This is a genomic window from Mycobacterium sp. TKK-01-0059 (assembly GCF_000709305.1).
Taxonomy (GTDB): domain Bacteria; phylum Actinomycetota; class Actinomycetes; order Mycobacteriales; family Mycobacteriaceae; genus Mycobacterium; species Mycobacterium intracellulare.
Genome location: NZ_KL446994.1, coordinates 240,436 through 296,982 on the forward strand (window position 1 = coordinate 240,436; position 56,547 = coordinate 296,982).

At 67.0% G+C, this 56,547-nt stretch carries 57 protein-coding genes (2 of these 57 cut by a window edge); 29 read left to right on the forward strand and 28 right to left on the reverse strand.

Features of this window, described 5'->3' with window-relative positions:
- The 6 genes from K883_RS20325 to K883_RS20350 form a co-directional block, all read right to left on the reverse strand.
- On the reverse strand, positions 1-710 hold the 5' portion of the coding sequence (locus tag K883_RS20325) for an SAM-dependent methyltransferase (RefSeq protein ID WP_020822481.1). Its footprint begins 247 nt before the window's first position; 710 of the gene's 957 nt are visible here — the first part of the coding sequence; the start codon lies at positions 708-710; its stop codon lies beyond the left edge, outside the window.
- 144 nt (positions 711-854) lie between these two features.
- Positions 855-1,283, reverse strand: coding sequence for a cellulose-binding domain-containing protein (locus tag K883_RS20330; RefSeq protein ID WP_036455755.1), 429 nt, complete (start codon positions 1,281-1,283; stop codon positions 855-857).
- Positions 1,284-1,401: 118 nt separating this feature from the next.
- Positions 1,402-1,791 carry a hypothetical protein gene (locus K883_RS20335; RefSeq protein ID WP_020822483.1) on the reverse strand — a complete coding sequence of 130 codons (390 nt, stop codon included), beginning with the start codon at positions 1,789-1,791 and terminating at the stop codon, positions 1,402-1,404.
- Entirely contained in the window at positions 1,788-2,579 is a 792-nt protein-coding gene (locus tag K883_RS20340; RefSeq protein ID WP_020822484.1) for an SDR family oxidoreductase, read from the reverse strand. The genes K883_RS20335 and K883_RS20340 overlap by 4 nt, the downstream gene beginning before the upstream one ends.
- A gap of 3 nt (positions 2,580-2,582) precedes the next feature.
- Complete coding sequence (locus tag K883_RS20345) at positions 2,583-3,491, reverse strand: RNA polymerase sigma-70 factor (RefSeq protein WP_020822485.1); 909 nt, start codon at positions 3,489-3,491, stop codon at positions 2,583-2,585.
- Positions 3,492-3,573: 82 nt separating this feature from the next.
- Positions 3,574-4,374, reverse strand: coding sequence for a PPOX class F420-dependent oxidoreductase (locus K883_RS20350; protein ID WP_020822486.1), 801 nt, complete (start codon positions 4,372-4,374; stop codon positions 3,574-3,576).
- 174 nt (positions 4,375-4,548) lie between these two features.
- Here K883_RS20350 and K883_RS20355 point away from each other — a divergent pair, with 174 nt between their 5' ends.
- The 8 genes from K883_RS20355 (at position 4,549) to K883_RS20390 (ending at position 11,912) form a co-directional block, all read left to right on the forward strand.
- The gene (locus tag K883_RS20355) at positions 4,549-5,256 is read left to right on the forward strand and encodes a DUF899 domain-containing protein (protein ID WP_036455758.1); all 708 of its coding nucleotides are present in this window, start codon (positions 4,549-4,551) and stop codon (positions 5,254-5,256) included.
- 508 nt (positions 5,257-5,764) lie between these two features.
- The gene (locus K883_RS20360; RefSeq protein ID WP_020822488.1) at positions 5,765-6,523 is read left to right on the forward strand and encodes a TetR/AcrR family transcriptional regulator C-terminal domain-containing protein; all 759 of its coding nucleotides are present in this window, start codon (positions 5,765-5,767) and stop codon (positions 6,521-6,523) included.
- Positions 6,524-6,710: 187 nt separating this feature from the next.
- Positions 6,711-7,460: a cutinase family protein gene (locus K883_RS20365; RefSeq protein WP_036455759.1), complete on the forward strand. Its 750-nt coding sequence runs from the start codon at positions 6,711-6,713 to the stop codon at positions 7,458-7,460.
- A gap of 83 nt (positions 7,461-7,543) precedes the next feature.
- Complete coding sequence (locus K883_RS20370; protein WP_036455905.1) at positions 7,544-8,428, forward strand: MEDS domain-containing protein; 885 nt, start codon at positions 7,544-7,546, stop codon at positions 8,426-8,428.
- Positions 8,429-8,626: 198 nt separating this feature from the next.
- The gene (locus tag K883_RS20375) at positions 8,627-9,370 is read left to right on the forward strand and encodes a GAF and ANTAR domain-containing protein (RefSeq protein WP_020822491.1); all 744 of its coding nucleotides are present in this window, start codon (positions 8,627-8,629) and stop codon (positions 9,368-9,370) included.
- Positions 9,371-9,492: 122 nt separating this feature from the next.
- A complete protein-coding gene (locus tag K883_RS20380; RefSeq protein ID WP_036455907.1) occupies positions 9,493-10,638 on the forward strand; it encodes a PP2C family protein-serine/threonine phosphatase in 1,146 nt (381 codons plus the stop codon).
- Positions 10,639-10,707: 69 nt separating this feature from the next.
- The gene (locus K883_RS20385; RefSeq protein WP_014711584.1) at positions 10,708-11,034 is read left to right on the forward strand and encodes a hypothetical protein; all 327 of its coding nucleotides are present in this window, start codon (positions 10,708-10,710) and stop codon (positions 11,032-11,034) included.
- 167 nt (positions 11,035-11,201) lie between these two features.
- Positions 11,202-11,912 (forward strand): cutinase family protein, encoded by a 711-nt coding sequence (locus K883_RS20390; RefSeq protein WP_036455910.1) that lies wholly within the window; start codon positions 11,202-11,204, stop codon positions 11,910-11,912.
- Between the two features lie 55 nt (positions 11,913-11,967).
- On the opposite strand, the gene K883_RS20395 is transcribed toward K883_RS20390, so the two are convergent.
- From K883_RS20395 to K883_RS20420, 6 genes are all read right to left on the reverse strand, one after another.
- Positions 11,968-12,942 carry a PPE family protein gene (locus tag K883_RS20395; RefSeq protein ID WP_020822494.1) on the reverse strand — a complete coding sequence of 325 codons (975 nt, stop codon included), beginning with the start codon at positions 12,940-12,942 and terminating at the stop codon, positions 11,968-11,970.
- Positions 12,943-12,965: 23 nt separating this feature from the next.
- Positions 12,966-14,123 carry a metallophosphoesterase gene (locus K883_RS20400; RefSeq protein WP_020822495.1) on the reverse strand — a complete coding sequence of 386 codons (1,158 nt, stop codon included), beginning with the start codon at positions 14,121-14,123 and terminating at the stop codon, positions 12,966-12,968.
- A 29-nt stretch (positions 14,124-14,152) separates the two neighbouring features.
- Positions 14,153-14,944: an ABC transporter permease gene (locus K883_RS20405; RefSeq protein WP_020822496.1), complete on the reverse strand. Its 792-nt coding sequence runs from the start codon at positions 14,942-14,944 to the stop codon at positions 14,153-14,155.
- Positions 14,945-15,008: 64 nt separating this feature from the next.
- On the reverse strand, positions 15,009-15,743 hold the full coding sequence (locus K883_RS20410; RefSeq protein ID WP_036455761.1) for an ABC transporter ATP-binding protein: 735 nt from the start codon (positions 15,741-15,743) through the stop codon (positions 15,009-15,011).
- 75 nt (positions 15,744-15,818) lie between these two features.
- Complete coding sequence (locus K883_RS20415; RefSeq protein WP_020822498.1) at positions 15,819-16,838, reverse strand: ABC transporter substrate-binding protein; 1,020 nt, start codon at positions 16,836-16,838, stop codon at positions 15,819-15,821.
- A gap of 206 nt (positions 16,839-17,044) precedes the next feature.
- Complete coding sequence (locus K883_RS20420; RefSeq protein ID WP_020822499.1) at positions 17,045-19,399, reverse strand: CehA/McbA family metallohydrolase domain-containing protein; 2,355 nt, start codon at positions 19,397-19,399, stop codon at positions 17,045-17,047.
- A gap of 78 nt (positions 19,400-19,477) precedes the next feature.
- Here K883_RS20420 and K883_RS20425 point away from each other — a divergent pair, with 78 nt between their 5' ends.
- Together K883_RS20425 and K883_RS20430 are read left to right on the forward strand one after the other, a co-directional pair.
- Positions 19,478-20,440, forward strand: coding sequence for a LysR family transcriptional regulator (locus K883_RS20425; protein ID WP_020822500.1), 963 nt, complete (start codon positions 19,478-19,480; stop codon positions 20,438-20,440).
- Between the two features lie 517 nt (positions 20,441-20,957).
- Entirely contained in the window at positions 20,958-22,214 is a 1,257-nt protein-coding gene (locus K883_RS20430) for a PPE family protein (protein WP_020822501.1), read from the forward strand.
- A 421-nt stretch (positions 22,215-22,635) separates the two neighbouring features.
- Here K883_RS20430 and K883_RS20435 read toward each other — a convergent pair whose 3' ends face one another.
- A complete protein-coding gene (locus K883_RS20435; protein WP_020822503.1) occupies positions 22,636-23,286 on the reverse strand; it encodes an AAA family ATPase in 651 nt (216 codons plus the stop codon).
- Positions 23,287-23,299: 13 nt separating this feature from the next.
- The gene (locus K883_RS20440; RefSeq protein ID WP_014711594.1) at positions 23,300-23,656 is read right to left on the reverse strand and encodes a type II toxin-antitoxin system prevent-host-death family antitoxin; all 357 of its coding nucleotides are present in this window, start codon (positions 23,654-23,656) and stop codon (positions 23,300-23,302) included.
- 198 nt (positions 23,657-23,854) lie between these two features.
- Between K883_RS20440 and K883_RS20445 the strand changes: the two genes are divergently transcribed.
- Positions 23,855-24,397, forward strand: a complete 543-nt coding sequence (locus K883_RS20445; protein ID WP_369798923.1) for an FKBP-type peptidyl-prolyl cis-trans isomerase — start codon at positions 23,855-23,857, stop codon at positions 24,395-24,397.
- A gap of 30 nt (positions 24,398-24,427) precedes the next feature.
- Here K883_RS20445 and K883_RS20450 read toward each other — a convergent pair whose 3' ends face one another.
- Entirely contained in the window at positions 24,428-24,871 is a 444-nt protein-coding gene (locus K883_RS20450; RefSeq protein WP_020822505.1) for a limonene-1,2-epoxide hydrolase family protein, read from the reverse strand.
- 158 nt (positions 24,872-25,029) lie between these two features.
- The gene (locus K883_RS20455; protein WP_020822506.1) at positions 25,030-25,791 is read right to left on the reverse strand and encodes an SDR family NAD(P)-dependent oxidoreductase; all 762 of its coding nucleotides are present in this window, start codon (positions 25,789-25,791) and stop codon (positions 25,030-25,032) included.
- A 360-nt stretch (positions 25,792-26,151) separates the two neighbouring features.
- Here K883_RS20455 and K883_RS20460 point away from each other — a divergent pair, with 360 nt between their 5' ends.
- A complete protein-coding gene (locus tag K883_RS20460; protein ID WP_020822508.1) occupies positions 26,152-26,835 on the forward strand; it encodes a GAP family protein in 684 nt (227 codons plus the stop codon).
- A gap of 51 nt (positions 26,836-26,886) precedes the next feature.
- The gene (locus tag K883_RS20465; RefSeq protein ID WP_231504869.1) at positions 26,887-27,717 is read left to right on the forward strand and encodes a class I SAM-dependent methyltransferase; all 831 of its coding nucleotides are present in this window, start codon (positions 26,887-26,889) and stop codon (positions 27,715-27,717) included.
- Here the strand turns inward: K883_RS20465 and K883_RS20470 are convergent.
- Both K883_RS20470 and K883_RS20475 read right to left on the reverse strand, forming a co-directional pair.
- Positions 27,651-28,886, reverse strand: coding sequence for an osmoprotectant NAGGN system M42 family peptidase (locus tag K883_RS20470; protein WP_008256614.1), 1,236 nt, complete (start codon positions 28,884-28,886; stop codon positions 27,651-27,653). The two genes, K883_RS20465 and K883_RS20470, sit on opposite strands and share 67 nt — an antisense overlap.
- 82 nt (positions 28,887-28,968) lie before the next feature.
- Positions 28,969-29,850 carry an HpcH/HpaI aldolase/citrate lyase family protein gene (locus K883_RS20475; RefSeq protein ID WP_020822510.1) on the reverse strand — a complete coding sequence of 294 codons (882 nt, stop codon included), beginning with the start codon at positions 29,848-29,850 and terminating at the stop codon, positions 28,969-28,971.
- 178 nt (positions 29,851-30,028) lie between these two features.
- Between K883_RS20475 and K883_RS20480 the strand changes: the two genes are divergently transcribed.
- Positions 30,029-30,952, forward strand: a complete 924-nt coding sequence (locus K883_RS20480; protein ID WP_020822511.1) for a class I SAM-dependent methyltransferase — start codon at positions 30,029-30,031, stop codon at positions 30,950-30,952.
- Positions 30,953-30,970: 18 nt separating this feature from the next.
- On the opposite strand, the gene zwf is transcribed toward K883_RS20480, so the two are convergent.
- Positions 30,971-32,470, reverse strand: coding sequence for a glucose-6-phosphate dehydrogenase (gene zwf / locus K883_RS20485; protein ID WP_020822512.1), 1,500 nt, complete (start codon positions 32,468-32,470; stop codon positions 30,971-30,973).
- A 140-nt stretch (positions 32,471-32,610) separates the two neighbouring features.
- On the opposite strand from zwf, the gene K883_RS27965 reads away from it, so the two are divergent.
- The gene (locus tag K883_RS27965; protein ID WP_162832316.1) at positions 32,611-32,781 is read left to right on the forward strand and encodes a hypothetical protein; all 171 of its coding nucleotides are present in this window, start codon (positions 32,611-32,613) and stop codon (positions 32,779-32,781) included.
- Positions 32,782-32,785: 4 nt separating this feature from the next.
- Here K883_RS27965 and K883_RS20490 read toward each other — a convergent pair whose 3' ends face one another.
- The 3 genes from K883_RS20490 to hrpA all read right to left on the reverse strand — a co-directional run bounded on the left by K883_RS20490 (position 32,786) and on the right by hrpA (position 39,392).
- The gene (locus K883_RS20490; protein WP_020822513.1) at positions 32,786-33,763 is read right to left on the reverse strand and encodes a DUF1444 domain-containing protein; all 978 of its coding nucleotides are present in this window, start codon (positions 33,761-33,763) and stop codon (positions 32,786-32,788) included.
- A gap of 96 nt (positions 33,764-33,859) precedes the next feature.
- Positions 33,860-35,362, reverse strand: a complete 1,503-nt coding sequence (locus tag K883_RS20495; RefSeq protein ID WP_020822514.1) for an FAD-dependent monooxygenase — start codon at positions 35,360-35,362, stop codon at positions 33,860-33,862.
- Between the two features lie 115 nt (positions 35,363-35,477).
- Positions 35,478-39,392 carry an ATP-dependent RNA helicase HrpA gene (hrpA, locus tag K883_RS20500; RefSeq protein ID WP_020822515.1) on the reverse strand — a complete coding sequence of 1,305 codons (3,915 nt, stop codon included), beginning with the start codon at positions 39,390-39,392 and terminating at the stop codon, positions 35,478-35,480.
- Positions 39,393-39,526: 134 nt separating this feature from the next.
- Between hrpA and K883_RS20505 the strand changes: the two genes are divergently transcribed.
- From K883_RS20505 to K883_RS20515, 3 genes are all read left to right on the forward strand, one after another.
- A complete protein-coding gene (locus tag K883_RS20505; protein ID WP_020822517.1) occupies positions 39,527-40,549 on the forward strand; it encodes a YhjD/YihY/BrkB family envelope integrity protein in 1,023 nt (340 codons plus the stop codon).
- 58 nt (positions 40,550-40,607) lie between these two features.
- Positions 40,608-41,381: an enoyl-CoA hydratase/isomerase family protein gene (locus K883_RS20510; protein WP_020822518.1), complete on the forward strand. Its 774-nt coding sequence runs from the start codon at positions 40,608-40,610 to the stop codon at positions 41,379-41,381.
- A gap of 67 nt (positions 41,382-41,448) precedes the next feature.
- Positions 41,449-42,111 (forward strand): cutinase family protein, encoded by a 663-nt coding sequence (locus K883_RS20515; RefSeq protein WP_179945111.1) that lies wholly within the window; start codon positions 41,449-41,451, stop codon positions 42,109-42,111.
- Between the two features lie 7 nt (positions 42,112-42,118).
- Here K883_RS20515 and K883_RS20520 read toward each other — a convergent pair whose 3' ends face one another.
- Entirely contained in the window at positions 42,119-42,793 is a 675-nt protein-coding gene (locus K883_RS20520) for a hypothetical protein (RefSeq protein WP_008256633.1), read from the reverse strand.
- A gap of 26 nt (positions 42,794-42,819) precedes the next feature.
- Positions 42,820-43,377 (reverse strand): general stress protein CsbD, encoded by a 558-nt coding sequence (locus K883_RS20525; RefSeq protein WP_008256634.1) that lies wholly within the window; start codon positions 43,375-43,377, stop codon positions 42,820-42,822.
- A 319-nt stretch (positions 43,378-43,696) separates the two neighbouring features.
- Here K883_RS20525 and K883_RS20530 point away from each other — a divergent pair, with 319 nt between their 5' ends.
- From K883_RS20530 to K883_RS20550, 6 genes are all read left to right on the forward strand, one after another.
- Positions 43,697-44,713 (forward strand): zinc-dependent alcohol dehydrogenase family protein, encoded by a 1,017-nt coding sequence (locus K883_RS20530; protein WP_008256635.1) that lies wholly within the window; start codon positions 43,697-43,699, stop codon positions 44,711-44,713.
- A gap of 45 nt (positions 44,714-44,758) precedes the next feature.
- Positions 44,759-45,013, forward strand: coding sequence for a hypothetical protein (locus K883_RS20535; RefSeq protein WP_020822521.1), 255 nt, complete (start codon positions 44,759-44,761; stop codon positions 45,011-45,013).
- A 221-nt stretch (positions 45,014-45,234) separates the two neighbouring features.
- Positions 45,235-45,723, forward strand: coding sequence for an SRPBCC family protein (locus tag K883_RS20540; RefSeq protein ID WP_020822522.1), 489 nt, complete (start codon positions 45,235-45,237; stop codon positions 45,721-45,723).
- A gap of 14 nt (positions 45,724-45,737) precedes the next feature.
- Positions 45,738-46,973, forward strand: coding sequence for a zinc-dependent alcohol dehydrogenase (locus tag K883_RS20545; protein ID WP_020822523.1), 1,236 nt, complete (start codon positions 45,738-45,740; stop codon positions 46,971-46,973).
- On the forward strand, positions 46,948-47,196 hold the full coding sequence (locus tag K883_RS27655) for a DUF6480 family protein (protein ID WP_134770564.1): 249 nt from the start codon (positions 46,948-46,950) through the stop codon (positions 47,194-47,196). The genes K883_RS20545 and K883_RS27655 overlap by 26 nt, the downstream gene beginning before the upstream one ends.
- A gap of 96 nt (positions 47,197-47,292) precedes the next feature.
- The gene (locus tag K883_RS20550; RefSeq protein WP_014941939.1) at positions 47,293-47,544 is read left to right on the forward strand and encodes a hypothetical protein; all 252 of its coding nucleotides are present in this window, start codon (positions 47,293-47,295) and stop codon (positions 47,542-47,544) included.
- Between the two features lie 8 nt (positions 47,545-47,552).
- Here the strand turns inward: K883_RS20550 and K883_RS20555 are convergent, their stop codons facing one another.
- Positions 47,553-48,398, reverse strand: a complete 846-nt coding sequence (locus K883_RS20555) for an MOSC domain-containing protein (RefSeq protein ID WP_020822524.1) — start codon at positions 48,396-48,398, stop codon at positions 47,553-47,555.
- A 72-nt stretch (positions 48,399-48,470) separates the two neighbouring features.
- Positions 48,471-49,868: a PPE family protein, SVP subgroup gene (locus K883_RS20560; RefSeq protein ID WP_020822525.1), complete on the reverse strand. Its 1,398-nt coding sequence runs from the start codon at positions 49,866-49,868 to the stop codon at positions 48,471-48,473.
- Positions 49,869-50,113: 245 nt separating this feature from the next.
- Between K883_RS20560 and K883_RS28410 the strand changes: the two genes are divergently transcribed.
- The 3 genes from K883_RS28410 (at position 50,114) to K883_RS20570 (ending at position 52,617) form a co-directional block, all read left to right on the forward strand.
- A complete protein-coding gene (locus K883_RS28410; RefSeq protein ID WP_020822526.1) occupies positions 50,114-50,248 on the forward strand; it encodes a hypothetical protein in 135 nt (44 codons plus the stop codon).
- Positions 50,249-50,333: 85 nt separating this feature from the next.
- Positions 50,334-51,515, forward strand: coding sequence for a glycosyltransferase (locus K883_RS20565; RefSeq protein ID WP_020822527.1), 1,182 nt, complete (start codon positions 50,334-50,336; stop codon positions 51,513-51,515).
- A 91-nt stretch (positions 51,516-51,606) separates the two neighbouring features.
- Positions 51,607-52,617, forward strand: coding sequence for a class I SAM-dependent methyltransferase (locus K883_RS20570; RefSeq protein WP_369798924.1), 1,011 nt, complete (start codon positions 51,607-51,609; stop codon positions 52,615-52,617).
- 11 nt (positions 52,618-52,628) lie between these two features.
- Here the strand turns inward: K883_RS20570 and K883_RS20575 are convergent, their stop codons facing one another.
- On the reverse strand, positions 52,629-54,116 hold the full coding sequence (locus tag K883_RS20575; RefSeq protein ID WP_020822529.1) for an FAD-dependent oxidoreductase: 1,488 nt from the start codon (positions 54,114-54,116) through the stop codon (positions 52,629-52,631).
- A 61-nt stretch (positions 54,117-54,177) separates the two neighbouring features.
- On the reverse strand, positions 54,178-54,930 hold the full coding sequence (locus tag K883_RS20580) for a hypothetical protein (RefSeq protein WP_020822530.1): 753 nt from the start codon (positions 54,928-54,930) through the stop codon (positions 54,178-54,180).
- A gap of 159 nt (positions 54,931-55,089) precedes the next feature.
- Here K883_RS20580 and K883_RS20585 point away from each other — a divergent pair, with 159 nt between their 5' ends.
- Together K883_RS20585 and K883_RS20590 are read left to right on the forward strand one after the other, a co-directional pair.
- Positions 55,090-56,316, forward strand: coding sequence for a L,D-transpeptidase (locus K883_RS20585; RefSeq protein ID WP_051197819.1), 1,227 nt, complete (start codon positions 55,090-55,092; stop codon positions 56,314-56,316).
- Between the two features lie 111 nt (positions 56,317-56,427).
- A protein-coding gene (locus K883_RS20590) for a Fur family transcriptional regulator (protein WP_008256681.1) crosses the window boundary here: on the forward strand, positions 56,428-56,547 show its 5' portion. It continues 321 nt past the right edge of the window; only the first 120 of its 441 coding nucleotides appear in the window; it begins with the start codon at positions 56,428-56,430; its stop codon lies beyond the right edge, outside the window.

The window sequence follows — 56,547 nt, forward strand, 5'->3', positions numbered from 1 at the left end:
CACTTGGCGGTCGCCGCCTGCATGCGTTCGCGGGCCGCGTGGGGGTCCATGTCGGCCGTATTCGGGACGGCCTCGGAGCCGAGTCGACTTCCTGGCGCGCTGAGCGCGGTGACGGTGTCGAGCAGCTGGTCCTGGGCCCCGGGTGCCAGGTAGCCAAACAGCCCCTCGGCGATCCACGCCGAAGCTCTGTTGGGCTCGAAGCCGGCCGCGTTCAGCGCCGTCGGCCAGTCCTCTCGCAGGTCGGTCGCAACCGGGCGCACGTCGGCTTTGGGTTCGGCGCCGAGACTGGCCAGAGTCGTTGTCTTGAACTCGATGACGGCCGGTTGATCGATCTCGAACACCGTCATCCCTTCAGGCCACCCCAACCGATACGCGCGGGTATCCAGGCCCGAGGCGAGGATGACGGCCTGGCGGATGCCCGCCGCGGCGGCATCCGCAAAGAATTCGTCGAAGTACCGTGTGCGCGCCGCGATCGACGCGGGCATCTGTGCCAGGCCCCACGGGCTGCCCTCCACGTCGACATCCGACGCGGACAGCTCACCGGTAGCCCAGCGGGTCAGAAAGGTCACGCCGACCGCGCGGACCAACGGCTCGGCGAAGGGATCGTTGATGTCACCATTCGCGGTCGCTATGGCCCGCGCCGCGGCCACCATCGTCGCCGTGGTTCCGACGCTGGTGGCGGGATCCCACGATCCCTTCGTTGGTGGCATTCTCTACCTCCGAAGTTCTTGGCTACGTTGTGCGTTGCGCTGCGCTCGGAGGCAACGAACTCGCCGCTGCACGGCAAGAAGCGCATCGGCGCCCGGCTTGGGCCGGTGGGCCCCGGAGCGGCCGGACTCAGTGCACCGTCGGCGCTAGGTGCAAGGATATTGCCCGTTGAGCACGCAATTCACCGGTGGTGAGTAGGTACCGCTCAGCACGCCCCTGAAACCACCTGTGGCCGAACTACCGGGCGCAATGACGCGATTCCAATTCGCGGGAGTGAGCACATAGTGCGTGCCAGTCTGCGTGACGGTGCTGTTCCACGAGTGCAAGACGGATTCGCCCGCCGGCAAGTCGAATTCGAGCTTCCAATCGTTCAGCGGCGCCATGCTCGAGTTGGTGACGGTGAAGTGGGCGATGAAACCGCTCTGCCACGAATGGGACACCGATAACGTCGCCGTGGCAGCGGCCGCGTGAGCCGCCGGCGTGATGGCGAGTCCGAGCATGACAACCATCAAGGCCGCCACGCCCGCGTGAAGCGCTGTGCGCCAGCGCTTCACGCAATTGTCCACTCCCGCCATACCAGCAACACTAAAGCCGCAGAGGCGACATCGGGCCTCGCATCGCGGGTAAGCCGCAGTACCTTTGCCCAACCGAAACCGTCATGAAATCTAGCCTTGATCCGTCCCCGGACTCCCCTTAGTCGCGCCCTCGGGTGAGGATCAGCAACGCGATCGGCAGCGTGGCGATCGCGAGGGTCGTGGTCTGCGCAACCGCGGCCGCCGTCGTGAAGTTCTCGAGGTGTGTGACGTGGAAGACCAAGTGCGGGACTGCAAACAGCAGGTAGGCGCCCAGTGCGACCCGGACCAAGCGTCGTTCCATCGTCCTTGCGGCGGCGACGACGACGAGTGCCAGCGCGAGGTTCATCGCGCCGTAATCGCGCATGAGGTGTTCGGAGTACGGCGGGATGCGATCGACCCACGGGACATAGTCGTAAAAGGCCCGAGGAGCCAGCGTCGCGACGAGCCCGACCGCGACTTCCACGAATGCCAAAAACCACAGTCCGCCGCGCAGCACGGGGCTGGTCATCGTCGCCTCAAGTAAGCGCGGATGGCGTCGCGGTACGGCAGCCGGCCGGCGGCTTGTTGTTCTTCGAGGTATTGCTCGAACGTGATCGTGCCGGCGGCGTGCTCGGGGGTCAGCAGCCCGCCGCCACGAATCCCACCAAATACCTTGGCGGGCAATCGGATCGGGGCCATGGGACGACGCCTACCGGCAATCGCCAGGTAACTGCGGGCGAGATCGTCGAGCGTACGCGCCTGTGGACCCCCGAAATCTGGTGCGCGCCCGATCGGCTCGCCGAGGGCCAAACCCGCCAACCGTTCGCCCACGTCGCGCACGTCGACCGGTTGGAATTTCAGGCCTGACGGCAGCGCCATGACCGGCGGTTTCGCGAGCAGGCGCAATACGAAAGCGATCAGGTCGTGAAACTGGGTCGCCCGCAGCACCGTCCATGGCACGCCCGACCCGGCGATCGTGCGTTCGTTGGCGAGCATTCTGCGGTAGAAGGCGAAGGGAACGCGATCGATCCCGACGATGGAGACGTACAGCAGATGCGGTGAACCCGCGCGTTTGGCAGCCGCGACCAGGTTCTCGGTGGGATAGACGCAGTGCACGATCGTGTCGACGCCGTCCAGCGCCGCATCGAGCCCAGCACCGGTCTGCACGTCCCCCACGACATGTTCGACGTCCGCGCGTTGGTTCGGGCGCCGTCCGCGGCTCAGGACCCGGACGTCCTTGCCCGCGGCCGTCAGCTGGTCGACGACGATGTGGCCTATAGTTCCGGTGCCGCCGGTTACGAGTACGGAGTTCGTCACATCTTATGAACCGGATGGCGCCGCCGGATGTGACAACTGCTTGGCAAGAAAGCGCAATTTGTCCGGATTGGCCAAGACCCGCAGCGCCGCTATCTGGTCCCCGGCGATGTCGAAGCATAGGACGCCGGCCAGCGTGTCGCCGTCGAACGCCAGCATCGCCGGCGCGCCGTTGATCTCGGCGACGTCGAGACGCGGACCCGCCTGCGCCAGGTTCCTGCCGAACACGCGCGCCACATAGCGGGCCGTCCGATCGCGGCCCGAGACGACGCGCCGGGCGGCCGCCACCTTGCCGCCGCCATCGGCCGTCGACGTCACGGTGTCGGTCAAGATTTCGACGAGTCCGTCCACGTCGCCGGCCCGGGCGGCGGTAAAGAACCGTTCGACGAGGCGCCGCCACTGCGCCCGGTCCGGTTGGAAGCGCCCCCGGGGCTCACCCAGCCGCTCGCGCGCCCGCCGGTACAGCTGGCGGGCGTTGGCTTCCGAGGTTTCCAGGATCTCGGCGATCTCGAAATGGCTGTAGGCGAACGCTTCTCGGAGCACGAACGCCGCACGCTCGGTGGGCCCGAGACGCTCCATCAGGCTCAGCAGCGCGATCGATACCGACTCGCGCTGTTCGGCGGTCTCGAGCGGCCCGAGCGTCCGGTCATCGGTGAGAACGGGTTCGGGAAGCCACGGGCCGGGGTAGACCTCCCGGCGGGCACGGGCCGACGTGAGCCGGTTGAGGCACAGGTTCGTGACGGCCGTGGTGAGCCAGGCCGGCAGCGATTCGATGGCCTCCGCATCAGCGCGGTGCAGGCGCAGGTACGCGTCCTGCACGGCGTCTTCCGCCTCGCTCGCCGACCCCAACAGTCGGTATGCCAACCCGAACAGACGCGGCCGCTGAGACTCGAAATCCCGCACGACATCGCTCACCCGTGCAAGCCTGCCACCGGTGCGGGCGCCGATCAGAATCGGCGCTGCTGAACCTCCGAAGCGCGCCGTTGGGCTACCCGGATCAAGACGACGGGGTCAGCTCCGCGTGGACCGTGCGACCGAACTTGGACCGCATCAAGCGATGCGCCGACGGGACCAGGACGCCGTGCAGGAAGGGATACTTCTGCCGCAGCAGGCGCCCCACCTGCCGATACTCATCTCCGTCGAGCAAGCGCACGACGCCAGGTTGCACGGGCCCCGTCGGCTTGCCCGACCCCGTGGACGGCCCGAATTCGACGGTTGGGTTACGCCGGATCCGGCGGATCTTGACCGCTTGCTCGAAACTGCGGAAGTAGGCGCGATCGCCGTCCACGACGATGCTGACGGGGCTCGAACCGGGGGTGCCGTCCTTGCGAAAGGTGATCAGCCGGATCGTCTTCTGGCGCACCAACGGCGCCAACGTCTGGCTGGTGGCCATGGGAACGCTGCCCAGTACGTAGCCCAGTTGATGTAACCGCAGCACGAACGCCGCGACCAGCGCCACCGATACCGCACCGAGCGCCCACGCTTGGGCGGGCGAACCTCCCAGGTCAAGGTCCATCACGTGGTTCAGGGTATGCACGGTGTTGGCCACAATGAACCCCGCGAGGGCGACAGCCAGAGCGTCCGCCCAGATCAGGGCGAGCAGCAGCGTGATTCCCAGGCCTATCTGGAACGCGCCGACGTCGTGCAGAAAGTGCTGGTGCTCGCCAAACCCGACGGCACGGGCGAATGAGGGCGGATCGAGCACACACCAGATCCCGATGCCGGTGGTGACCATCCCGACAAAGGCCGTCACCGCGATCAGGTATGCCCGCGCAATGCCACTCAAGCGCTTCATCATGCCGCCTCTCCCACAATTGGCTTGTCTGTTCCTCATTCGCTAGACGGGACGCCGCAGCAACATGTGACATCGCTGCCGACGGCATCGACGGGCCGCCCATCCCTACCGATGAATCCCCGGCACTCCGGCAGTCAGTCCTTCCAGACGAACAAATCGAGAGCGAAGGTAGAAGCCATGCCCCCCGAAACCGCGGCCTTGCCGCCTGTGGTCGATCACCAAACCTGGCGCGCCGAACTCGACAAACTGCGCAAACGTGAGAAGGCCGCCACCCGCGAGCTGGATGCGATCGCCGCCCAGCGCCGCCGACTGCCGATGGTCGAGTTGCCCGACTACACATTGATCGGCGCCGACGGGCCCATCCGCCTGGTCGACGTGTTCGACGGTCGCGCCCAACTCATCGTCTACCACCACATGTGGTCGGACGGCGCGGAGTGGCAGTGCAGCGGGTGCACGGGCTTTACGTCACAGTTCACCCGGCTGGAGTTCCTCGACCGCTATGACGCCCGGTTCGTCGTTGTCACCAACGGACCGATCGAGGAAGCACTCGCCTACAAGCGCAAGGTCGGCAATCGCATGGATTGGTATTCGTCATCGCAGAGCCCCTTCGCCGCCGACATGGATGCGCCACCCGGCGGCGGTTTCGGCGTCAACGTGTTCCTGCGCGACGGGGGCACCGTGTACCGCACGTGGCATACGAACGGGCGGGGCACCGAACAACTCAGTCACACGTTCGCGTTGATCGACGTCCTACCATGGGGCCGCCAGGAGGAATGGCTCGATTCGCCCGAAGGCTGGCCCTCGCGACCCACATACTCGGGATGGCTCGACTCCCCCGCTATCGCAGCCGCCTACGGCCCAGGGACAAACGGGGACAAAGCATGAGCGCCAGCGACGAACGATACGTCGTCACCCGCACCATCGCCGCCTCTATCGCTGGGATGCGACCTCTGTAGCGGCTAAGGAGGATTTTAGCGCGCCTGGCGTGCATCGCCGTTGATGGCTAGTGGCACGAATCCGTCTGTGGCACTAAAGATCTGGAGGGAACCATGGGCCGTTACCGCAGCCGGAACCGCGGAGCAATTGTCAGGTCTCGTATAGACGGGAGCGGCGCCGACCGGGCGTTGAGAGGCGTCGACGTGACGTTGCTGCCGCGGTCGCGGACTTCGACGCTTATCGGGCGCGAGCGCGCCAGTCAGGAATCGCTGTCGGGTCGGCTTCCTTATCTACTGAGATGCCCGCAATCGCCCCTATTGCGATCCGTAGCAGCTGTAGAGTCGGCGATACAAAGAATTACCGAGGTGATCATCTCGCCGCATCTGGTCGACAAATACCACTTGTATAGGCCGAATCTTCGATGACACGTCACCGATCCAACGTAGGAGGCGATTCGGTGAACGGTGATGGCCGCGACCGCACACAGCGTGACATAGCCGATGCTGACCAGCAGGTGGTGACATCGGCTGATGGCGATGAGGCTCCCCGGGGCGCGCGGTTGACCCGCGAAGTGGTTTTGGATACCGCCATCGCGCTCGTTGACCGCGACGGTCTGCCGCAGCTGACCATGCGTCGGCTGGGGGCGGCCTGCGGCGTGGAGGCGATGGCGCTGTACCGCCACGTTCACAGTCGTGGTGACCTGCTCACCGGCATCATTGACCGCCTCGTTGATCGCCTCCACGCCGAACAACTTGCCGCGCGTCGTCAAGAGGACGGCTGGCAGGACTACTTGGTACGCCTGGCGCATGGGGTACGCCAAATCGCCCTTGAACACCCGCAGATATTCCCGCTGTTGGCCACGCATGCGCCCGAAGCGCCATGGGTCCGCCCGCCGCTGCGCAGCCTGCGCTGGATGGAAACCTTCCTCGAGACGCTCTTCTCCTACGGCTTCGACGACGATGCGGCAGTGGCCGCCTACCGCGCCTACACCACGTTCCTGCTGGGCCAGTTGCTTCTGGAAGTGCACGCCCACGGCGCCGAACTACATCCGGACGAGGCCATTCTCGACGGCGAACCACCGCGTCGGCATCTCACGGGCTACCCGTGCCTGCAGCGGTTACAACCGATGTTGTCCGAGGATCACAGCACCGCAGAGTTCGAAGAGGGACTCGAGTCGTTGCTCGATCGCATCGAACTTCTGATGGCTCGTCGCTAATAGGGCTGTCGCCGCCGACAACCCAACAATCGCGCCCACCTGTTTACAACGTAAGCCCTGCTGTTTACGCTGTAAACGACGCGGCGTGCTCGTCAGCCACCAGCAATGCGACTCTGGTCCGTTGCGGCCGAACGGTGCACTGCGGTTCCGGTCAGGCCCGAAACGACGAGGAATACGAAACGTGCGCGTGCATTTGGTCGTTGGATTTGTAGGTATTGCGCTGGCATCGGTGCTCCCGTCCGCCGCGGTTCCCCTCGCCGTCGCCCGGGGATGTCCCGATGTCGAGGTGGTGTTCGCACGCGGCACCGGTGAGCCACCGGGCGTGGGCCCGACGGGACAGGCGTTCGTTGACGCTGTCCGCTCGCGGGTGCGCGCCGGCTCGTTCGACGTGTACCCGGTCAACTACCCCGCCAGCGACCAGTGGGACACCGGCCTCGAGGGCATCAAAGACGCTGGCGCGCATGTGGTTTCCACGGCCAATGGATGCCCCAGGACCAAGATGGTGCTCGGCGGCTATTCGCAGGGCGCGGCCGTGATGGGCTTTGTCACCTCGGATGCGGTGCCCGAGGGCGTTGATCCCGCAACGGTACCGAAACCATTAGCACCTGAAGTGGCCGATCACGTCGCCGCGGTGGTGCTGTTCGGAATGCCCAATGTGCGGGCCATGAACTTCCTGGGTCAGCCGCCGGTGGTCATCGGACCGACGTATGCGGCCAAGACCATCAAGGTGTGCGTTCCCGAGGACCCGGTGTGCTCTGATGGCCTCAATTTCGCCGCGCACAACACCTATGCGGACAACAGCAGCATGATTGACCAGGGCGCAAATTTCGCCGCCGGGCGGCTTAATCAAGATGCCGGGAACCCCCCGATTCCCGGGCCGGCGCCTGTTAACCCACCGCCCGCGCCGGGTGACTGGTCTGGAAACCCCACCGGCTGATGGCGCGGAATGAGGATTGGCTCTGCACGCAGCCACCGCCGACGTGCTCGACGCTTGATTCCATGGAGCCCACAGCAGCAGAAATAACCCCGGCTTTCGAGCATCTCGGCTGGAAGTTCCAGGACCGCACCGACTTCCACGCCCGTGCTGCGCAGTACATCGCCGAGGGACTCGCTCACAATCACTGGATTGAATTCGTCGGGCACGGTAGCCGCGAGCAATTGTGGGCGGAATTGACGGCGCTGCCCGGCATCGCCGACCGGCTTACGGCCGGCGGTGTCGGCGTGACACCGGCATCGAAGTTCTACGCCGTCTTGGACGGCACCGAAATTGTGGACCCCCATACCGCAGTAGCCATCAGTGTGGCGGCCCTCGATCACGCAATCCAGAATGGTTACAACGGCTTTCGCGTGGTCGTCGACGCTACGACACTGGCCCGCCGCCCCGACCAACGAGCCGGCCTGTCGCAATTTGAGTTCCTCCTCTCCCGCACGATGACAGGGCTGCCCTTTTCCGCGCTGTGCGCCTACGACACGCATCAGCTGGCGGGCGCCGCGGACGAACTCATCTGCCTTCACCCCGATCTCAGTGAGCGTGCGCCCCGTTTCCGGCTGCACCCTGCACCGCAAGCAGCGTTCGCGCTGACGGGCAATATCGATTTACACAGCGACGGGCTCTACACCACCGCATTGCAACGCATTTGGTCGCTGCTCGACGATGACCCGCTGATCGTCATCGACGCGCAAGGCCTAGAGTTCATCAGTCACCAGCAGCTTTACACCCTCGATCACTACGCGCGCACCAATGGTCGCACCGTGATCCTGCGAACCGGCCAACGAATCCCCACCAGGCTGGTCGGCGTGCTTCAACTGACGAATGTGGAGTTGCAGCCGGCACCGCCGCACCACGCAACGCAAGCGACCGGGCCCTCCGCCGGGCAGGTCACCTACGCAGGATCGGCGGGATGAACGTAGGGGCACCGCGGTCACGTGGTTTTACAACGGAGTTCGGCAGCGCGCGGACTGCGACAGGCGTCCGCGCCAGCAGTGGGCAGGATTTCGTCACAGCGACGTTGCGGGCCGACGGGAGCCAAGGGCCGGCCAGGTCGAAACCTGGCGCACCGGCGCACCTTTGGTGGCGTGAGGCTATGACGAGGCGGGTTGAGGATGCCATACGGTAACGAAAGCCCCGATGTGGCGGCATCGCGTTCGCGTGCCGAGCCCACCGCGGTATTCACCGGCTTAGCCGACATCGTCTACCAAGGCTCAACGCCCGCAGAGATCTATGCTGCGATCTGCATCGCAGCCACACTCATGGTTCCCGGCTGCGACCATGCGAGCGTCATGTTGCGCGACGACCACATCGCCACGACGGCGGCAGCCAGCGACAGCGTCGCCCGCAAGATCGACAAGCTCGAGCAAGCGCTCGGCGAAGGCCCTTGCCTGGATGCCATCTCGGAGGAAACCCCACAAATCGATCCCGATCTCCGCGCCGGCAGTCAGTGGCCCGCTCTGGCCGCCCGGGTCCTCACCGAAACACCGGTGCACGGAATCATGGGCTTTCGCCTGCTCGTCGGCCCCCACAAAATCGGCGCCCTAAACCTGTTCTCCGACAGCCCCAATGCGTTCGACATGGTGGCCGTCGAACGCGCAATCCTTTTGGCGGCTTTCGCCGGCGTCGCCGCCAACGCCGTGGCTCAAGGCGAAGATGCCGCGACATTGCAACGCGGCCTTGCCAGCAACCGCGAGATCGGAAAAGCCATCGGCATGCTCATGGCGCTCAACGACCTCACCGAAGCCGAGGCCTTCGACACGCTGCGCCGCGTCTCCCAAGAGGCCAACATCAAGCTCGTCGACGTCGCCGCCGCAATGGTGAAACGCCACACCCGCGGCGCCGCGGGTGAGATCTGAACGTGGTCGGCCTGCACGCAACGCACGACAGGTCTCGCGAACAACCCGAGTCGACCTGGGCCTTCACAAGTGATCGGGAATTGATTCCGTTGCGTGCTCCCATCACGCCCGCCGCGCGGTCCTTGTCCGTGCTGCTGATCGAGGACGACCGCGCCGATGCGCTACTCGTCGAAGATCTGATCGATGATGCCGTCAGCGGCATACGGCTGGTGTGGGCGCGGTCGATGGCACACGCGGAGCAGGTGTTGGCCTCGGCGCGGCCCGACTGCGTGCTGCTGGACCTGCATCTGCCGGACGCCAGCGGAATGGACGCTCTCGAGCGCATCACCAAACGTGATGCCACCGTACCGATTGTCGTGCTGACGGGGCTGAACGATGAAGATTTCGGAGCTTCGGCGGTGGCGGCCGGTGCCCAGGACTTCTTGGTCAAGGGCCGCGTCCAACCCGACGTGTTGCGCCGCGCGCTGCTGTATGCGATCGAACGCAAGCGCGCCGAGCTGATGGCCGTCGACCTGGATGCCACCCAGCTGCGGGCCCGCGAGAACGCAATACTCGAACGGGGCCTATCGGCCTCCCCGCTGCTACTGGACAACCCGGGCGTCGACGTCGTCGCCCGGTACCGGCCCAGCCGCGAGCACGCGCTGCTATGCGGAGATTTCTACGACGTCGTCCAAACGCCCGACCGCACCGTGCATGTGCTGATCGGTGAGGTCGCTGAGGACGGTCCCCATGAGGCGCCACTAGGTGCGGCATTGCGGATCGCGTTTCGTGCGCTCACCCTCGCCGGCGTGCACGACGTGGCGAGGATGCACCACCTCGAGCGAGTGCTGCGTTCAGAACGAAGCGGTTCGGGGATCTGCGCCACGGCGCTCACCCTGCAGATCTGCCCCGGCAACCCGCGTCTCAAAACGATCCGTGCCGGGCATCCCGGGATGTTGTTACACGGCGGCGGCACCGTGGAATGGATCATGCCTCCGGCCGGCCCGGCGCTGGGACTGCGCGCCGACGACTGGCCACAACACGAGCTGGAACTGCCGGATGATCAGGGCCTGGTGTTGGTGACCGACGGACTCTTCCAAGGGTTTTCAAGCAACGGCAGCCAACCCCTGGACGAGGACGGTCTGCTCGCTCTGGCCTGTTCCCACGCACACTTGCCCGGCATACAATTCGTCGACGCGCTCATCGACAGTGCCCAAAAGCTTGCCCAGCCGCACGGTGGGTTTACCGATGACATCGCCGTGCTGCGCCTCGAACGGTCTGCCAGATGACCACCATCGCCGCGCTTGCCGCGGCGGCGGTTGCCAGAAGCAACGGCGTCTGGCGGAAGGGAGAAAATCGTGTGGCCATTCAAAAAGAAGAAGCCGGCCGAAAAAGCTGCTCCCGAGGCTAAGGTCTACTACTCCACTCCTTTTGGCGACACGAAGGACGGCAAACAAAAGCCATTTTTGCTTGAACGCGACGGTGCGTGGTTCGTCCCGGTTTTTCGCAGCGTGGAGACGATGAACGAGTTCTATGAACGAATGAACCGCGCCGCGTACATGATACTTGAGGGAGACATTAAAGGCGTGCTGGAGACCAACCGCTCAATTGAGGTGATGAAAAACGTGGGAATTGTGATTGAGCCGTTGAGCGAACATCCCGTTGAGATCGCGCCTGACGTTTGACGGACGCTGACGAGAGTCAGGGCTCGACACTGCGCCAGGCGCGCAGCGCGCTCGTCGTGATGCGGCGCGCCGGCCTGGTTGCGCCTCGCCCTCAGTGGCAGAACCTCAGTTCGCTGCCGCTGAATAATTGCCGGTTTCGGGTCAATCGCGTCTGGGCATTCGCATGCATGAGCTCGCTACGATCCATTCGCTATCTCGCTACTGCGGTAGTAACAGCCTCGGCGGCGCTGTTGAGCGCGCCCGTCCCGGCGGCCTCCGCCGAACCGTGTCCCGACGTCGACGTGGTCTTTGCTCGCGGCACCGGCGAACCACCCGGGGTCGGCGGGGTCGGGCAGGCGTTCGTCGACGCGCTCAGCTCACGAGTCGGCGGCAAGTCCGTGGGCGTCTCTCCGGTGAACTACGAGGCGAGCGGCGACTTCAACGGAGGCATCGCCTTCGCCCGAACCTTTGTGGACGGGATCAAGGACGCCGGCGGCCACATCGAATCCACGGCGTCGAACTGCCCCAGAACCAAAATGGTGCTCGGCGGGTATTCCCAAGGCGCCGCCGTGGCCGGCTTTGTGACCTCCCCTGCCATACCCAAGGAAGTGCCACAGGAGTTCGTGTCCTATGTGCCGCAGCCGTTGCCGCGGACGGTCGCTGATCACGTGGCCGCGGTGGTCCTGTTCGGAACACCCTCCAATGAATTCCTGCGCGGCGCCGGCGCGCCACCCATTACGATCGGTCCGCTGTACGCAGGCAAGACCATTCAGTTGTGCGCCCCCGACGACACGGTTTGCAATGGCGCCCCTCCTGGACCGCCCGGGATCGCGCATACCCTGTACGCGGCGAACGGCATGGTCGACCAGGGCGCGGATTTTGCTGCCCAACATCTGTAGCGCGACAGTGTGAATAGTCCTGAGACACAGCGGTATTGTGGCGCCGGATGCCCGCTCACCACAGGAGGTTGGACGGGTCGATCAGGACATAGTCGCTATCCGATGTCTCGAACTCAATGCCGCGGGGCATCGCGGCTTTCGCCCATGATTGGGGCACCGACAGTGCCCCGATCGAGGACGCGCGACCTAACCGCGCCGTTGCCGCGGCCGTAGCGCCACCGACCTGACCCGGGTGTTGCAGCAACGCTGCGGCCCTTCTCAGTGACGCTGTCTTGTTAAGCGAACTCAGACGGTTTATCGCGAAGTCGGTGGGAGCGGATAGTGAACCCAGTTTTGACAGAGGTGATGTCGCCGTGGACAGGCATGCGTCGAATGTCGTTATCGGCGAACGGGACAGCGCCCGCAGCGCTCGGGGAATCACGGGCATCACGTGGCCGCCGGCCGATACCACTTGCGGAGCCGCGATCAGGCTCCACGCGGTTTCGGCGATCGCGGGGTCGTGCTGGCCCGATCCCACGGTCGGCGGCGTGTCGAATGGTGTCAGAGTTGACGCGGCCGCAGAGGCTGCGGCATAGGCGTACATGGCGTCGACGTCCTGTGCCCAGATCCGTTCGTAGCCAGCGTCCGTGTCGGCGATTGCGGGGCCGTTTTGGGCCAGGCCGTTCGCCGTCACGAGCGCCGTCCGCAGCGTGCGGTTGGCGTCGATCACCGACGGCGGCACCACCGCCCCTAACGCGGACTCGAATGCGTCGACGGACGCTCTCGCTTGGCGCGCGGCCTGCCGCGCCCGCGCGGCGACGGCGTTGAGCCATGCGGTAAAGGACACCACCGCCGCTGCGACCGCGATCGACACCGGGTGCTGCCGTGCCTGGAATAGCATCGACGCCACCGAGCGATAGCTCTCCGCGGTGTCGTATAGCTGCGCCGCCGTTTCATCCCACGCCTCGGCCGCCAGGCTCATCGAGGCCGAGCCGGGACCTGAATACAGTCGGCCGGAATTGATTTCCGGTGGTAGCTCACCGAGACTCACTGATTACTCACTTCAGGTGCGCGTCACCTAACGACGGCGGAGTGCGATGCGCCTGTCCGCTCAAGCGAATGGTTCGCCGGTGCTACGAACGCCTTGTTGAGCGTGAGGCTCCGTTCGGCCTTGGAATACCAGCCTTGCGGTGCGTATTGGCTGGTGTGCAGGTAGCACTGGACACGCACCTCGGCGCTGCCGGGCGTGAAGGTGAGCAGCCTGCTGATCGGAAGTGTGGTGATGGGCATATGGTGGCGGCTCAGTGATGCGACGTTGAGAAACCATGTGCCCCAGCGTTGTTCGATATGGGTTTTGCCGCCATAGCTGTCGTCGGGGTGGGTGTGGGTGTGCCCGGCGATCCACAAGTGAACCCGGCCGGGATGTTCGGTGAGGAAGTCTTCGAACGCCCCGGAGTCTGGTTTGCTGTCCACCCAGTACAGGTAGGACGCCGCGTGTGGGGTTCCGAGTTCGAACGGGCGGTGGTAGTGCTCCAGCAGTTGCCCGTCCGGCCCTTTGCGAACGCCTTCCCACTCCCCGGAGGCCACGGTGGTGTCCTTGAGGACGTAATGGTGGACGACGATGATGATCGAATCGGGGTTGGTCAGCACCATGTGTTTCCACCAGCGGAACGCCTCGCCGCTGACGACGCCGCCCGGGTTGCCGCCGAGCGGGCCCCGCCCCACGGTCTGGGTGGGTTCGTTGCGGTCGCTGAGCATGAGGAACAAGAGGTTGCCCACCCGGAAGGAATAGTGGTCCCACGCGCCCTCGACTGGATAAGGTCGCGCGGCGGCGTCGACTCCGGAGAATTCGGTGTGCTGTCCGAGGGGATCCACCCACTTCTGCCACCACCATGCCTCGGGCTGGTGTAGGCCGCTGCGGTCGTGATTGCCGCAGACGCTGTAGATGGCCTCGCGTCGGTGGCGACGCAAGCTCCCGAACTGGCGGCGAAGCTCGGATCCCTCGGCGTCGTCGGGAAGATGGTGATGGGCCCCGGACATGTCGCCGACGTCGATGGCGATATCCCACTCGAACGGTGGCCCACCTTCGGATCCGCCGGACTCCGAATGCGTTATCGCCTCGGCCAGGCTCCGTCTGCCGTAGCGCTTGTCTGTCCCGACGTGCGCATCACCGAATGCCCAAAGACGAAATGGATTGTCCGGCAGGCGATGATCGTGGTGGTCCTCCGGCATGGGTCTCCTTGTCCGATTGGATGGTCGAGTCATTCAGAATTGGTTTCGATCAGTCCCCAATATCGGCGGATACGCTGATCGGCCACGTCGAAGACGGCGTCGATGGCAATGCCGATCAAAAGGATCACGATCATGATGGCAATCGCCGACGGCATATCGCTGAGGTTCTGAGCGTTTTCCAACAGCACCCCGATCGACGCGGTGTCGCTGATCAGCACCACCAATTCGCCGGCCATCAAGCTACGCCAGGCGAACGCCCATCCCTGGCGCAGACCGGCGACGAACATCGGTAGCGAGGCGGGCAGAATCACATGCCGGTAGAGCCCAAACCCATGCAATCCCAAGTTATTTGCGACCCGCAGCTGCAGCGGCGGGATTTGTCCGGCTCCGGCGAGCACCCCGGTGGCCACCGACGGTGCGGCGCCGATGACGACGACGAACAGGATCGCCGACGTGTGCAGCCCGAAGAATATGATGGCGAAGGGAAACCAGGCGATGGCCGGCATGGTCTGCAAACCGGTGATCACCGGCCCGAAGGCCATGCGCAGCAGCCGGTTTTGCGCGATCACTGCGCCGACGACCGACCCGATGAGCAATGCCAGCGCGAAACCGGCCAGCGCCCGGCACATCGTGATCCCGATCGCGTCCCACAGCACGGCCTCATGCAGGCGCTGCCAGAGGTTGGCTGCGACGGTTTTTGGGCCGGGCAGCACGAATGACGGCTTCCACCCGCTGAGGTACATAAGCTGCCAGATCAGCAGAACCATCGCGACGGCAAAGACTTTCGCCCGCATCGCCGCCAGCGCCGACCTGATCCGCACTCGGTTCGGGTGCGGCGCTTGGGGCGTCGACGCAGGCCGGTGACCCTTGGTAGAGAGATCGCTATCAAGCACCGCCACGGTTTCCCTCGTTCCGTAGCTGGGTCGAGATGCGGGAGGCCAATTCGGCAACGCCCGGGTTGTTGACTCTGTGGTCGCGCGCCACCGGGACCGCGATCTCTTCGACGATGCGACCGGGCCGCGGGCTGAGCAATACGACACGGTCGGCGAGTCGCACTGCCTCGTGAACGTTGTGCGTAACGAACACGACGGTCAGTCTGCGTTCGTCAACGATGCGCTCGAGCTCTTCGTGTAGGCGATCACGGGTCAGGGCATCCAGCGCCCCGAACGGCTCGTCCATCAGCAAGACGTCGGCGTCTTGAGCGAGCGCACGCGCCAATGCGACGCGCTGCTGCATGCCACCGGACAGTTGATGAGGACGCTTGTCGGCGAAGTCAGCCAAGCCAACCGTTTGCAACAAGTCAGACGTCCGCTGGCGGCGTTGCCGGCGCGGCACCGAGCGCGCCCGCAAGGCCAACTCGACGTTGGCGGCCGACGTCAGCCATGGGAACAGCGCCGGTTCCTGAAACATCAAGGCCACCCGTTGCCCATCGATGCTGAGCTCGCCGGCGGACGGTTGGTCCATCCCGGCGATCAGCGACAGCAGTGAGCTCTTACCGCAGCCGGATGCACCCACAACGCAGACGAATTCACCGGAGTTGACCGTCAAGGTGATGCGATCGAGGGCTGTGACGGCCGACCGGCCCCGGCCGTACTGCTTGGTCACGTCGGTGAGCCGCACGGCCCGTGACGTTTGGGCGCTCGCTTCGGGTGGCGGTCCGGTGAGGTGATCAGACTGAACGTAGTGGATCACGGGTCACCTGCGGCTTGCCGGCTCGGCGAGCACTTTGTTGAGCGGTCCCGGCTCGTACAGGCCGCTGATATCGAGAGGATGCAGCAACCCTATGGCCACGGCCTTGGTGACCTGGTCGCGCAGTGAGGCCATTCCGGGGTCGTTGGTGTAGGTGGTTTCCTCGAAGGAGGCAGCGAGTACATCCGGTTCAAGCCCCTTGCCAAGATCTTTCGCCAGCGCGGCATTTGCAGATTGGGCCGCGCCACTGCGGTCCGTGGCGATACGTTCGGTCGCCTCGGCCTGGGCGCGCAGCAGTCCGGCGACCGCGTCAGGATGGGCCGCAAGAAATTCTTGGCGGACGACCAGGACGGTGATGGTGTTGGGGTCCGACCACAGTCGCACCCCACCGGCCTTGATCATCTGCACATCGAAAGGCGCGGAGTCGATGGCGCCGGCGATTTGGTTGGTAAGGAATTGTTGGACGATCGCCGATTCCGGGCTGGTGGGTTTGACCGAAACATCGCCGCCTCCTTGGATATTCGTTTTCAACCCGTTGCGGGCGAGCCAGTCGCGGAGGCTGACGTCCTGGGTCCCGCCGAGCGCGGGGTCCGCCACGGTCTTCCCTTTGAGGTCTGCTGCGGTCTTGATGTCGGGTTTGACGACCATCGAGGTACCTCCGCTGGCCGCGCCGGAGATGATCTTGATCGCTTTCGCTCCCGATTTCTGCCAGGCGTTGAAGGCGGGATTGGGGCCGACGTAGGCGGCGTCGAGTTGGCCAGACAGCAGCGCGGTCACTTCCTCGGTCCCTCGACTGAATGGATTTGCGGTGAAGTTGACTTGGGGTCCGAGTTGCTTGGTGAAGAAGCCGTCGTGGAGAGCCACCAGTGCCGAGGCGTGCGTGATGCGCGGCAGATATCCCAGGCGCAGCGATACGGCGGAGGAGGTCGGCGACGCGCCCTGGCTCGAGCACCCGGACAGCACGGCGACGGTAGCTGACGCGGCGATCAGCGCGATGAGCTTGCTGCCGAATCGGTGCAGTGACATGGTTTCCTCGAATCGAAACGGATCAGAACCTGGCGGATTTGGACGCGGCTGACAACGAGAGTTGCTGCCGTGCCGCGGGGACGGGAGTGCTGATGGCGCGGCGGTGCGCGCGCTTCAGACGGCCCAGGGGGCCGGACAAGCCGCGCAAGTGATGCGGCGCAAGTCGATGTGGAGGCGGCGCGTAAGGCCGGTTCGAAGTCGGGTCACTATGGGGTCCCCCTGGTTCGGGTCACGAACAGCGGGCTTGTCCATACCTGATGTCCATCGAATTGCTTGCCGCGCACGTATATTGCGCTGTCGCCCTTGGGCAGCTGCAGGTTGAGTTCGCCGGTGACGGTGGTCGGCAGTGCCTTCGGGTCGGCGATGCGTTCGAGGCGGACGCGCAGATTGAGACCGCCGACGGCGATGTCACGATGTCCTTCGGCGACGAGCTCCGCCCCGGAAAGGCTCGCCCCGGTGTGCAGGCCGTCTTCCTGCACCGTCGCTTCGAGTTCGAAGCGCGCGCGGCTCAGCTCGGCGAGCCGTATCACGATGCCGATATCCGCCCCGTAAGTCTTGGTATCCCAAGCCACGGCCGATCCGTCGACATCGATGATCTGCTCGGGATGGGTGATCGCCCACGGCGTTACGTGTTCGACGGCGGTGCCATCGATACGCAGGCGGCCCGACCAGCTGGCCCAGCGGTAGCGGTCACGGTGCCGAGCGCCACCCCAGCTGATGCGAACCAGGTTAGGGGAAAGCCCCGTTTCGGCGTGCAGGTCACGACGCCAGAGCAAACCGGCGCTGTCGTAGACCGTCACGTCATCCCATCCCGTCGTGCCGTACAAGGCGTAACCGGCGGTCAGTTCTCCGGCGTCAGTGGCGAACTCGTCACCCATCCAGTTCTCACCGCTGCGCAGCAGGGCGACCGCGCGCGCACCGGTTGTGGCCCAGGTGCGGCGGGCGCGCAGCGAACGACCGACGTCTGCGGCGGAAAGGGCCGGCGCGAGGACGCCGGTGAGCCCGCCGAAGCCGCCGAAGATGTTGGCGCCTGGCGCCCCGGCCCCCGGCCGTCCGCGGTGTTCATCGCTGGCGGCGCTCGCCCCCAGCCGTAGGCCGCGCGCCAGGGCGTCTTCGAAGAACCATGGGCTACTCCCCCAGGCCGAATGCACCTCGATCAGCCGCTCGAGCTCGGGGTGGTGCCAGTCCAGGATCGCTCGTCGCCCGCCCACGTGCGGGATCAAAAGGTAAGACTCCGGGTCCTTCTCGTAGGCGGCGTATAACTGGGTGACCGGCCAGGTCTGCGGGCTGGGCGCCGTGGTCGCCATGCGCTGGTGCCATTCCAGCGAGCGAGCCAACGTGGTGTCCTCACCAAGGAAGACGACGTTGTGGTCGCCGCCGGCGCCGGCGGTACCGCACCACTCCACTCCGGGGTAGCAGACAAATGCGCCGTCGTCGGCGATCTGCCTGCACGCCCTGACGACGTCGTCCCACGTGTCGTCGGTGATCTGAAAGTCGTTGGCGGTATAGCCAAGTACGTCGAGCGCGGCGATATCGCGCGCGTGGTGCAGGTTCCAGTCGGTGTCCTGAGTGCCGACGGTGTCGTTGGAATGAACGTGCAGGTCGCAGAAGTACGCCCGCGGCGACGGGAAGTCGTCGACGATGTCGATCACGGTCTCACCGCCCTGCAGCACGGCTGTGCTTGTCTCGGCGGCAACGTCGATGCGGGCGGCGACCGGCGGCACGCGGAGCGACGCCTTGGACCACCCCTTCGCAGGCGTACGGGCGCTGTCCACGACGACACCGTCGATGAGCGCATGCATCGCCGCGGCAACGTCGGAACAGGTGTTGCCCCAACGGTCTTGCAGATGGGCATGCAGGTGCACCGCCGGCGCCTCGCTGCGCACGATGCGAGGACCGTGCACGACGACTCGTTCGGGTGCACCCGGTACGACCGCAATTCGATGCACATCAGCGTGCGCCATGCGCGACGTGCCCAGCGGGTCGACGAACAGGTGGACCTCGAACTCGTCTTCCACGAAAGTCTGCACGCGCGTCCCGGGGCCGCCGAAACGGCGGTCGCCGCAGCGGATCTCGATCACATCACCGGGACGCAGGTAACCGTCCACGACGTGGATCAGCAGTGACTTCTGAAATGGCCGCTCCCCGCCTTTGACGTCGTATCTCGTGACCAGGTGCTGCACCGTCGCGGCACTGTCGTCGGAGGCCCCGCCGATCAGCGACCGACTCACCAAGCGGGCGGTCGCGAAGTCGCGGGCGTCCGGCGACGTTGTCTGCAGATCCCAATCCGAGTAGTAGCGGAAGCACAGCTTCAGCCAACCGCTGTCGGCAATGCCGGATCCCCCGACGGTGTAGGTGAACACCAACTCCTCGAGAGAACCCGCGACCACCCGGTCGTGCGAGCAGCGCAACTCCCCCAGGAACGCAAGGCGGTCAAACTGTTCGGTGATTTCGTCGCGCACCGCTGCCACCGAGCAGTCATTGCCGGCCAGGCCTGGCTGCGGACGCACCACGATGCCGGCAGCCGCCAAGGCAGCCGGTGACGACGGATCCGCGGACATGCCCTTGATCCTGAAGGCAACGAACCCGCGAGTCCAGTGAATAGATATGATGCGATTAATCACGAAAGATGAAGGATTGTGAACCTGCAGCAATTGCGCTACGTCGTCGCGTTGGCCGAGGCGAATAGTTTCACCAAGGCGGCCGAGGCGATGTTCGTCGTGCCATCAGCCTTGAGTCAGCAGGTCGGTCGGTTCGAAAGTGAGATCGGCTTACGGCTGTTCGAACGGACGACCCGCTCGGTCTCGCTGACCCCCGCCGGTGAAGCGCTGATGCCGCTGGTGCGCCAGGTGGTTGCCGGCATTGACCAGATCGCCGTTGACGCACAGGCTCTCGGCGGCACGGTCGTTGGCCGGCTCACGGTCGGGATGATGGAGATCCCATCCGAAAGCCTCGACGTGGCCACTCTGATGGCGACCTTTCACTCGCACTATCCCGACGTCAGCGTGACGTTGCGCAGCGGCGGCAGCGACGTGCTGATCGAGGCGGTCCGCGACCGCAAGCTGGACGTGGCGATCGTGGGCTCCAACGTATCCGGGACCGGCGGCGCCCTGACGTTTACCCATCTGTTCAGCGAGCCGCTCATCGCCGTCATGCCCGCCCAGCACCCGCTCACAAAAAAATCATCGGTGTCGATAACTGCGCTGGCCGCATTACCGTTCATCGACTTTCCCCCTGGCTACGGTCTGCGACACGAAACCGACCGCGGCTTCGCCAACGTGACGCGGCGAGTGGCTTTCGAAGTGACGCGTGTCGATGAGGTCACCCACTTCGTGCGCAAAGACCTGGGTGTCGCGTTGCTGCCCGAATCCGTCGCCCGCACCCGCGCTAACGCCGATCCGAGACTGGCACTGCGGCCGGTCGCCGGAGCTGACATGCACCGCCGGGTAAACCTCGTGGCACCGCGCCCCGAAAAGCGCTCCGCCGCGTGCCAGGCCTTTGTCGGTTGCGTCGCCGACCACATCGAACAGACCGTGCCGTCTCGCGACGCGTTGTCGAAAAAGACTGCGGGAACCTCGAAGCGGACCCGCCGCTCCAACTGATCATTGCGGGTGCGCCGGAGCTGACCGTGCATGCAGCTCAGGCACCGGAATCCGTGAAGCAAGCCAACATTCGATGGCGACGCAATGTCGTCGCCGTTCGAGCGGGAAGCCGACAAACGGCCTCGCGGCCAAAGTACCCCTTTCGAATTATTTGACGCCAAGATTTTTACTAATGAAAACTGTTTCATCGGGCAACATTTCGTGCGGAAGTTGGCTTCCGTTCACGCCGGGGTACTTCGCGATTCGTCCGAGGTAGACGGGGCGCAGGGACGCTTATGCCGACCCCCATCGCCAAGGCGCACCCACTGCCCCCGGGGGTGGTGACCGTGCGGAGTCGGCCCTCGTTGGTCGATGTTGCTTCCGCCGGAGCTGGCTAGTCTTCTGGGCACACGAGGATTCAAGCCGCGGGCGGCCAGGGTTTGTGATAGCTGAGCGTGCTGAATGCTGTTGAAGGACAACGTTATCGGCGGTTGAGATGCCGGCCGACGTTGGCCATATCCGGATGCGGAGGAAAGCAATGGAATTCGGAGCGTTACCGCCGGAGATCAACTCCGGCAGGATCTACTCAGGCCCCGGGCCGGCCCCGTTGTTGGCCGCCGCGGCCGCCTGGGACGGATTAGCGTCCGAATTACATTCCACGGCAGCGTCTTACGGGACTGTGATCTCGGAGTTGAAAGCAGGTTGGAATGGCCCCTCCTCGATTTCGATGGCGGCCGCGGCCGCACCGTACGTTGCGTGGCTGATCGGCAGCGCCGCGCAGGCCGAGCAGTCGGCCAGTCAGGCGAAGGCGGCGGCGGGCGCGTATGAGGCCGTCTTCGCGGCCACGGTGCCGCCGCCGGTGATCGCGGCCAACCGGGCGTTGTTGGCGTCACTGGTCGCGACCAACATCCTGGGCCAAAACACCCCGGCCATCGCGGCCACCGAGGCCCAGTACGCCGAGATGTGGGCCCAAGACGCGGCCGCGATGTATGGCTATGCGGGTTCCTCGGCGGCCGCGACTCAACTGGCACCGTTCACCACGCCACCGACGACCACCGACAGCAGTGCGGAACCCGGCCAGGCCGCCGCGGTCGCCGCCGCGGCCCAGTCCTCGGCGAGCTCCAATGTGGAATCCGCGGTCTCCCAGGCGCTCTCGCAGGCCCCGGCCGCGGCGCAAAGTGCGGCGACGGCGACGACGTCGCCTGGAATCTCGCTCGGTCTTGGGGAAGCCACGGGGGGCCTGAAGAGTTTCAACAGCTTCCTCAACGTCCTGACCGGGCCCTACTCGCCGATCGGCATCGGGACCGCGGGGAAGGGTTTCTATCAGCTCGCGCTCAATGTCCGCGGGATGGGCGCCAACCTGCGAAGCATCGGTGGCACACTGCATCCGAAAGGCCTCCATGGGGTTCTGGCTCCGCTGCTGCACAGCGATCTGCTGACCGGCTCCACGTCGTTCCAGCCGCCGGGTGCGGGAACGGTGTCGGCGGCGGTGGGTCGTGCCGATGTCGTCGGGTCGCTGTCGGTTCCGGCGAACTGGGCCTCGGCCGCGCCGGCGATCAGGACCCTGGCCGCCGAGCTGCCCGAGACGATGCTGGACGCCGCACCGGCGATGACCGTCAATCCCGGGCAGGGTTTGTTCGGCCCCACCGCCCTGTCGAGCCTGGCCGGACGCGCGGTCGGGGGCAGCGCCACCCGCGCGGTGGCCGGGCCGGCGGTCCGGGTGCCCGGGGCGGTGGCCGTCGATGACATCGCCACCACCTCCACGGTCATCGTGATCCCGCCGAACCCGAAATAAGGAAAGGCACGGCTTCGGTGACTTTCGAACCCGAGCTGGCGAATTCACGAATTGAGCCGACTCCAAAAGGCTCTGGCCCATCGACCGGGCGAACGCGGGAGTAAAACATCCCCGGTATGTCACTCCAATTGTTTCCGTTAATGAGCCAGTCGAACACCGCGTCGATCGGCGCTGCGATGGTCCGACGCCGGCTTGCCGTCCGCATTGCGCCCATCGATCATCCCGACCGGTAGGTTCGCGGGCCACCGGAGCTGCTGCGCAAAGGGCTGACCGCGCGCATCGCGATCGTCACGGTTGCCATCGATGTCAATGCGGGCCTTTCCCTCGAGGTATGAGCATCATCGAACCGAGGCGGGCGACGGGGTCAAGACCGTGCCGGCAAATCGAGAACAATTTGCGGTTCCGAGATCCAGACTCCCGCTTACGATCCCTGCGCGAGCTCCAACGCCGCCGCGACGACCGGCTTGGCCCAAGCCGGTGTGGAGCTCAAGTCGGACGGCCCGACGATGCGGCCGCGGTCCATGTGCAACACCAAGACCGGCTTCGGCGCCTGCCCCTTGGCGGGATCGGCGCTCGCCGAGTTGTCATACATCCGCAACCCGGTGAGCACCGGCAGTAGTTTCACGAGATTGATCAGGCTGTGGCGGTATCGGCGACGGACGTCGGCGTCGGAAATGTCATGCCCGCCGGCGCGGACCCGTTGGCGCACCCGCTCGATGCAGGTATCGGCGCTGTCGAGGCCCACATAGAAAACATGGACCTCGAGTCCGCGCTTGGCGGCCTCGGCCAGCAGTGCCGGCATCGTGGTGCCGCCGAGCGTGGTCTCGAAGGTGAAGTCGAGGCGTTGATCGATCGCCCGCTGCAGCATCTTTCGGCCCTGTTCCCACGCCGCGGCGTTGGCCTCGGCTTGGCCCAATCCGGGGTTGGCCGCCATGATCTCTCGCGCGGCCTCGTCCGGGTTGTAGTACTCACCGCCCTTGTCGCGGATCGTCGCGCCCACGACGCTGCTCTTGCCGACGCCGTTGACGCCCGCCAACACGTGTATCTGCGCCGGTGTCGTCGTGCGAGCCATGGGCCGCGCCGGATCAGCGCAGTGGCGCGGTGCGTGCCGCCTTCACCGCGGCGGCGCCCAGCTCCTCCGGTGTGGCGTCGAACGCGGCGGCGACCCCGGCTTTGGCCTTCGGCGTCTGCATGGTCGCCAGCAGTTCGTCGAAGCGTTCACTGAGGTCGTCGAGGGCGGGGGCCGCCGTTGCGGCCAGGGCCTCGAATTCGGCGTACGACAGCAGCACTGCCCTGGGGGTGTTGTGCTTGGTGATCACCACCGCCCCGCTGACCGCGGCCTCATCGAAGACTGTGCCGAACTCATTTTTGAGGCGGCTGGCGGTCACCGAGGGGACATCGACGAGCTTGCCGTCGCGGTTGCGGAACGAGACGGTGGACATGGCGCTCCCTCCTTGGTCTGCACCTTAGCCATTCTAGCTGTTTTGTCCATTTTGTACGAATGGGTCATTTTGTGCGAGAACCTCTGCCTGGTCGTTCGGGCACTCATCGGAAGATTGCGCAGCGCAGTCGCTACAGATGAGCTACCGGCAAGGCGCGCGATGCGTCGCTGTAGCGTGACGGCCGTGAACTCCTTCCGGATGTATTCGTCTGTGGCGCTCGCGGCCGGTGCCGCGGCAACCGCTCTCCTGCTCGCTGGATCGGGCACGGCCAATGCGGCCGACTCGTGCCCCACCGCGGCACCGCAGAATGGTGGAACGCCTGACTGGACCCTCGCCGGGCACACGGGGAGCGTGGCCGTCACCGGGTCCACCGACACGACTGCCCCGCGGGTGACCGTGACGGCACCGTTCGCCGTGACCCAGACCCAGGTGCATACGCTGCGCGCCGGAGAGGGACCCGTGGTCTCGAGCACCGCCAAGGTCTCCGTCTGCTACATGGGTGTCAATGGTCGTGACGGGTCGGTGTTCGACAGCAGCTACCAACGCGGCGCCCCCGTCGACTTCCCGCTCACGGGCGTCGTGCCGGGCTTCCAGAAGGCCATCGCGGGACAAAAGGTCGGGTCCACGGTCGCCGTCGCCATGGTCCCCGCGGATGGCTACCCCGAAGGTCAGCCCAGCGCCGGAATCCGCCCGGGTGACACGCTGGTTTTCGCGATCAAGATCCTCAGCGCATCGGGCTAGCTCCGCCCGCCAAACACCCTGCGCCGGCAATTAATTCGTCAGCGGGGCGAACATCAGCGCGGGATCGATGCCGAGTTGCTGCGCGACGTGGGCAGTGTCCCAATACTCTCGCCAATGAGCGATCGCACTGTCGCGAACCTCGAAAATGGCTGTGACATAAAACGCGACGGCCACGCCATTCATAGAGTTCACGTCGACTCGTTCGACGACGACGGTGTCGCCGTCGGACACGATCGTGCGGATCTCGCTCCCCTCGACCATGCCGGTCGACAGCGTGTTGTGCTTCTCGAGTTCTGCGCGCGCCGCGTCGCGTCCCCGCACGACCGGGGACAGTGGAACGTGGAGTTGCCACACGAAGTCCTCGGTCATGAGCGCGGTCATCGCGTCGATGTCCATGCTCGCGCCGTAAGCGGCATGTATAAAGTCGACCACGATCTTCTCGTTGTCGTTTTTGGTCGCAACACTTTTCGACATCGCGTTTTCCCTTACGTGCCAGTGCGGGTGTTCGTCATTCGTCGAACTGTAGAGGGCCGCGCCCGTCGGCGTCCGCGCTTCGCGCGATTCGCGCAGGTATACGAAGCGCTTAGCTCCACGCCGTGGTGGGTACTGCCGGGGCAGCCGCGCGTTCTGCGTCAGACTTGGTTGAATCCGCCGTCGGCGGTAACCGTGGATCCCGTGGTGAAGCTGGACAGATCGGTCGCCAAAAAGACCGCAGCATTGGCGATCTCGATGGGATCGGCGAAGCGGCCCAATGGAATGGTCGCGATGCGGCCGGCGCGGAACTCTTCGATCGACGCGTCCGGGTCGGTTTGCGCGGCCAGTCTATCGCTGCCCGGGGTGGCGGTGGACCCGGCGACGATGACGTTGACCCGGATGTTGCGGTCGGCGAGCTCGTTGGCCCAGGCGCGGGCCAGTGATCGGACCGCGGCCTTGGTGGCCGCGTAGATGCTCAGCCCGGCGCGGCCGCGGTCGGCGGTGGTGGAGCCCGTCAGGATGACCGAGGCGCCGTTGTTGAGCAGGGGCAGCGCTTTTTGGACGGTGTGCACGACCCCCTTGACGTTGGTGGTCAGCAGCGCGTCGAGGTCATCGTCGGTGATCTCCCCCAGCCGCGCCACCCTGGTCACGCCCGCGTTGGCCATGACGATGTCGAGGCCCCGGCCGGCGGACTCGACCTCCCCATAGAGCCGATCCAAGTCCTCCGGAACGCCGACATCGCCGGCCACGGCGGTTGCCCTCGGCCCCAATTTGCTTGCCGCGGTATCGAGTTCGGCCTGACGCCGGCCCGTGATGAACACCCGTTCGGCACCTTCGGCCAGGAATCGCTCGGCGGTGGCCAGCCCGATCCCCGAATTGGCGCCGGTCACGACGGCGGTCTTGCGGTCGAGCAGTCCCATTCAGTTCTCCCGGTGTCGGCGCGGCGGTGTCGGCGGTCTATGCCCGAGTTCGTTTGGAAGCCGGGTCATTTCCAGCAAACCCCGATGAGGTATTCGTGCAGCCCCTGCGGTGTCAGCGTGTTCATCGGTGGCGCGCCTCCGGATTCGATGTGCTGTGGCTGTGTGGATGCGTCAGCCGCTTCGTCGACGCCTCGATCATGCCGCGGATCGCCCGCGCTGGCGCCATCGCCCCCTGCGTGAGCGCTCCGGTCTGACCGTATTGTCTGCAGCATGATCGCCGCTTTGTTCGTCTCGCCGTGGTCAGTGCCCAGCCGCTTCCGAGCACCCGGCGAATCCGCACGCTAGGCCCGGTACAGGCGCGTGGCAGCTCTGATTCTTGCCCTGGCGGGGCTGGCGTTTCTCGATTCGCTGAACGTCCTCAACGTGGGCGTCGTCTCGGCGGTCATCTTCGACAGCCGGCTCGGTCGCCGCTCCCCCATCCCGGGCGCCTTGAGCTTCGTCGCGGGCGTGTTCGCCGTGACGACCACCTTCGGCCTGTGCACGGTGCTGGGAATCAGCTTCATCACCGAGGCGTTCGATTTTCACATCACGCCGGCCATCCGGTTTCGTGGCGAACTGCTGTTGGGGATCGTGCTGATCGGCTTGGCGTACTTCCCGCTGACCGCACAATCGTCGGCGCCCGGCTGGGCGATGGCGGCCATGCGCAAACGTCCGTGGCTGCTCGGATTGCTCGGGCTGGCGGTGGGAAGCGGACAGGCGCCGACCGCGGTGCCCTACCTCACGGGCCTGGCCATGCTGGCCGCGCTGCATCCCCGGCCGCCGCTCTGGCCGCTGGTCATCATCACCTACTGCGCAATCGCGGTGTCGCCGCCGCTGGCGATCCTTGCGCTGTCGATGAGACGAACGGTGCGGGCGGCGCGCATTCAGCGGGGACTGGTGCGCGTGCTCACCCGCTACGGCCCAATGTCGGTGCGGCTTCTGTTTCTCGTTTTCGGGGTCGGCCTCATCGCCGATGCGCTCGTCAATCACAGCGCCCTCTGGTGACGCGCGATCCTTCTCACGTTCTGCATAGCGAGCTGGATTACGTTGTCGCGTGTGACTGATCGTCAAGCGCGCGCAATGTCGTTCGGATCGATCGCCGAAGACTACGACGGGCTGCGTCCGCAGGCCCCGCAGCAGGCGGTGGACTGGTTGATGCCGTCGGAGTGCGAGGTGGCCGTCGACGTGGGCGCGGGGACGGGGCTGTTCACCCGCACGCTCATCGGCAGGGCGGCACAGGTCATCGCCGTCGAGCCCGATGCCCGGATGCGCGCGGTCCTGGCCGAGCGGTCCCCGGGCGTCCGCGTCCTCGAGGGCAGCGGTGAGTCGATCCCGCTCCCCGACCGTGCCGCGGATGCCGTGTTCGTCTCGGCGGCGTGGCACTGGATGGATCCCGAACGGGCGGTTCCGGAAATCGGGCGCGTGCTTCGCGACGGGGGGCGCTTCGGCCTGATTTGGACCAGTCGAGATCGCGACGTGGACTGGGTCCGCGACCTCGACCTGCTGCCCGGCGACGAAAGGACTGAGGCGGACGCCCCCGAACGCTTCCGCCGGCTCCACGAAAACGTCGCGCTCCCCGATCCGCAGATCTTCCACCATGTGGCCCGCGAGGCGTTCACCTTCGTGCGCACGATGAGGCTCGACGACGTCGTCGGGATGGTGGGCACCTACAGCAGGATCATCACCGCGTCTCCCGACGACCGCGAACGCCGGCTGGCCAACGCCCGCGCTGTGTTGCGTGAGCGCTTCGGAGCGGCTGATTGGATCGACGTCCCCATGCAGTCCCGCTGCTGGCGCGCCGATCGGATGCCCCGCGGCGCTTACGCCTGGGGTCCCTCCGACGGCGGCCAGGGCGTTCCGGGCGACGCCTCGCCCGGGCTTTCGTAATCGCCGCGAGACAGCGGCACCCACCGCTCGCTGGGCGCGGGCTGCTTCGACGACGGAAAGTCGCGCAGACTGCCCGTCGGCTTGGCGTCCCACTTGGCGAACGTCAACGGCGTCTGCAACCACGCGTGCAGCAGGTTGTAGGCGGCTTCGAGCGAATCGATGTGGGTGCGCTCCCAGCCGTGGCTGCCGTCGAGGCCGAAGCCGACGAGCGCGGCGCGGGTGTTCGCGCCCGCCTCGATCGCCGCGGCGGCGTCGGAGCGGTAGTAGCGAAAGATGTCGCGCGCGAACGGGATTCCCCGCTCCTGGGCGAGGCGGCAGAGCTTGCGGGTCAGGTGGTAGTCGAAGGGCCCGTGCATATCGGCCATCGGGATCGTCACGCCGTCCTCGAGCGAGTGCTGCCCGGGCGCGCATACCGCGTTGTCCACCGACACCAATTCGGCGACGTCGGCGGGCAGCCCGTGGCTGGCCCCGTGGCCGACCTCCTCGGTGATGGTGACCATGATCGTGGTGCGGTGCGGCAGCACCACCTTGTTCTCGGAGAAGTTCTTGGCCAGCGCGAGCGCGATCGCGACACCCGCCTTTCCGTCCAGGTGGCGGGACACGATGAAGCCGTCGGCGGTGAGCTCGGGGCTGGTGATCAACGCGACGAAGTCGCCGATCTGCAGGCCGAGGCGAAGCAGGTCCTCGCGCGAGGACACCTTGCGGTCGATCCGAACCTCGACGTGGTCCCAGTCGGTGGGTTGGGTGTCGATCTCGTCGCCGAACGCATGTCCGCTGGACTTGAGCGGCATGACCGTGCCGGTGATGAACTCGTCGGGGTCGTCGATGAAGATGCGCACGCGGGCCCCCGCGGCGAACCGGGCCGAGAAGGTGCCGACCGGGACCAGTTCCAGGCGGCCATTGTCCTTGAGGTCGCGGACCATGCAGCCGATGGTGTCCGAATGAACCACCAGCGCCCGGTCGGTGGTCGCCGACTCCCCCGGGAGCTCCGCGGTCAGCGCCCCGCGCCGCGTCAGCGTGAACGGCACGCCGAAGTCGTCGAGGATGTCGCCGATTAACTGCATCACCGCGTCCGTGCGCCCCGACGGACTCGGGGTCTGCAGCAGCGCGAGCAGCGTGTCGATCATCCACGTGCGGTCGGCCTCGGCCATGGCCGCGGTCTGGCCCACCTTGTCTCCTCTCGAGTCGTCGGGAATCGCGTACAACCTACCGTGTGGCCGACCCCGATCGCCCGGCCCGGCCTAATCCGAGCTAGGAAGCGGTTTCCAGCTCCGCGATCAAATCGGCCAGGGCGAGAATCCGCTGGGCGTCGCGCACGTGCAGGCTCTCGATCATGCGTCCGTCGACCGTGATGACGCTGGTGCCCGCGGCCCGCGCCTCCTCGTAGGCCGACACGACCTTGCGGGCGTCGTCCAGCTCCTTGCGCGAAGGGCCGAACAGCTCGTTCGCCGGGGCGATCTGTGACGGATGGATCAGGGTCTTGCCGTCGAATCCCATTTCGCGGCCGTGCCGCGCCTCGGCCCGGAATCCGCCCTCATCCGTGATGTCGTTGAACACGCCATCCAGAATGATTTTTCCGGCCGCCCTCGCGCCCAGCAGGGCCATGCCCAGCGCGGGGACGACGGGCGCGCGCCCGGGGACGTGCAGGCCGTGCAGCTCGTTGACGAGATCGTTGGTGCCGACCACCAACCCGGCAAGGCGCTCGCTGGCCGACGCGACCTCCTCGGCCCTCAGAAACGCCCGGGGCGTTTCGATCATCACCCACAGCTGCAACGACTTCGGTGCCCTCAGCGTGTCGAGCGCGTCGGCCAGCTCCCGAACCTGTTGGCCCGTCTCGACTTTCGGCACCAGCACCCCGTCGGCGGCGGAACCGGCCACCGCGGCCAAGTCGTCGCTGTGCCAGTCGGTGTCCAACCCGTTGATGCGCACCACGACCTCGCGGGGCCGGTAGCTGTCCGACGAGACGGCCTCGCACACCGTCGCGCGCGATTCGGCCTTCGCGTCGGGCCCCACAGCGTCTTCGAGGTCGAATATCAGCACGTCCGCCGGCAGCGATTTGCCCTTCTCCAGCGCCCGGGGCTTGTTGCCGGGCAAGTACAGGGCGGAGCGGCGCGGGCGCAGGGTCGGTGCCATAGCGTGATTCGCTTCCTGTCGTCTAGTCGTGCGGGAAAGGAGTCACCTGCATGTGGCGCGTGGTGACCGCGGCATAGCAGGAAAGTACCCTTCGGTAGCGGTGGCGTAGTCGCGGGTGGCGGCCGCCCCACGGCCCAATCGGCCGGCGCGGCGGCCGGATCCTGGAAGGAAAACACGGATGTCATCGATTGATTCGGCACGCAGCGAGGGCGATAGCTGGGACCTGGCCTCCAGCGTGGGGGCGACCGCGACGATGGTGGCGGCCTCCCGGGCGTTGGCGTCTCGCGAGCCGGACCCGCTGCTCGACGACAGGTTCGCCGAGCCGCTGGTGCGGGCGGTTGGACATCCCTTCTTCGTCCGGATGCTGGACGGCCAGATCCCGCTTGAGGGCGACGACTCGCCGATGACACTGCAGCAGCGGCGCGAGCAGATGACGGTGCGGACCAGGTTCTTCGACGATTTCTTCTGCGCCGCGACGGCGGCCGGCGCACGCCAGGCCGTCATTTTGGCCGCCGGGCTCGACGCCCGGGCCTACCGGTTGTCGTGGCCTGCGGGCACCGTGGTTTTCGAGGTCGACCAGCCCGAGGTCATCTCGTTCAAGACCGACACGCTCGCCCAGATCGGCGCGGAACCGACCGCCGAGCGCCGCACCGTCGCCATCGATCTGCGCGATGATTGGCCAACCGCCTTGCGCGGCAGCGGTTTTGACGCCGACTCTCCAACCGCCTGGATCGCCGAGGGCCTACTGCCCTACCTACCGCCGGAAGCCCAAGACAGGTTGCTGGACAACATCACCGCGCTCAGCGCCCGGGGTAGCCGGCTGGCCACCGAGAACATCACCGACATGAGCGTGTTCACCGACGAGCGGGCCCGGGCGATGCGCAACAACTGGCGCCAGCACGGCCTCGACATCGACGTCGCCGAACTCGTCTGGCTCGGGGAGCGCCGTCCGGCCGCCGAGCACCTGTCCGCGGCCGGCTGGAACGTCACCCACTACCCCACCGAACAGGTCTATGCCGATTACGGTTTCGCGATGCCCGACAACGAAATCCTCAAGCGATTCCGTCATGCGATCAGTTACCTCAGCGCCGAGCTGAGCTGAGCTGGTCCGGCGCCCGCGTCATGGCCTGGCGTCGCGCCACTCCCGCTCGAACGGCAACCGCCAGGCGTTGGGCGCGATCAACTGGTGAATAGCGTTGGGCCCCCAGGTCCCCGGCTGGTACAGCTTGACCGCGGGTGGATCGGTGAGCAGCTCTTCCGAACGCTCCCATAAGGATTCGATGCCTTCCGCGGTATTGAACAGGGTGTGGTCGCCCCGCATCGCGTCGAGGATGAGCCGTTCGTAGGCCTCCAGCACATCGACGACCGTCTCGATCTCCTGCGAGGAGAATTGCATGGACAGCTTGTCCAGCTTCATGCCGGGGCCGGGCCGCTTGCCATAGAACGACAAAGACACCTTCGAGTTGTCGGCGAGGTCGAACGTGAGGTGATCGGGACCTTGGGTTCCCACCCCGGATCCGGGCGGGAACATCGTGCGCGGGGCCTCCTTGAACGCGATGGAGATGATGCGGATGCCCTCGGCCATCTTCTTGCCGGTCCGCAGGTAGATGGGCACCCCGGCCCACCTCCAGTTGTCGATGCCGACCCTGAGAGCGATGAACGTCTCGGTGTCGGAATCCCTTGCCACCCCGGCTTCGTCGCGGTACCCCTGGTACTGGCCGCGTACCACATTCGAGGGCTTGACCGGCAGCATCGACCGGAACACCTTGTTCTTCTCTTCGCTGATGGCAAAGGGTTCGAGCGCCGTCGGCGGCTCCATCACCACGAACGCCATCACCTGGAACAAGTGGGTGACCACCATGTCCTTGTATGCGCCGGTTTCTTCGTAGAAGCTCGCCCGTTGATCCAGGCCCAGCGCCTCGGGGATATCGATTTGGATGTGGTCGATGAAGTTGCGGTTCCAGATCGGTTCGAACAGACCATTGGCGAAGCGGAACGCCAAGATGTTCTGGGCCGCCTCTTTGCCCAAGAAGTGGTCGATGCGGAAAATCTGGGATTCCTCGAAGGTTTCGTGCACGAAGTCGTTAAGCGCCACCGCGCTGGCCAGATCGGTGCCGAACGGTTTCTCCATCACGACCCGTGAGCGGTCGACCAATTTCGCGTCGCGCAGCATGGTGATCACCGCGCGCGCCGCCTTGGGCGGCACCGACAGGTAGTGCAGCCGCCGGGCGTTGGAACCCAGGTTGGCTTCGGCCTCGGCCACGGCGGTGGCCAGCGCTTCGGGTCCCGCGCCCTGCGGAACGTAGGTCATGAGCCTCGCGAAGTTCGCCCATTGGTCGGGTGTGAGCTTGTGCGTCCCGAACGAATCGATCGCGTTCTTGGCGAGCTCGCGAAATTCGTCGTCGGTCAAGTCTTCCAGCGAGGTGGCGACGATCTGAATGTTGGGCGCCAGCTCGGACTGGTCCAAGTAGGCCAGGCCGGGGATCAGCTTTCGCTTGGCCAAATCCCCCGTCGCGCCGAACAGGACGATGACGTGGGGGTCCAACGGATCGGGATGGTGGCGACGCGGGCGTGCGTCGGGCGCGGGGTACGAGATGGTCTGAGGTTTTGCGGTGGCCACTCCTGCGATACTTCCACCGCCGCGGCGCTCTGTCGCCCTGTTCTTCGGTTGCGGCCGGTTAGCGATCGCTCGATCGGGTATGGGATAGCGGCGGCCCCGGCATCGGGGTTCGCCGCCCCACCAAGCCAACGGAAAGCGACATGACAAAGCCCGATAAAGACCCATTGAGCCGCGCTCAGGAGCTGGAGAACATCGTCGATCGGCTCGAGGAGAAGGTCGCCGGGGACCGCGAAGCCGAAGACGTCCCCGGCAAGCCCAGCGACCGGGAGCATGCCGCCGTCCGAGGTTCGGACAACGAGCCGCCGGACTAGCGAGTCATCCGCTCGGCAGATCTATGGCGTGAGCCTTCAGCGTCGCCAGCGTTTCCGGTGCCGGCCACTCGTTGGCTCGGTATCGCGCCGGGGTGATCCCCGCGACGGGCAGGATGCCCACCACGTCGACGACCGTGGCGAACGGCACGGTGAACTTGTCCGACACGTTCGACGGGTCGCCGACGAGGAGCGTCACGTAATCGGTGTGGGGCAGCTCCCAGGCCGGGCCCTGCCCCCACACCGTCGTGGTGCGCCGCCCCCACGGCGTGTCGATCACCTGGGCCTCGCCGACGTATTGCGGGAACAGTTCGCGCTCGTAATGCTGCCGCAGGTAGTCGGTCTGGTGTTGGTATTCCCTTGCGGCCAAGAGGCTTCGAGCCGCCAGGCCGTACCCGCGCAGCGGGTGCGGGCCGGCCTGATCGAACGGCACGATGATGGCGCCCGCAATGGTGTAGCCCTGCGGCGAGACGGGTTGTTCGGCCTCGAGGTACAGCTGCTCGGCGACCTCGAAGAGTTCGGCCACCTGGTCGGGGGCGTCGGTGCCCAGCACCAGCGATCCGTCCCCGGGGAAGAACACCAGCGGTCGTGGGCCGCCCGCTACCGCCAGCGAACCCAGCCACCCGGTGGCCAGAATCATCGAGTCGACATAGCTGGCACCGTCGGCGTCCTTCAACAGATACTTCTCGCCCGGTGTGAAGACCTGCTGACGCGCGGTCAGATTCTCCCGGGCCACCGCGAATGCCTGGTCGCCGGTAATGCCCCAGGCGCCGGTTTCGGCCGGCGTCACCATGGCCCGAACCGTGGGAAGGTCCACGACGACCATCTCGTTGATGTGCGGGAACACCGGACGGACCCAGGGCTGCGCCCCGTTGTTGACCAGCTGATTGGCGTAGCTTTGCGGCCGCAGCACCGGCCTCAGCAGGGGTTGGGCTTCGCCCCAATCCAGCGGCGGTGTCGACGATTGGTCGCTTGCCATGTCCACGGTGCGTGCTTCCTGCTCATGATCAGGGAACACGCACGATACACCGTGCGCCCCCCAAAACAAGTCACCCGATCGGTGGCCCGCGACCGGCGCCAATCACCCGGCCGGTGGCCCGAACCAGGCGGTGAGGGCATCACGCAGCGCCGGGTCGGTTCCCTCGCCGGTCCAGGCAACATATCCGTCCGGACGGATCAACACCGCCGTTGGGGCGCTCACCGTCCCCAGTGCCGGAAGTTCCCAATCCCCTTCGTGTTCCGCGTCGACCACACGCACCCGTCCCGCCCACGACGCGATGTCGATGCGCCCGGCCGAGCCGAAGTTGAGCAGGACGGGCCGGCCGTCCCGCAGGAGGGCAAACACCCGCAGCGGACCGTCGGCGGTGATCAGGTCCAGGTCGGGCATGCGGCGCCCCAGCAGCGGGTGCCCGTCCCCGAGGTCGTAGCGGATGCCCAGCCCGGACATCATCGCGGCGAACCGTTTGCGAGGCTCCTCCATGCCCAGCAGCTCGCCCATCGTTTCTCGCAGCGCCTCGGTGCCGTCGTCCGCACGAAGCAGCGCCAGCTGCGCGATCGAGTTGCGCAGCACCCGCGCGGCGATCGGGTGCCGTTCGGCGTGATAGGTGTCGAGGAGGCTGTCGCGTGACGTGTTGTTGACCACCTGGGCCAGCTTCCATCCCAGATTCACGGCATCCTGGACGCCGGTGTTCAGACCCTGCCCGCCCACCGGGTGATGGACGTGCGCGGCGTCGCCGGCAACCAGCACCCGTCGGACGCGATAGGACGCGGCCTGCCGGGCGGCATCGGTGAAGCGGGAAATCCAACGGGGACTGTGGATTCCGTAATCCGTCCCGTAGACGGCGACGAGCGCCCGGCTCGCATCGTGCACCGTGGGTTCGCCGGAGGTCCGAAGGCGCTTCTCGGTGACCATGATCCGCACCGGCCCGCCCTCCTCGGTGGTGGACAGGGCATGGACGCCGAGCGCGTCGCGGCGGATACCCCACGGCGGCGGCTGGTCATCTTCGTAGTCCATGTCCGCCTCGGCGAGCAGATAGCTCGTCGTGGCATCCCACCCCGGAAATTCGATGTCGGCTGCCTTGCGGACCACGCTGCGTCCGCCGTCGCACCCGACGAGATAGCCCGCCCGCATCACCCGGCCATCGGACAGGCCGACGTCGACGCCGCTGTCGTCCTGGGCGAGGGTGGCCACCTCTGTGCCGCGATAGATGCGCACGCCGAGTTCGCCGACCCACTCGGCCAGGATTCGTTCGATCTGGTTCTGCCACAGCGCCAGCCCGTACGGGTGGCGGGTGGGAAAGTCGCTGATGTCCAGCCGAATCTGGGCGAAACCCGCCACCTGCGCCACCTGTCCCTGCGACAAGAATCGATCGGCGATGCCGCGCTGATCGAGGACTTCGATGGTGCGGGCGTGCAGACCCCCGGCGCGCGATCCGATCAAATCCTGGTTGGCGCGCCGCTCGACGATCGCGACGTCGACGCCGGCCAAACCCAATTCGCCGGCGAGCATCAGGCCCGTGGGGCCACCTCCGGCGATGAGCACCGCATGCTCGACCTTCCCGCCCGAGCTCTGCGAAACAACCACGTCGATACCCCCCCTCTCCCGAATTTTGGTTTCGGACAGCGATTTTGCGACATCACCCCGGTCTTGCGGCAAGCCCCGGGGTGCGCTATAGGTTGAAAGTGGCGGGGAAAAACATTCAGCGACGATCGCGCACGGCGTCCATGGCGCGGTAGATCCGCTGCTCGCTGACCGGGCGCGGCGTGCCGAGCTGCTGGGCCCACAGGCTCACCCTGAGTTCCTCGATCTGGCGGGCGATATCGAGGACGTCGGGGGCCGTCCTCGCCGTTCGTGGCAGCTCACGCAGCAGTTCGTCGTAGGCGTCCTGCATGGCGTGCACCCGGTCCATCCGCTCCCGGTCGGCCTGGGCGCCGCGCGCCAGCCCGTCGAGCCGGCGACGGATCGCGAGCAGATAGCGGGTGAGATCGGCGAGGTGCGCCCGGCCGGTCGCGGTGACGAAGCCCGGCGGCAAGAGCCGGTCGAGCTGGGCGCGCACGTCCGCGATCGCCTCGGAGTGCGCGGGCGGCGGGTTGGCGGGCAGCAGGAGTCGCACGTCGTGGGCGGCGGCGAGCACCCGCTCGACCGCGCGGGCAATCTCGGCGGCCGTGGGCGCCAAGGTCTTTCCCAGGCGTTCTTGCAACGCGACGAACTCCCCCCGCGTCCACACCGGCGTCGGCATGAGGGTGTCGGCCGCGGCGTCGGCACAGTCCTCCAGCAGCGCGGACAGGTCGCCGTCGGGGTTGGTGCCCAGCGTCAGACGCGTGCGCGGGTCAAGTTGTCGCGCAATGGCTTTCACCGGGGACGCAACGCTGAGCCGGATCAATCGCCGAAGGCCGGGACCGATCGCCCGGTTCTGTTCGTCCGGCGTCGCCAACACGCGTAGGTCGACGGCGCCGCCGGTGTCGACGAACGCCGGAAGGCCTCGCACGGTGCGCCCCTGCACGGCGCGTTCGATGACGCGCGGCAGTTCGTCGAGATCGTCGGGCCAGTCGCGCAACCCGGTGCGCTCGAGCTCGCCCGCGACCGCGTGCGCCACCGCGCGGCGGGCCGGCGTCGTGAGTCGTTCCTGCAGCTCCTGCAGATCCTTGCCGCTGGCGACCTCGGCGCCGTCAGGGGACTCCACCGCGAACGTCACCCGCAGGTGCGGCGGCAGCTTGTCCAGGTCGAACGCCTCGACGGGCACCAAAACCCCGGTGCGACGGCGCAATTCGCGCTGCAACGCCGACAGCAGCGGCTCGCCGGCCGGCTCGATTGCGGCCAGCACCGCGCGTGCCGTGTCGGGGACGGGAACGAAGTTGCGGCGCAGGTCTTTCGGCAGTGAGCGGATGAGCGCGGTGACCAGTTCCTCGCGCAGCGCGGGCACCTGCCAGGCGAACTCGTCACCCCCCAGGCGCGCCAGCACGTCGATCGGGACGTGCACCGTGACCCCGTCGTCGGCGGCCCCCGGCTCGAACCGGTAGGTCAGCGGCAGCGCGGCGTCGCCCGTCCGCCAGGTGGTGGGCCGATCGGTGGCGGCGTTGTCGTCGGTGCGCAGCAGGTCGGCGCGGGTGAACGTCAGCAGGTCGGGTGTCTTGTGCCGCTGGCGTTTCCACCACGCGTCGAAATGCCGCGCCGAGACCACCTCGGTGGGAATGCGGGCGTCGTAGAGCGCGTAGACGTCGTCGTCGCCGACCAGCAGGTCGCGGCGGCGGGCACGCTCCTCGAGCTCCTCGAGCTCGGCGCACAGCCGGGCGTTGTCGCGAAAGAAGTGATGCCGGGTCTGCCACTCCCCTTCGACCAGGGCGTGCCGGATGAACAGCTCGCGCGCCACCACCGGCTCGATGCGGGCGTATCCGACGCGGCGGCGCGCCACCAGCGGCAGGCCATACAGCGTCACCCGCTCGTAGGCCATCACCTCGCCGCGCTTGGCGTCCCAATGCGGCTCGCTGTAGGTGCGGTGCACCAGGTCGCCGGCCACCCGCTCGACCACCTCCGGCTGGATGCGCGCGGCCGTGCGCCCATACAGCCGGCTGGTCTCGACCAGCTCCGCCACGACGACCCAGCGCGGCGGCCGTTTGGTGAGCACCGAGCCGGGCGCCAGCACGAAGTTTGCGTTACGCGCCCCCAGGTACTCGCGCGTGTCCTCGCGGCGCATGCCCACATGCGACAGCAACCCGGCGACCAACGCCGCGTGCACGCGGGCCGGATCGGCGGGCTCGCCGGCGGTGTCTTCGACGCCCAGGTCGCCGGCAATGCTGCGTAGCTGGCCGACCAGGTCCTGCCACTCGCGGATGCGCAGGTAGTGCAGGAATTCGGATCGGCACATCCGTCGAAACGCGCTGCCGGATAACGACTTCCGTTGTCCGCGGAGATAGTGCCACAAGTTGAGGTACGACATGAAGTCGGAGTGTTCGTCGGCGAAGCGGGCATGCTTTTCGCGGGCGGCTTCCTCGCGATCGCTCGGCCGTTCCCGCGGGTCCGGGATGCTCAGCGCCGCGGCCAACACCAGCATCTCCCGCACGCATCCTTCGGTCTCGGCCTGCAGGATCATCCGGCCCAGCCGTGGGTCGACCGGCAGCCGGGCAAGGCGGCGGCCGAGCTCGGTGATCGCGCCCTGGCCGTCGAACGCGCCGAGCTCGACCAGCAACTGGACGCCGTCGCGGACGCTGCGCCGGTCCGGCGGATCGAGGAACGGGAACTTTTCGATATCGCCGATTTGCAGCGCCGCCATCTGCAGCAGCACGGCGGCGAGGTTCGTCCGCAGGATCTCGGGCTCGGTGTAGCGCGGCCGGGCCGCGAAGTCCTGCTCGGAGTACAACCGGATGCACACGCCGGGCGCGACCCGGCCGCACCGGCCGGCCCGTTGGGCGGCGGAGGCCTGCGAGATGGGCTCGATCGGCAGCCGCTGCACCTTCAGGCGGCGGCTGTAGCGCGAGATCCGGGCGTTGCCAGGGTCGATGACGTAGCGGATTCCCGGCACGGTCAACGACGTCTCGGCGACGTTGGTCGCGAGCACGACGCGACGCCCGGTATGCGGCGCGAACACCTTTTGTTGCTCGGCGGTGGCCAGCCGGGCATACAGCGGAAGCACTTCGGTGTGGCCCGGGCCGTTCGTCAAAAACGTCAAAGCCTCTGCGGTGTCACGGATCTCGCGCTCACCCGAGAGAAAGACGAGGACATCGCCGGGCGGCTCGGCTTCGAGTTCACGGATGGCGTCGACGATAGCCTCGATCTCGTCGCGGGTCTCGGTGCGGACGATCTCGTGGTCCGGATCGTCGGGATCGTCCGTCGATGCGGAAGGCACGGCGACCTCCAGCGGCCGGTAACGCACCTCGACCGGATAGGTCCGCCCGGACACCTCTATGATCGGCGCATTGTCGAAATGCGCGGCGAAGCGCTGCGGCTCGATGGTCGCCGACGTGACGATCACCCTCAAATCGGGCCGGCGCGGCAACAACTCGCGCAGATAGCCGAGCAGAAAATCGATGTTGAGGCTGCGCTCGTGTGCCTCGTCGAGGATCAGGGTGTCATAGCGCAGCAGGCGGCGGTCGCGCTGGATCTCGGCGAGCAGGATTCCGTCGGTCATCAGCTTGATCAGGGTGCGGTCGCTGACCCGGTCGGTGAACCGCACGCTGTAGCCGACCGCCTCGCCCAGCGGGCTTGCCAGCTCGTCGGCGATGCGCTGGGCGACGGTGCGCGCGGCCAGCCGGCGGGGCTGGGTATGCCCGATGGTTCCGCGGATGCCGCGACCCGCCTCCAGGCAGATCTTGGGCAGCTGCGTGGTTTTGCCCGACCCGGTCTCCCCGGCGATCACCACCACCTGATTCCCGCGGATCGCGTCGGCGATTTCCTGCCGCCGTGCGCTGACCGGCAGGTCGGGGTAGGTGATCGTCGGGACGGCGGCCTGGCGGGCCGCGACGAGCGGCCGCGCCGCCGCGATCTCGTCGGCGAGCCGCCGCAGCTTCTCGGGCGTGGCGGCGCGGAGGTTCTTCAGGCGCCTGCCGATGCGGGCGGCGTCACGCAACGTCAGGCCGTCGAGTTGGTTGCGCAACTGCGCTGCAGACGGTTCGGCCACCCCGCACAGAATAGGCACCCGCCGCCGGTGGCGTCCCAAGCCCGGGTCGTCCAGCGCGGTTCACGGCGGCCCAATTCGGGTATGACCTGGCGAGCGCATCGAACGGGATGCGGGTGCGGGGGACGTGATCGGCGATGGTCGGTTGGTTAGACGAGCTGCAGCGACGGAATCGAACCGCGGGCGTGATCGTCGCCGTCATCTACAAATACAACGACGATCAGGGCGGCTACCTCGCCGCGCTGATCACCTACTACGCCCTGGTGTCCCTGTTTCCGCTGCTGCTGCTGTTGACCACCGCGCTGGGGGTCGTGCTGGCCGGCCGGCCCGATCTGCAGGCACAGGTGCTGCACAGCACGCTGAGCCAGTTCCCGGTCCTGGGCAGCCAGTTGCACCACCCCGAGGGGCTCAGCGGAGGCGCCGTCGGCGTGATCGTGGGCCTGCTCGGAGCGCTCTACGGCGGCCTGGGTGTGGGACAGGCGCTGCAGAACGCGATGGATTCCGTTTGGGCGGTGCCGAAACACAAGCGGCCCAACCCCATTCGGTCACGCCTGCGCAGCTTGCTGTTGCTGTTGGTGCTCGGCTCGGCGGCCATCGCGGCCACCGTGTTGGCCGCGGTCGGTCACGCCGCCGGCGCCGTCGGCATTCTCGAAACCGTCGGCCTCGCGCTCGCCGCCGTCGCGATCAACGCGTTGATCTGCCTAGTGGCTTTTCGCGTGACAACCGCGCGGGCACTGACGTACCGGCAGGTGTTGCCCGGGGCGGTCGCCGCGGCCTTCATCTGGCAGATGCTGCAGTGGTTCGGGGCGGGCTATGTCGCGCACACCGTGAAACGGGCCAGCGCCACCAACAGTGTGTTCGCACTGGTGTTGGGGGCGTTGGCCTTTCTGTTCCTCGCCTCGGTGGCGCTGGTGTTGTGCGCCGAGGTCAACGTCGTCTTGGTGGAAAAGCTGTACCCGCGCGCCCTGCTCAGCGCGTTCAGCGACGACGCGGACCTCACGCCGGCCGACCGCAGGACCTACACCAAGAAAGTCAAGGCCGAACGCGTCAAGGCCTTCGAGCGTGTCAGCGTGCGGTTCGACGACGTCAGGCGTCTCCCCGCGAAAGCCGTTGGGCGCCTTAGGGTTTCCGACGGCCCTCGCCGCTCCCGCACGCCGTGAGTAGGTTCGCCCCCGGCTTATTGGTGGGTCCTCGCGCCCGGCGCAATACTCTGCAGGCATGAGTCTGGTCACCTATGAGCTGCAAGATCACGTCGCCACCATCACGCTGAATCGCCCCGAGGCGCGCAACGCCATCAACGGCGCGCTGCGCCAGGACCTCAACGCCGCATGGGATCGATTCCGCGACGACCTGGACGCCTGGGTCGGGATCCTGACCGCCAACGGCAGCGTGTTCTGCGCGGGCGGCGACCTCAAGGACGGCGAAGGCTCCATCGGCACGTTCGGCGGCACCTTCTGGGAGAAACCGACGATCAACTCGTTCGAATCCGGCATGGAACTGTTCAAGCCGACCATCGCTGCCGTGCACGGTCCCTGCATCGGCTACGGGGTTACCGGGGTGTTGTTCTGCGACTTCGTCATCGCCAGTACCGAGGCCACGTTCTGTTTCCCCGAGGTCTCGATCGGGGTGCCCACCATCGTCGGGGCGATCCGGCTGCCGCAGCGGGTGGGCTGGGCCAACGCCATGGAACTGCTGTTGACCGGCAAGCCGATGAGCGCCGAGCGCGCCAAAGAGGTCGGCCTGGTCTGGAAGCTCGTCGAGCCCGACCGACTGCAGGCCGAGGCGCAGGCCTGGGCCCGCACCCTGACCGAGGCCGCCCCGTTGGCCCAGCGGGCGACCAAGGAGGTGGCCTGGCGGACCGCGGACATGGGCTGGATCGAGTCGGTGCGCTTCGGCGAGACGATGCGCAAGGTTGCCGGCGCGACCGAAGACGTGGCCGAGGGTATCCGGGCCTGGAGCGAGAAGCGCAAGCCGCAGTGGCGTGGCCGTTGACGTGCCACCGATGTCGCCGAACCGGCCACCGCCACCGTCGTCTTGGAGCATGTGTCAGGATTCGGGGATGAATGCACGCAGACTTGCTCGCTTCGTTTGTATCTCGACTGTGACGGCGTGGGCGCTGCTGAATGCACCCATCGGCGCCCCGACCGCCGCCGCCGATCCATGCTCGGACGTCTCGGTGGTCTTCGCCCGCGGCACCCACCAGGAGCCCGGCCTCGGCAACATCGGCCAGGCGTTCGTCGACTCGCTCACGTCGCAGCTCGGCGGGCGATCCGTCGACGTCTACGCCGTCAACTACCCGGCCAACGACGACTACCACAACAGCGCGAACGCAGGCGCGGACGACGCGGCCACCCACATCCAGGACACCGTGTCCAGCTGCCCGAACTCGCGGATCGTGCTCGGCGGGTACTCGCAGGGCTCGACGGTGATCGACCTCGCCACCAACGCGCTGCCCGCCTCGGCGGCCGGCCACGTCGCCGCCGTCGCCCTCTTCGGCGAGCCGTCCAGCGGCTTCTCCACCATGTTGTGGGGCGGCCAGCCGCTCCCCACGATCAACCCGGCGTACGGCGCCAAGACCATCAGCCTGTGCGCCCCCGACGACCCGATCTGCTCGGGTGGCGGCAACATCATCGCGCACGTCTCCTACATCGACGCCGGGATGACGGCCCAGGCCGCGACGTTCGCGGCCGACAAGGTCAACCAAGCCGCGCCCCGCGTCTGAGGCAGGTTCAGTCGTTCGCCCGCCGCTCTTGCCGTTCTTGCTTTTCGGCGGCCGCCAAATCCGCGACGCGATCCGCTTCGGCGCGCTTGTCGGCGGCCTCGCCTAGCTTGTCCTCGGCCTCATCGAGTTTGGCGGCGGAAGCCTTGGACGCGGCCCGCTCGGCGGCCTGAGTCCTGTTCTCCACCTGTCGTTTTGCCGATTCGACGGCGTCCTTCTGCTTGGCGGCCGCCTCGTCGACGCGCTGCTTTGCCGAGGCGCTGGCCTTCTGCGCCGACTGTGCCGCCTGCCGCTTGCGGTCCCCGGCGGCGTTGCGGGCCTCAGCGATCTCCTGAGCTGTTGCCGCCTGCGCTTGCTGGCGTTCCTCGATCGCCTCGTCACGAGCACCCGCCAACTCCGCGTCGGCCTGCTTTTTCCTGGTCGCCGCCGTCGCGTCCAGTTGTGCGGCACGTCCGAGCGCGTCGCTGCGTTCCACGAGCGCCGTCCCCCGCTCGACCAGCCGGGGATCGCCGAGCGCATTCCCGATAGTGCTGTCAAGCATCCCGAGCGAGCGCTCATAGAGCAGCCGCGCACGCGCTTCCGCTGGGATTCGGGTAACGACCCGATCTTCGATCAACTGCAGTGGGAACCGGGCGAGTTGGTAGTGAAACCGCAGAACCGCCAACGGTGCGTCGGATATTTTCATCGTTTTCTCCTGTACGTGGCCCGCCCTCAGGGCAGGTCGGCTTCGTCGGACACGTTCTGGGCATGGTGGCGAAGGCGATCGGCCTCCGCCTTTTCGTTGGCGGCCACCTGCACCGAGGTTTGGTGCTGCGCGGCGGCATCGACGACGTCCTCCGTCGCGTCACCGATTTCCTCGCGTTCGTCGGCCTTGGCCCGTTGGATTTGCTGTTGTGCGTCGAGCTCAGCCCGCGTTTGTTCCGTTGCGGCGGTCTGCTGCGCCGCGCGCTCGGCCGCGCGCTTCTGCGCGGCTTGTCGGGCTTCGATCGAATCCTCCGTAGCCACCGCGCTGGCGTTCGCCGCCAGGCGCTGTCGGGCGCCATCCGCCTTGGCTTCGGCCGCGTCATCCCGCGCTTGCTTGGCCTGGGCCTCGGCGACGGCCTCGGTTGCGTTCGCTTCTTTGCGCTCGTGCGCCTGGGTTTGCTCGAGCTGCCCTTCGGCGGTCAGCGAATCATTGCCCGTCACGGCGCCGACGACCTCTTTGGCTTTGCCCTTGACCGAATCGATCAGGCCCCTACGCGCCTCGTCTGCCTTGTCGTGCTTACTCATCGAAATTCTCCTTGCGGCGTTGGCCAAGAACGTTCGTTCACGCAGGGGGATTCCACGGACTCGGTCGCTCAAACACGACGTGAACCGCGTCACTGATCGCCAGGACGTAATCGCCGCGGTCGGCGGGCGTGAATTAACAACTGCCGCAACATCGTTCGTGGCGGAGGCGCCTTGCCATGCGCGAAAGAGCGGCAGGGCGATACTCTTGCCGGCAGGGCCGTCGCGTCCGACTCGACGGATGGGCACGTCAAATGGCGTCGAGGCGCGGTTGAAACCCATCGATTTGGGTAGGGTCGGCTGGCACGGGAGGGAAGGCATCATGCGAGGAGCCGTCATTTACGGCGCCGGCGACGTCCGTTTCGAGGACATCGCGGACCCCGAGATCGTCGCCCCCACCGACGCCATCGTCCGCACCACCGCCACGTGCGTGTGCGGCTCGGATCTCTGGGATTACCGCGGCATCAACCCCGTTCCCGAGCCCAAGCCGTTCGGTCACGAATACTGCGGCGTCGTCGAAGCCGTTGGCAGCGAGGTCACCTCGGTCAAGCCCGGCCAGTTCGTCATCGGATCCTTCTTCGCTTCCGACGGCACCTGCCCGAACTGCCGCAACGGAGTTCAAACGTCGTGTGTGCACGGGGTACTGATGAGCGGTTGCCAGGCGGAGGTGATCCGCATTCCGTGGGCGGACGGCAGCCTGGTGGCCCTCCCCGGCCAACCCGACGGCGAATCGATTCCGGACCTGCTGACCCTGTCGGACGTGATGGGGACCGGATGGTTTGCCGCCGAAGCGGCCAACGTCGCTCCCGGCATGACGGTGGCCGTCGTGGGGGACGGCGCGGTCGGCTTGTGCGCGGTGCTCGCCGCTCGCGAAAAGGGCGCCGAGCGGATCATCGCGATGAGCCGCCACGAGCCCCGGCAGAAGCTGGCGCGCGAGTTCGGCGCCACCGACATCGTCACCGAGCGCGGCGACGACGGTGTCGCCGTCATCAAGGACATGACCGAAGGCGTCGGCGCCGACGCCGTGCTCGAATGCGTGGGTACCGGCCAATCCATGCAGCAAGCCATCCAATCCGCCCGCCCAGGCGCCTTCGTCGGGTTCGTGGGGGTCCCCCACGACGTCAGCATCACCGGCGAGCAACTCTTCAGGAGTCAGGTCGGGCTCCGCGGCGGCCCCGCCCCGGTCCGGCACTTCCTGCCCGACCTGATCGAGTCGGTGCTCGACGGGCGAATCAATCCCGGCAAGGTCTTCGACCTGCATCTGCCGCTTGAACAAGTCGCCGAGGCCTACCGGGCCATGGATGAGCGGCGCGCCATCAAGGCCTTCCTGCAGCCCTGACCGGGCCCCGGCCGCGGCGGGCGGACATCGGCTACGGTCGACGGTATGTCCAAAGCCTCCGGTAACGACCGCATCGACGACGTCACCCCTGGCGACATCATCGCCGTTGATCGCGGCTCCGGCGCACAGCCCTACAAGGTCGTGTTCAAGGACCCCACCGATGCGGGATTTCTCGTCACGCTGGAAAGCGACCGCGGGGAGACCTTTCAGCTCGACCTGGCCGCCGGAACCACGGTGGAGAGGTCCCTCGAGGCGAAGTGGGAATCCGCGCAAAGTCCCACACCGAACTCCGACAACTGACGACGCCGGCGATTCCGGCTCCATGAACGCGGCGGACCGCACGAAAAGCCGTGGCCCGCAGCCTATTCGGTGACCGACCCGTCGGTCGGCCGCACCTTGTAGGCGGCATCACCGGACGGCGATCCGGTGTATGGGCCCTTCGCGTCACCGGCCCCGCGCCCGCGGTCGGTTTGGGCGGCCCGTGGGCGGGTACCGCAATGCCCCGACGGAGGGAGCGCGCGGTGAGTTATCTCGGCTTCGCGAAAAACCAAGTGTTGGGCGCGGTGAACAGGGTGATCGACAAGGTGCCGCGACGCGCCAAGGCGCAAACGGTCACGATCGCGTGCCCCGTCGAGCGGATCGAGCGTTTCTGGCGCGACCCCGACCAGTTGTCGGTGGTGCTCGGCGACGTCGCCGACGTCGAATCCGACGGACGGAATCGCTATCGCTGGCGGTCATCCGCGGCGCCTGACGTGACCTGGGATTCCACGCTGGTCGAGGAATCCGGCGGAATCCGCTTCGTCGGCAACGGAAACCAGATCGTCGTCAAATACCGGCCCGCCCCGGGCGAGCTGGGCACCGAGGTCACGCTGTGCGTCCAGGCGCCCGCGCCCGCGTTGCTGTCCGGCGCGGCGGCCTTCAAGGTCCTCTACCGGCTGCGCGCCTTGATGCAGACCGGCGAGGTGCCGACCATCCAGTCCAACCCCAGCGCACGCGAGTCCGCGCGCTAAGCGAAAGGCCCAACATGCGAGCACTGTGCTGGAACGGGGTCAACGATCTCTCGGTGGAGACGGTCGATGACCCGAAGATCCTGAATCCGCACGACGCGATCGTCGAAGTCCGCCTCACCACGACCTGCGGATCGGATCTGCACTTCATCGACGGCTACCTGCCGGGCATGCGGGCCGGCGACATCTTCGGCCACGAATTCATGGGCGTGGTGGCGGAAACGGGCGCCGAGGTGCGCGACACCAAGGTGGGCGACCGTGTGGTGGTCCCGTCGTTCATCGCCTGCAACCGCTGCTGGTATTGCGATCACGAGTTGTATTCGTGTTGCGACACCACCAATCCCAACGCCGAGCTGCAGCAGCCGTTGCTGGGCTATCCCTCCGGCGGCATCTACGGATACACCCATCCGTTCGGGGGCTACGCCGGATCCCACGCCCAATACGTCCGGGTGCCGTTCGCCGACGCGAATTGCTTTGTGATTCCCGGTGACATCGCCGACGAGCAGGCGCTGTTCTTGTCCGACGCGGTGCCGACGGGTTTCATGGGCGCCGATTTTTGTGACATCGCCGGTGGCGACACGGTCGCGGTCTGGGGAGCCGGCGGGGTGGGCTTGATGGCGGCCCGCAGCGCGCTGCTGTTGGGCGCCGAACGGGCCATCATCGTCGACCGCATACCCGAGCGGCTGGCCCTGGCGCGCAACGCCTTTGGCTTGGAAACGATCGACTATACCGCGGTCGACAGCGTGCACGAGACGCTTCGGGAGATGACCGGCGGCCGCGGCCCCGATGCGTGCATCGACGCCGTCGGCATGGAAGGTCACGGCACCGGCGTGCAGCAACTCTACGACCGGGCCAAGCAACTGCTGCGCATGGAGACCGACCGCGCCACCGCGCTGCGCCAGGCGATCCTGGCCTGCCGCAAGGGCGGAGTCGTGTCGGTGCTCGGGGTGTACGGGCTGACCGACAAATTCCCGACGGGTGTCCTGACCAACAAAGGCCTGACGCTGAAGACGGCGCAGCAACACGGACAACGCTACATAACCCGGCTTTTCGATTATGTCGAGCAGGGCGACCTCGACCCGGCGAAACTGATCACCCACGACGTGCCGCTCGAGGAGGGCGTGCGGGCCTACGACTTGTTCAAGAACAAGAAAGACAAGTGCATCCGGGTCGCGATGCGGCCGGGCGTATCAACCGTCACCGGCGGCGAAAGGAGCGCTGTCGACCATGACCGCGCAACCTCCCGATCCTGACCCCGCGCGAACCCCCGGACTCGAGCCGGGAGGAGGAACCGCACCGGGCGCTACTCCCCCGGCCGCGCCCCAAACATCCGGTGTGTCCGAGCCGCAACCGCCGAACACCCGGCGATTCACGCCCAGCTCGGTGCTCACAGTGATCGCCGTCGGCATCTTCGTCGTGGCGTTCATCGCGGTAGCGGTGCTGCTGGTGATGAAAATGGTTGGGGCGACAGGCTAGCGGGTCGGAAATGATGACGACATTTTCTGATTACCTCGGCCCCGGAGTGGGCATAGCCACATGCATGATCGACGGTTTGTCACAGCTGGACGGCTCATGACCATCGGGGCCGACGACGTTCGTCGGCTACTCGCCAGCCACGAGCAGGACGCCGCACTCGTGGTGGTCGAGGGGCGCGCCGCGGTCGTCACGCCGGAGGACCTGAACTCTGCCGAATATCGAGGCGCCCTGCAGGTCGCCACCCGCCAGGAATTGGTGCAGCGTATCGGGCGCGCGGAGCTATCCGACCGTGAGCTGGCCGAGCAGGCCGAAGACCTCGACACGGCGGTGCGCAATCTGGGCGGTTGATGCCACGGCTACGGCCGGATGCCGACCGGATCACCCACGCGGATAACGCCTTTGGTCACCACGGAGAGGTAGGCCCCCGCGCAGGCCTGCGCCCCGTGACCACCCGTGTTCAACCGGTTTTCCTTCGCGGGGATGCGAAGCGCTTGCGGGGCACGCGGCAGGGGGCCGTGTTCGAGCGTGGGAACCACGCACCGTGACGTGGCGGTCAGCACCCGCAGCCGCGCCTCACCGACGGTGATATCGCTTCCGACCCAATCATTTTCGGCGTACGGCGGATAGTCCGGTGGTGTCCCGATCACCAGATTCGGCCGGTACCGCAGCGCCTCCACACCGATGTGCTCGAGGGTTGCCGTGGTGATCGCGTGCAGCGGGGCTTCGTCGGTGAACGAGTCCCCCGGGGTGGCCTGGGCGATCCGCAGAATACGGCCGTCGACCTCGGCGTCGAGACCGAGTTCGAGCAGTTGCTCCGGATCGGGGCGGACCAGCGTGGCCCCCTCGGGCCGCTGGGCCACGAGTTGGACCCGTCGTCCGGTCAATCGGGAGATCAGCTCGTCGACACCGGGGTCGTCGAAGGCCACGTCCGTCCCATCGGGCAGTCTGATGCTCACGCCGTCGGCGCCCGCGTGGGCGGTGCACGTCAAGAGGTCCCGCCAGAGCCGTGGATTCTTGGCGCTGGCCACATGGCCGGTCTCGCCGTCCACGAGTGCGAGCCGCCGGTCGCCCTCGGCGCCACGCTCGTCGACCGCCAGGGCATCCACCGTTTCGCCGAGCATCGACTTCACCGGGTAGCGAAGCAGCGCCTCCACCCGCATCTGCACGGCACCGGGGCCGTTGCCGGTCGACGACGTGTCCATAGGCACCTTCACACTGTGCCCCAAATCGCAGGGCGTCACCACTTCTCACAACGCGGCAACGGAACCGCTGGGTCAGCCGGGGAGCAGGCGCTTCTTCTGCTCCTCGAATTCCTGCTGCGTGAGGATTCCGGCGTCGCGCAGCGAAGCCAGCTCGCGCAGCTCGGCGGCGATGCTCGTGATCGGTCCGCCCGCCGACACCTGCGGGGATGTTGCGGACTCGTCCGTCTTGTCCTTCTTGTTCGGGTCGCGCTTGTTCGGGTCGCGCGGGGATTTCGCCGTCTCGGCCCGGCTTCGCTCGCGACCCAACGCGCTCGTGCCGGCCATCGCGCGCCCGGCCATGCTCGCCACCGCCATCTCGCCGAACAGGCTTCCGGTGCCGCTGGGGGCGGCGGCGGCAGCGGCTTCCGCGGCGGCGCCGACGCTGGTCGCCGGCAGCGCCAGGGCCGCCGGTCTGATCGCCGGAGCGGCGGCCGTCCACCCGGGCGGTACCGACAGGCCGCCGACGGTATTGGCCTCCCCCAGCCCCGCTGACGCGAGAGTTCCGAATCCACCCGCCGGGTTCGTGATGACGGGGAATGGCGATGGCGGCACCGCGCCCGTCCCCGGGAAGGACTGCACCCCTGCCCAGCCGCTGACGATGTCATCGGTGTGGAAACCGGTCAGGGCACCGGCGATGTCGTAGGGAAGGGCAATCGTAGCCGCGGGTGCATCGACACCAAACGTGACCAAGGCGCCCGGCGCGTCCAGAAAATACGTGATGAGATCGGCACCCACGTCCAGGGCTTCCACCGGCGACGGGTCGGCGGCCAAGGCATTCGGCGCCATGGACGCTCGGCTCAGCATGTTGGGCACCGCCGAGAGTGATTGCTGCGTAACGGCATTGCGTGTGCTCCCGGCGGCCGTGCCGGTGGCCTGGACCACGGCTCCGGATTGGTCGGCGCCGGAGTTGGTGGTCTGATCGGGCTCGGCAAACGGTGTCAGCCTGGTCGCCGACGCCGTGGAACCCGCGTAGCCGAACATCGCCGCGGTATCGCGCGCCCACATCTCCGCATACTCGGTCTCGGTCGTGGCGATCGCCGGCGTGTTCTGGCCGAGGAAGTTCGTCGCGACGAGGGACGCCAGCAGGGTGCGGTTCGCCGTGATCACCGGGGGCGGCACCGTCTCGGCGAAGGCCGTCTCGTAGGCGAAGGCCGCGGCCCGGGCCTGGGTGGCGGCTTCTTCGGCCTGGGCGCCGGTGGTCCGCATCCACTCGAGATAGGGGGTGATCGCCGCGGTCATGGCGGCAGCCGACGGGCCGACCCACGGGCCGGAGGTGAGGGCGGTGATCTCCGCCTGGTACGAGTCCGCCGTCGACTGCAGCGCGGCGGCCAATTCGTCCCAGGCCATGGCGGCGGCCAGCATGGGTCCCGACCCCGGACCGGCGTACATCCGCGCGGAGTTGACCTCCGGCGGTAGTACTGCGAAGTCCACGTTCTCCTCCGATCGCTTTCATGGCCGCGAGGGCGCCGACGGCTCCGGTGCGCGTCGTATGGGGGTAGCCAGCCGAACAGCAAACAAATCGCATTCCTTCGGGCAGCGCCGGTACCGCGAAGGAAGGCGACCTAACGAGACCGTCCCGACTGCTGAGGGATCGGTCTCACACCTTCGCAAGTGTGGCCCAACGTTAACGAATACAGCGAAATTGTTGCGATGGGTTAACGATAGGTTACCGGCACATGACACAGGAAACTCACAAGGGTTTGGCGCGCGCCGCGCAAATCGTTTCCGGCGCGTGGTCGGTGGGGCTGCAACGGCGTCGCCGCATCGATTCGGGCGCGGGGGCGTCCGCCGGGCACCGACAAAAGCCGTGATCAGGTTGGGCGGTCTCGCGCCCAGGAGGTTGGGCGCCGCCGGCTCTGCTTGGATTTGTGGCACCACCGCGAGTGAGGTCCGTTGATGAAATGTGTGCTGGCCGCCTACGGCAGCCGCGGTGACGTCGAACCCTGTGCCGCCGTCGCGCGGGAGCTGCAACGCCGGGGCCACGACGTCGTGATCGCGGTGCCTCCCGACAAGCTCGCCTTGGCCGAATCGGCGGGCCTTGCCGCGGTCGCCTACGGGCCCGACAGCCGCGAGCAGCTCGACACCGCCACCGACTTCATCCGCAACGTGCGGGATCCGATCAGCGCCTTGCCCCACCTCATGGACCGCGTCACCAAGATCTGGGCCGCAAAGAGCGAGACGCTCGCCCGCCTGGCGGCCGATGCCGGCCTGCTGGTAGCCGGGATGAACGAGCAACGGCTCGCCGCCAACGTCGCCGAGCGCTTCGGCATTCCGCTGGCCGCGCTGCACTTCTTCCCGGCGGCCGCCCTGGAACTCGGCTGGTTGCAGTCCCAGGTCACCAGCGCGGCCGAGGGCGCGCAACGCCAAGCGCTCGGTTTGCCCGCGCAGGCCGTGGCGTCCACGGGGCCGACGCTGGAGATTCAGGCCTATGACGCGTTGTGCGTGCCCGAGCTGGCAAAGCAATGGGCCACCCCGCAGTACCGACGGCCCTTCGTCGGTTCGCTGACGCTGGGCATGTCGGGCGAGGCCGACGACGAAGTGTTGTCCTGGATCGCCGCGGGGACGCCGCCCATCTACTTCGGGTTCGGCAGCACCCCCGTCACCTCGCCCGCCGAGACGGTCGCCGTCATCAGCGCGGCCTGCGTCCGGTTGGGCGAGCGGGCGTTGATCTGTAGCGGCCCAAACGATTTCACCGGCCTCCCGCCGGAAGATCACGTCAAGATCGTGACGGAGGTGAATCACGCCGCCGTCTTTCCGGCCTGCCGCGCGGTCGCGCACCACGGCGGGGCCGGCACCACCGCCGCGGGCCTGCGGGCCGGAGTGCCCATGCTGATTCTGTGGCTCTGGCTCGATCAGCCGATGTGGGCCGAGACCGTCAGCGCGTTGGAAGTCGGCGTGGCGCGGGCGTTCTCGGCGTCCACGTTGGACTCACTGGTCGCGGACCTGCGCTCGGTCCTGGATGCCCGCTACCTCAAACGGGCGCGCGAGGTCGCCACCCAAGTGACCGAGCCCGCCCACAGCGTTGCCCGCGCCGCCGATCTCCTCGAAGACGCTGCCCGCACGGCGCGGCCGGACTGATCGGCGCACCGGCTTGGCGGTGGTGCAAAGCCGGTCGGTCGTGTAGAAGGTTCTGGTGCACGAACCGCCGGAGGGATCATTCGACCCGTCGATGCTGCGCGAGGCGCTCATCCGGCGGATGTATCGGCGATCGTCGGCCGAGGGCCAGCTCCGGGTGCCGGCCGTGCCGGGCCTGATCGACGAGTACGTGCAATTGTGCGCCAACGTGTGCGCCACGCTGGGTGTCTGGTACACCCCCGAACAGTCCGCACAGCTGCGGTCCGCGCTGGAAACCGAGTTGGCGAAGGCGTTCAAGGCATCCCCGCGGTCCGACGTGGTCATCTCGTACCACTCCCCGTTCGGGTCGGCCGGTGTGAACTTCCGCGTCCAGGCCGACGCGCGGACGATCGAGGCCGACTACGAGCAGTGGGTTGCCGTGCGCCCGCCGCCGCTGTTCGGCACCGAACCGGACGCGCGCGTGCTGGACCTCGCCGCGCAGGCGGCCGATCCCCCCGCCTTTCGGGTGCTCGACGTCGGCGCGGGAACCGGACGCAACGCCCTGGCCCTGGCCCGCCGCGGCCACCAGGTCGATGCGGTGGAGATGACGGCGAAGTTCGCCGACGTCATCCGCGCGGAAGCCGACCGTGAAGCGTTGCGCGTGAACGTCATCCAAAGCGACGTGTTCACCGCCATGGAGGGTGCGCACGCCCGGTACCACCTGATGGTGCTCTCGGAGGTGGTGCCCGACTTCCGGACTCCCCACGAATTGCGCGGGATGTTCGAACTCGCCGCCGAATGTCTGGCCCCCGGCGGGCGCCTGGTCTTCAACACCTTCCTGGCCCGCGACGGCTACGTGCCCGACGACGCCGCGGTGCAACTCGGCCAACAGTGCAACAGCATGATCTTCACCCGGGAAGAGGTGAAGGGCGCGGCGGTGGGCCTGCCGCTCGAGCCCGTCGCCGACGACTCCGCCTACGAGTACGAGAAGGCGCGGTTGCCCGCCGAGGCGTGGCCGCCCACGGCGTGGTTCGAGGGGTGGGCCACCGGCATCGACGTGTTCGACGTCGAGCGAGACGACTGCCCGATCGAGCTGCGCTGGCTCGTCTTTGAGAAGGCGGGCTGAGCTCAGACGGTCTACGCGGTCAGATCGCGCGTCGCCGGCCCCTCCAACAAGGTGCCGTCGGGCGCGAAGCGCGATCCGTGCAGCGGGCATTCCCACGCCTTGTCGGCGTCGTTCCAATTCACGATCCCGCCGAGGTGCGGGCACACCGGCGAGACGCGATGCTCGGTGCCGTCGACGCGGCAGCGGGCCTCGAGGTGCCACGGCGGGCCGCTCACCACGCCGCCCTCCCCGTCGGGGCTGCGACGGCCGATGCGTGCCGCCGGGGTGATCCAGCCCTTGGTCAAATTGAAGCCGACCTCGAGGTTGGCCTGCAGCGCCGTCGCCAGGCCGGTCAGCTCGTGCGGACTCCAGCTGGCGAACGCGCGCGCCCAATCCATCCGCCCACCCAGCATCCGGCTCGACAGCGCCAAGGCCGCCGCGGCGCCATTGGTCATGCCCCACTTGTTGAAACCCGTTGCAACAAAGATGTTTTCATTGTTCGGCAGGATGGGGCCCACATACGGCAGGTGGTCGATCGGCGTGTAGTCCTGCGCGGACCAGAAATGGGTCTGTGCGGCGCCCGGAAAGTGCTTGCGCGTCCACGTCGCCAGCTCATCGAGCGCTTCGGAGGGGCTCTTCTCGCGGCCCACGGTGTGGCCCGCCCCACCGACGATCAGCCTTTCCCCATCCGTGACCGGCGCGTAGCGCACCGAACGTGTCGGCGAATCGGTGGTGATCATCATCGGCCGGGTGATGTTGCCGGGAACCTTGAAGGCCAGGCAGTAGGACCGGCTGGGCTTGACCCGCGCGAAGTAGCCGCCGCGATCCAGGATCGGGATCCCGGTGGCGAGCACCAGCTGGCCGGCCTGAAGTTCGACGTCCTGCTGGGCGGCGTCGTTGACGTGCACGCGCACGCCCGTGCCGCGCGTGGAGACTCGTCGCACCCGGGTGCCCTCGACCAGCCGCCCACCCCGGTTGAGCAACTCGACGGCCAACGAGTCGAGGAAGGGCATCGGATCGAACTGGGCCTGGTCGGGCAGCCGCACGCCCCCGTGGTAGTCGAACGGCACGTCGGCATCGTCTTCCCACACCGCCGGCAGGCCGGCCGCCTGACACGCCTTGAGTTCGGCGCGCGCCGACGGCACGCCGCGGGCCGACTGGGCGTAGGTGTAGGCGTCCTCGCGCTGCACCGCCACGCCGTGCGCCTCGCAGTGGCCCAGCACCCATTCCTGTCCCTCGCGATTGCCGTCGACGTACGCCCGGGCCACATCCCTGCCGTGCCGCGGCAGTACCTTCGAGAGCTGACTGCCTTGCAGCAGGCTGATTTTGGCGGTCGTGTTCCCGGTCGCGCAGGCACCCACCGTGCGCGCCTCCAGCACCAGCACGTCCTTGCCCGCGCGGGCCAGCAGAACCGCCGTCATCAGCCCGGTGATGCCGGCGCCCACGACGATGACATCGGCGGATGCGGGGCCCCGGTCAAGCGGGCTTGCCGCCCACGGGCGTTCGGTTCGGTCGGTCATCCACAAAGAAGTCACGGCTGTGCTGATACCCCAACCCGGCACGAAGAAACGCCGCGCGGGTTCACGCCCGCTTCAGCCGGGCTTTCGCCTCCGTGAGCGAGTCGGCGGCGGCTCGGCTGGCTTCCTTGGCCCACTCGTAATTGTGTTCGGCGCTACCGAGTTCGCGCTCGGCCGCCCGCAGCGCCCGCGCCGCCTCGTCGCGGCGGCGCCGGGCCTCGTCGCGCTGGGCTTCCCGCTCGGACAACCGGTCGTCGGCTTCGGCTTTGGCCCGCTCGGCCTCGGCGACCGCCGCGCGGAGCTTCTCGGCGCGCCCGCGATGGGGTTTCTCGGGCGCCGATTCCGGCGCCGCCTCCCCGAGGGCGCCGAAGCCCGACCACTGCTCGGGCCGCGTCAGTCGGCCCAGCCGCGCCCTCACCTGCGGGTCGGCGACGGCGGCTTGCAGGGTGCTGGTCAGATCCTCGCGCACGGACGCCGACGGCTGCTTCACCTCGGCGGCCCGCAGCGCGTCGCGAGTGAGTTCGTCGATGAGCTTGTGTTGCTCGACCGACAGGTCGCGGATGCGCGCGCCGTCCATCGCGGCGTGCGCCGCCCGCAACCGCTCACCGAGGTCGGCCAGGCGCTCGCGGGTGTCCTTGCGCCGCAGGGCCAGCCGGTTGACGATCCACGCCGCCGTCGTCGGCTTGGTGGCCGCCGAAATGCGTTCGGCGGCGGCGTCGTCACCGCGCTTCCTGGCCGCGGCCGTCAGCCGGGCGCGTTCGGCGGTGAACTCCTTGGGCGGCACAACATAAAGATCGTCGAGTTCCTCGTCGGCCATGAAGCCATGATCTCTCGCGAGCCGGGCGTCGGCATGATTCTTTGCGCCGGGCGTGTACCCACGGCGAGGGTCCGGCGATCTCCTCGCCCGCAATGCGCGTTCGGCCCAGGACACCTGCACGTTTACGGGCAGGGCGTCGCGGGTTATCAGGTGCACACCATGACAATCCCTTGGCCCCGCCGGCTCCTGCTGGCCGTGTTCGTCGTTGTCGGCGTGGTCGGCGCGATCCAGATCGCATCGCGGGATCATCACTCCGAAACCGCGGCGACGACGCCCGGGCCCGCGCACGTGACGTTCACCCCCGCCCCCGACGCGCACGACGTCGACCCCGTCGCTCCCGTGATGGTCAAAGCCGAGGTGGGCACCCTGGCCGGGGTCGACATGGTCAACGAGACCGGTACGTCGGTCCAGGGCGTCATGACCCCGGACAACCTGGTGTGGAAGCCCACCGTCCCGTTGGGCTACGGGCGCACCTACACACTGACGGTCACCAGTCGCGGCACCAACGGTGTTGCGGCCAAACAAGTCTCGACGTTCACGACGTTGCGACCGTCCAACCAGACCAAGGTGTCGTTCACTACCACCGCGGAGGCGCCGCTGCGCGACGGCGGCACCTACGGCGTCGGAACGGTCATCGTCGCGCACTTCGACGAGCAGATCGCCGACCGGGCGGCCGCCGAGCGACGCCTGGCCGTGACCACCACCCCGAAGGTCGAGGGCTCATGGTTCTGGGTCGACGGCCAGAACGCGCACTGGCGCCCGGAGCACTACTACGCCCCGGGCACGCAGATCACCGCCGAGGCGCAAATCTACGGAATCGCTTTGGGCGACGGGCTATTCGGGCAAGGCGACAGTCGGGTCTCGTTCCGGATCGGGGATGCGCACGTCTCCATCGCCGACGACGCCACCAAACAGATCAGCGTCTTCAACAACGGAGCACTCGTGCGCACGATGCCCACCAGCATGGGAATGGGCGGCACCGAAGATGTCGGCGGCCGCAAGATCTCGCTGTGGACCCCGCCGGGCGTGTACACCGTGCTCGACAAGGGCAATCCGGTCGTCATGGACTCCTCGACCTTCGGGTTGCCCAAGAACTCCCGGCTCGGGTATCGCGAAACCATCAACTACGCCACCAAGATCAGCACGGACGGCATCTACCTGCACGAGCTCGAAGCGACGGTGTGGGCCCAGGGGCACCGCGACACCTCGCACGGGTGCTTGAACCTCAACGCCGACAACGCGAAATGGTTCTACGACTTTTCGGTGCCCGGCGACGTGGTCGAGGTCCGCAACAGTGGCGGGCCGCCGCTGGCGCTGGAGCAGAACGGCGACTGGACGCTGAGCTGGGACCAGTGGCGCGAGGGCAGCGCGCTCAAGCCCACCTGATATTCGCGCGACGTGATCGAGACGTGACGCAGCCCATTCGTTACCCGGAATTGTGCCGCACTTCACAGGAAACTCTTGACTCGTTCCAGATAAGTGCGTCATATTGGTGCGGTGTCATCGACGGCCGATTACGCGGACAGGTTGCGGATGGCCGATCTGCGGGTCACCCGCCCCAGGGTTGCCGTGCTGGAGGTCGTGGACGCCAACCCGCACGCCGACACCGAGACGATC

Bases quoted from the DNA above. Each gene is read 5' to 3' on its own strand.
- K883_RS20330 (WP_036455755.1), bottom strand. From the start codon at position 1,283: ATGGCGGGAGTGGACAATTGCGTGAAGCGCTGGCGCACAGCGCTTCAC.
- K883_RS20335 (WP_020822483.1), bottom strand. From the start codon at position 1,791: ATGACCAGCCCCGTGCTGCGCGGCGGACTGTGGTTTTTGGCATTCGTG.
- K883_RS20350 (WP_020822486.1), bottom strand. From the start codon at position 4,374: ATGATGAAGCGCTTGAGTGGCATTGCGCGGGCATACCTGATCGCGGTG.
- K883_RS20355 (WP_036455758.1), top strand. From the start codon at position 4,549: ATGCCCCCCGAAACCGCGGCCTTGCCGCCTGTGGTCGATCACCAAACC.
- K883_RS20375 (WP_020822491.1), top strand. From the start codon at position 8,627: ATGCCATACGGTAACGAAAGCCCCGATGTGGCGGCATCGCGTTCGCGT.
- K883_RS20390 (WP_036455910.1), top strand. From the start codon at position 11,202: ATGAGCTCGCTACGATCCATTCGCTATCTCGCTACTGCGGTAGTAACA.
- K883_RS20400 (WP_020822495.1), bottom strand. From the start codon at position 14,123: ATGCCGGAGGACCACCACGATCATCGCCTGCCGGACAATCCATTTCGT.
- K883_RS20415 (WP_020822498.1), bottom strand. From the start codon at position 16,838: ATGTCACTGCACCGATTCGGCAGCAAGCTCATCGCGCTGATCGCCGCG.
- K883_RS20420 (WP_020822499.1), bottom strand. From the start codon at position 19,399: ATGTCCGCGGATCCGTCGTCACCGGCTGCCTTGGCGGCTGCCGGCATC.
- K883_RS20430 (WP_020822501.1), top strand. From the start codon at position 20,958: ATGGAATTCGGAGCGTTACCGCCGGAGATCAACTCCGGCAGGATCTAC.
- K883_RS20435 (WP_020822503.1), bottom strand. From the start codon at position 23,286: ATGGCTCGCACGACGACACCGGCGCAGATACACGTGTTGGCGGGCGTC.
- K883_RS20440 (WP_014711594.1), bottom strand. From the start codon at position 23,656: ATGTCCACCGTCTCGTTCCGCAACCGCGACGGCAAGCTCGTCGATGTC.
- K883_RS20445 (WP_369798923.1), top strand. From the start codon at position 23,855: ATGTATTCGTCTGTGGCGCTCGCGGCCGGTGCCGCGGCAACCGCTCTC.
- K883_RS20450 (WP_020822505.1), bottom strand. From the start codon at position 24,871: ATGTCGAAAAGTGTTGCGACCAAAAACGACAACGAGAAGATCGTGGTC.
- K883_RS20455 (WP_020822506.1), bottom strand. From the start codon at position 25,791: ATGGGACTGCTCGACCGCAAGACCGCCGTCGTGACCGGCGCCAATTCG.
- K883_RS20475 (WP_020822510.1), bottom strand. From the start codon at position 29,850: ATGGCACCGACCCTGCGCCCGCGCCGCTCCGCCCTGTACTTGCCCGGC.
- K883_RS20480 (WP_020822511.1), top strand. From the start codon at position 30,029: ATGTCATCGATTGATTCGGCACGCAGCGAGGGCGATAGCTGGGACCTG.
- K883_RS27965 (WP_162832316.1), top strand. From the start codon at position 32,611: ATGACAAAGCCCGATAAAGACCCATTGAGCCGCGCTCAGGAGCTGGAG.
- K883_RS20505 (WP_020822517.1), top strand. From the start codon at position 39,527: ATGGTCGGTTGGTTAGACGAGCTGCAGCGACGGAATCGAACCGCGGGC.
- K883_RS20510 (WP_020822518.1), top strand. From the start codon at position 40,608: ATGAGTCTGGTCACCTATGAGCTGCAAGATCACGTCGCCACCATCACG.
- K883_RS20515 (WP_179945111.1), top strand. From the start codon at position 41,449: ATGAATGCACGCAGACTTGCTCGCTTCGTTTGTATCTCGACTGTGACG.
- K883_RS20520 (WP_008256633.1), bottom strand. From the start codon at position 42,793: ATGAAAATATCCGACGCACCGTTGGCGGTTCTGCGGTTTCACTACCAA.
- K883_RS20525 (WP_008256634.1), bottom strand. From the start codon at position 43,377: ATGAGTAAGCACGACAAGGCAGACGAGGCGCGTAGGGGCCTGATCGAT.
- K883_RS20530 (WP_008256635.1), top strand. From the start codon at position 43,697: ATGCGAGGAGCCGTCATTTACGGCGCCGGCGACGTCCGTTTCGAGGAC.
- K883_RS20535 (WP_020822521.1), top strand. From the start codon at position 44,759: ATGTCCAAAGCCTCCGGTAACGACCGCATCGACGACGTCACCCCTGGC.
- K883_RS20545 (WP_020822523.1), top strand. From the start codon at position 45,738: ATGCGAGCACTGTGCTGGAACGGGGTCAACGATCTCTCGGTGGAGACG.
- K883_RS27655 (WP_134770564.1), top strand. From the start codon at position 46,948: ATGACCGCGCAACCTCCCGATCCTGACCCCGCGCGAACCCCCGGACTC.
- K883_RS20550 (WP_014941939.1), top strand. From the start codon at position 47,293: ATGACCATCGGGGCCGACGACGTTCGTCGGCTACTCGCCAGCCACGAG.
- K883_RS20555 (WP_020822524.1), bottom strand. From the start codon at position 48,398: ATGGACACGTCGTCGACCGGCAACGGCCCCGGTGCCGTGCAGATGCGG.
- K883_RS28410 (WP_020822526.1), top strand. From the start codon at position 50,114: ATGACACAGGAAACTCACAAGGGTTTGGCGCGCGCCGCGCAAATCGTT.
- K883_RS20565 (WP_020822527.1), top strand. From the start codon at position 50,334: ATGAAATGTGTGCTGGCCGCCTACGGCAGCCGCGGTGACGTCGAACCC.
- K883_RS20570 (WP_369798924.1), top strand. From the start codon at position 51,607: ATGCTGCGCGAGGCGCTCATCCGGCGGATGTATCGGCGATCGTCGGCC.
- K883_RS20575 (WP_020822529.1), bottom strand. From the start codon at position 54,116: ATGACCGACCGAACCGAACGCCCGTGGGCGGCAAGCCCGCTTGACCGG.
- K883_RS20580 (WP_020822530.1), bottom strand. From the start codon at position 54,930: ATGGCCGACGAGGAACTCGACGATCTTTATGTTGTGCCGCCCAAGGAG.
- K883_RS20585 (WP_051197819.1), top strand. From the start codon at position 55,090: ATGACAATCCCTTGGCCCCGCCGGCTCCTGCTGGCCGTGTTCGTCGTT.